The 57,671-nt window shown below is 37.2% G+C and carries 48 protein-coding genes and 3 pseudogenes (1 of these 51 running past the window's edge); 7 read left to right on the forward strand and 44 right to left on the reverse strand.

All coding sequences use genetic code 11. From position 1 onward, the window contains the following. Positions 1 to 744: 744 nt before the first annotated feature. From ACQKNS_RS24710 to ACQKNS_RS24785, 16 genes and pseudogenes are all read right to left on the reverse strand, one after another. Entirely contained in the window at positions 745 to 1,833 is a 1,089-nt protein-coding gene (locus tag ACQKNS_RS24710) for a GerAB/ArcD/ProY family transporter (RefSeq protein WP_427645887.1), read from the reverse strand. A gap of 26 nt (positions 1,834 to 1,859) precedes the next feature. Beyond that, positions 1,860 to 2,939, reverse strand: a complete 1,080-nt coding sequence (locus ACQKNS_RS24715) for a Ger(x)C family spore germination protein (protein ID WP_427645888.1) — start codon at positions 2,937 to 2,939, stop codon at positions 1,860 to 1,862. Between the two features lie 28 nt (positions 2,940 to 2,967). Beyond that, positions 2,968 to 4,503 (reverse strand): spore germination protein, encoded by a 1,536-nt coding sequence (locus ACQKNS_RS24720; protein ID WP_427645889.1) that lies wholly within the window; start codon positions 4,501 to 4,503, stop codon positions 2,968 to 2,970. Between the two features lie 437 nt (positions 4,504 to 4,940). Next, positions 4,941 to 5,165: pseudogene (locus ACQKNS_RS24725) on the reverse strand (aldehyde dehydrogenase family protein); the annotation flags it as partial. 74 nt (positions 5,166 to 5,239) lie between these two features. Next, positions 5,240 to 6,103 (reverse strand): alpha/beta fold hydrolase, encoded by an 864-nt coding sequence (locus ACQKNS_RS24730; RefSeq protein ID WP_427645890.1) that lies wholly within the window; start codon positions 6,101 to 6,103, stop codon positions 5,240 to 5,242. 4 nt (positions 6,104 to 6,107) lie between these two features. Then, on the reverse strand, positions 6,108 to 6,506 hold the full coding sequence (locus ACQKNS_RS24735) for a hypothetical protein (RefSeq protein ID WP_427645891.1): 399 nt from the start codon (positions 6,504 to 6,506) through the stop codon (positions 6,108 to 6,110). Positions 6,507 to 6,712: 206 nt separating this feature from the next. Next, positions 6,713 to 8,572 carry a sigma-54-dependent Fis family transcriptional regulator gene (locus ACQKNS_RS24740; protein ID WP_427645892.1) on the reverse strand — a complete coding sequence of 620 codons (1,860 nt, stop codon included), beginning with the start codon at positions 8,570 to 8,572 and terminating at the stop codon, positions 6,713 to 6,715. 479 nt (positions 8,573 to 9,051) lie between these two features. Continuing rightward, positions 9,052 to 9,486 carry a sigma 54-interacting transcriptional regulator gene (locus ACQKNS_RS24745; RefSeq protein ID WP_427645976.1) on the reverse strand — a complete coding sequence of 145 codons (435 nt, stop codon included), beginning with the start codon at positions 9,484 to 9,486 and terminating at the stop codon, positions 9,052 to 9,054. A gap of 480 nt (positions 9,487 to 9,966) precedes the next feature. Continuing rightward, positions 9,967 to 10,758: an enoyl-CoA hydratase/isomerase family protein gene (locus ACQKNS_RS24750; protein ID WP_427645893.1), complete on the reverse strand. Its 792-nt coding sequence runs from the start codon at positions 10,756 to 10,758 to the stop codon at positions 9,967 to 9,969. 21 nt (positions 10,759 to 10,779) lie between these two features. Next, positions 10,780 to 11,265, reverse strand: a complete 486-nt coding sequence (locus ACQKNS_RS24755) for a (2Fe-2S)-binding protein (protein ID WP_427645894.1) — start codon at positions 11,263 to 11,265, stop codon at positions 10,780 to 10,782. A 4-nt stretch (positions 11,266 to 11,269) separates the two neighbouring features. Further along, the gene (locus ACQKNS_RS24760; RefSeq protein WP_427645895.1) at positions 11,270 to 12,145 is read right to left on the reverse strand and encodes an FAD binding domain-containing protein; all 876 of its coding nucleotides are present in this window, start codon (positions 12,143 to 12,145) and stop codon (positions 11,270 to 11,272) included. A 52-nt stretch (positions 12,146 to 12,197) separates the two neighbouring features. Beyond that, a complete protein-coding gene (locus ACQKNS_RS24765) occupies positions 12,198 to 14,618 on the reverse strand; it encodes a xanthine dehydrogenase family protein molybdopterin-binding subunit (protein ID WP_427645896.1) in 2,421 nt (806 codons plus the stop codon). Continuing rightward, positions 14,599 to 15,240: a nucleotidyltransferase family protein gene (locus ACQKNS_RS24770; RefSeq protein WP_427645897.1), complete on the reverse strand. Its 642-nt coding sequence runs from the start codon at positions 15,238 to 15,240 to the stop codon at positions 14,599 to 14,601. The genes ACQKNS_RS24765 and ACQKNS_RS24770 overlap by 20 nt, the downstream gene beginning before the upstream one ends. After that, a complete protein-coding gene (locus ACQKNS_RS24775) occupies positions 15,227 to 16,285 on the reverse strand; it encodes an XdhC family protein (RefSeq protein ID WP_427645898.1) in 1,059 nt (352 codons plus the stop codon). Before ACQKNS_RS24775 ends, ACQKNS_RS24770 begins: the two co-directional genes overlap by 14 nt. Positions 16,286 to 16,317: 32 nt before the next feature. Continuing rightward, complete coding sequence (locus tag ACQKNS_RS24780) at positions 16,318 to 17,085, reverse strand: response regulator transcription factor (RefSeq protein ID WP_427645899.1); 768 nt, start codon at positions 17,083 to 17,085, stop codon at positions 16,318 to 16,320. Positions 17,086 to 17,240: 155 nt separating this feature from the next. After that, positions 17,241 to 18,800 carry an AMP-binding protein gene (locus ACQKNS_RS24785; RefSeq protein WP_427645900.1) on the reverse strand — a complete coding sequence of 520 codons (1,560 nt, stop codon included), beginning with the start codon at positions 18,798 to 18,800 and terminating at the stop codon, positions 17,241 to 17,243. 823 nt (positions 18,801 to 19,623) lie between these two features. On the opposite strand from ACQKNS_RS24785, the gene ACQKNS_RS24790 reads away from it, so the two are divergent. Further along, complete coding sequence (locus tag ACQKNS_RS24790; protein WP_427645901.1) at positions 19,624 to 19,899, forward strand: hypothetical protein; 276 nt, start codon at positions 19,624 to 19,626, stop codon at positions 19,897 to 19,899. 221 nt (positions 19,900 to 20,120) lie between these two features. On the opposite strand, the gene ACQKNS_RS24795 is transcribed toward ACQKNS_RS24790, so the two are convergent. From ACQKNS_RS24795 to ACQKNS_RS24825, 7 genes are all read right to left on the reverse strand, one after another. Further along, complete coding sequence (locus ACQKNS_RS24795) at positions 20,121 to 20,588, reverse strand: hypothetical protein (RefSeq protein WP_427645902.1); 468 nt, start codon at positions 20,586 to 20,588, stop codon at positions 20,121 to 20,123. Beyond that, positions 20,522 to 20,815: a UbiD family decarboxylase domain-containing protein gene (locus ACQKNS_RS24800; RefSeq protein ID WP_427645903.1), complete on the reverse strand. Its 294-nt coding sequence runs from the start codon at positions 20,813 to 20,815 to the stop codon at positions 20,522 to 20,524. The genes ACQKNS_RS24795 and ACQKNS_RS24800 overlap by 67 nt, the downstream gene beginning before the upstream one ends. 76 nt (positions 20,816 to 20,891) lie before the next feature. Then, a complete protein-coding gene (locus ACQKNS_RS24805) occupies positions 20,892 to 22,148 on the reverse strand; it encodes a benzoate/H(+) symporter BenE family transporter (RefSeq protein ID WP_427645904.1) in 1,257 nt (418 codons plus the stop codon). 118 nt (positions 22,149 to 22,266) lie between these two features. After that, positions 22,267 to 23,058 (reverse strand): enoyl-CoA hydratase/isomerase family protein, encoded by a 792-nt coding sequence (locus tag ACQKNS_RS24810; protein ID WP_427645905.1) that lies wholly within the window; start codon positions 23,056 to 23,058, stop codon positions 22,267 to 22,269. A 30-nt stretch (positions 23,059 to 23,088) separates the two neighbouring features. Then, on the reverse strand, positions 23,089 to 24,657 hold the full coding sequence (locus tag ACQKNS_RS24815) for a class I adenylate-forming enzyme family protein (RefSeq protein ID WP_427645906.1): 1,569 nt from the start codon (positions 24,655 to 24,657) through the stop codon (positions 23,089 to 23,091). Positions 24,658 to 24,698: 41 nt separating this feature from the next. Further along, the gene (locus tag ACQKNS_RS24820) at positions 24,699 to 25,157 is read right to left on the reverse strand and encodes an SRPBCC family protein (RefSeq protein ID WP_230175739.1); all 459 of its coding nucleotides are present in this window, start codon (positions 25,155 to 25,157) and stop codon (positions 24,699 to 24,701) included. Between the two features lie 707 nt (positions 25,158 to 25,864). Next, the gene (locus ACQKNS_RS24825) at positions 25,865 to 27,124 is read right to left on the reverse strand and encodes a benzoate/H(+) symporter BenE family transporter (RefSeq protein ID WP_427645907.1); all 1,260 of its coding nucleotides are present in this window, start codon (positions 27,122 to 27,124) and stop codon (positions 25,865 to 25,867) included. 810 nt (positions 27,125 to 27,934) lie between these two features. Between ACQKNS_RS24825 and ACQKNS_RS24830 the strand changes: the two genes are divergently transcribed. Beyond that, positions 27,935 to 28,153 carry a tyrosine-type recombinase/integrase gene (locus tag ACQKNS_RS24830; RefSeq protein WP_427645908.1) on the forward strand — a complete coding sequence of 73 codons (219 nt, stop codon included), beginning with the start codon at positions 27,935 to 27,937 and terminating at the stop codon, positions 28,151 to 28,153. A gap of 356 nt (positions 28,154 to 28,509) precedes the next feature. Beyond that, a pseudogene (locus ACQKNS_RS24835) lies at positions 28,510 to 29,006 on the forward strand (IS6 family transposase); the annotation flags it as partial. Positions 29,007 to 29,125: 119 nt separating this feature from the next. On the opposite strand, the gene ACQKNS_RS24840 reads toward ACQKNS_RS24835, so the two are convergent. The 4 genes from ACQKNS_RS24840 to ACQKNS_RS24855 all read right to left on the reverse strand — a co-directional run bounded on the left by ACQKNS_RS24840 (position 29,126) and on the right by ACQKNS_RS24855 (position 34,350). Further along, complete coding sequence (locus ACQKNS_RS24840) at positions 29,126 to 30,145, reverse strand: NAD(P)/FAD-dependent oxidoreductase (protein ID WP_427645909.1); 1,020 nt, start codon at positions 30,143 to 30,145, stop codon at positions 29,126 to 29,128. 56 nt (positions 30,146 to 30,201) lie between these two features. After that, entirely contained in the window at positions 30,202 to 31,584 is a 1,383-nt protein-coding gene (locus ACQKNS_RS24845) for an APC family permease (RefSeq protein ID WP_427645910.1), read from the reverse strand. Positions 31,585 to 31,590: 6 nt separating this feature from the next. After that, a complete protein-coding gene (locus tag ACQKNS_RS24850; RefSeq protein WP_427645911.1) occupies positions 31,591 to 32,706 on the reverse strand; it encodes an aromatic ring-hydroxylating oxygenase subunit alpha in 1,116 nt (371 codons plus the stop codon). Between the two features lie 171 nt (positions 32,707 to 32,877). Next, positions 32,878 to 34,350 (reverse strand): aldehyde dehydrogenase family protein, encoded by a 1,473-nt coding sequence (locus tag ACQKNS_RS24855; RefSeq protein WP_427645977.1) that lies wholly within the window; start codon positions 34,348 to 34,350, stop codon positions 32,878 to 32,880. 311 nt (positions 34,351 to 34,661) lie between these two features. Here ACQKNS_RS24855 and ACQKNS_RS24860 point away from each other — a divergent pair, with 311 nt between their 5' ends. After that, on the forward strand, positions 34,662 to 36,185 hold the full coding sequence (locus ACQKNS_RS24860; protein WP_427645912.1) for a sigma 54-interacting transcriptional regulator: 1,524 nt from the start codon (positions 34,662 to 34,664) through the stop codon (positions 36,183 to 36,185). A 170-nt stretch (positions 36,186 to 36,355) separates the two neighbouring features. Continuing rightward, positions 36,356 to 36,466, forward strand: a pseudogene (locus tag ACQKNS_RS24865) (site-specific integrase); the annotation flags it as partial. 440 nt (positions 36,467 to 36,906) lie between these two features. Here ACQKNS_RS24865 and ACQKNS_RS24870 read toward each other — a convergent pair. The 17 genes from ACQKNS_RS24870 to ACQKNS_RS24950 form a co-directional block, all read right to left on the reverse strand. Next, a complete protein-coding gene (locus ACQKNS_RS24870) occupies positions 36,907 to 37,854 on the reverse strand; it encodes a sugar kinase (protein ID WP_427645913.1) in 948 nt (315 codons plus the stop codon). Next, positions 37,854 to 38,495 carry a bifunctional 4-hydroxy-2-oxoglutarate aldolase/2-dehydro-3-deoxy-phosphogluconate aldolase gene (locus ACQKNS_RS24875; RefSeq protein WP_427645914.1) on the reverse strand — a complete coding sequence of 214 codons (642 nt, stop codon included), beginning with the start codon at positions 38,493 to 38,495 and terminating at the stop codon, positions 37,854 to 37,856. The genes ACQKNS_RS24870 and ACQKNS_RS24875 overlap by 1 nt, the downstream gene beginning before the upstream one ends. Positions 38,496 to 38,549: 54 nt before the next feature. Further along, complete coding sequence (locus ACQKNS_RS24880; RefSeq protein ID WP_427645915.1) at positions 38,550 to 39,011, reverse strand: RidA family protein; 462 nt, start codon at positions 39,009 to 39,011, stop codon at positions 38,550 to 38,552. Positions 39,012 to 39,034: 23 nt separating this feature from the next. Further along, a complete protein-coding gene (locus ACQKNS_RS24885) occupies positions 39,035 to 40,657 on the reverse strand; it encodes an N-acyl-D-amino-acid deacylase family protein (RefSeq protein ID WP_427645916.1) in 1,623 nt (540 codons plus the stop codon). A gap of 14 nt (positions 40,658 to 40,671) precedes the next feature. Further along, the gene (locus ACQKNS_RS24890) at positions 40,672 to 41,760 is read right to left on the reverse strand and encodes an alanine racemase (protein WP_427645917.1); all 1,089 of its coding nucleotides are present in this window, start codon (positions 41,758 to 41,760) and stop codon (positions 40,672 to 40,674) included. 29 nt (positions 41,761 to 41,789) lie between these two features. After that, positions 41,790 to 43,133, reverse strand: coding sequence for a gluconate:H+ symporter (locus tag ACQKNS_RS24895; protein WP_427645918.1), 1,344 nt, complete (start codon positions 43,131 to 43,133; stop codon positions 41,790 to 41,792). Positions 43,134 to 43,360: 227 nt separating this feature from the next. Beyond that, entirely contained in the window at positions 43,361 to 44,149 is a 789-nt protein-coding gene (locus tag ACQKNS_RS24900; protein WP_427645919.1) for an IclR family transcriptional regulator, read from the reverse strand. Between the two features lie 410 nt (positions 44,150 to 44,559). After that, on the reverse strand, positions 44,560 to 45,900 hold the full coding sequence (locus ACQKNS_RS24905) for an aspartate aminotransferase family protein (protein ID WP_427645920.1): 1,341 nt from the start codon (positions 45,898 to 45,900) through the stop codon (positions 44,560 to 44,562). Between the two features lie 110 nt (positions 45,901 to 46,010). After that, the gene (locus ACQKNS_RS24910) at positions 46,011 to 47,474 is read right to left on the reverse strand and encodes an NAD-dependent succinate-semialdehyde dehydrogenase (RefSeq protein ID WP_427645921.1); all 1,464 of its coding nucleotides are present in this window, start codon (positions 47,472 to 47,474) and stop codon (positions 46,011 to 46,013) included. 165 nt (positions 47,475 to 47,639) lie between these two features. Beyond that, positions 47,640 to 47,834, reverse strand: a complete 195-nt coding sequence (locus ACQKNS_RS24915; RefSeq protein WP_252281040.1) for a hypothetical protein — start codon at positions 47,832 to 47,834, stop codon at positions 47,640 to 47,642. Positions 47,835 to 47,877: 43 nt separating this feature from the next. Beyond that, the gene (locus ACQKNS_RS24920; RefSeq protein WP_427645922.1) at positions 47,878 to 49,557 is read right to left on the reverse strand and encodes a hydantoinase B/oxoprolinase family protein; all 1,680 of its coding nucleotides are present in this window, start codon (positions 49,555 to 49,557) and stop codon (positions 47,878 to 47,880) included. A 3-nt stretch (positions 49,558 to 49,560) separates the two neighbouring features. Beyond that, positions 49,561 to 51,603: a hydantoinase/oxoprolinase family protein gene (locus ACQKNS_RS24925; RefSeq protein WP_427645923.1), complete on the reverse strand. Its 2,043-nt coding sequence runs from the start codon at positions 51,601 to 51,603 to the stop codon at positions 49,561 to 49,563. Between the two features lie 102 nt (positions 51,604 to 51,705). Beyond that, entirely contained in the window at positions 51,706 to 51,945 is a 240-nt protein-coding gene (locus ACQKNS_RS24930) for a hypothetical protein (protein WP_427645924.1), read from the reverse strand. Between the two features lie 17 nt (positions 51,946 to 51,962). Then, entirely contained in the window at positions 51,963 to 52,970 is a 1,008-nt protein-coding gene (locus tag ACQKNS_RS24935; RefSeq protein ID WP_098369603.1) for a DMT family transporter, read from the reverse strand. Continuing rightward, positions 52,967 to 53,290: a hypothetical protein gene (locus tag ACQKNS_RS24940; RefSeq protein ID WP_098369602.1), complete on the reverse strand. Its 324-nt coding sequence runs from the start codon at positions 53,288 to 53,290 to the stop codon at positions 52,967 to 52,969. The genes ACQKNS_RS24935 and ACQKNS_RS24940 overlap by 4 nt, the downstream gene beginning before the upstream one ends. Before the next feature lie 202 nt (positions 53,291 to 53,492). Then, positions 53,493 to 54,194, reverse strand: coding sequence for a FadR/GntR family transcriptional regulator (locus tag ACQKNS_RS24945; RefSeq protein ID WP_427645925.1), 702 nt, complete (start codon positions 54,192 to 54,194; stop codon positions 53,493 to 53,495). Between the two features lie 544 nt (positions 54,195 to 54,738). Continuing rightward, complete coding sequence (locus tag ACQKNS_RS24950; RefSeq protein ID WP_427645926.1) at positions 54,739 to 55,194, reverse strand: N-acetyltransferase; 456 nt, start codon at positions 55,192 to 55,194, stop codon at positions 54,739 to 54,741. A 451-nt stretch (positions 55,195 to 55,645) separates the two neighbouring features. Between ACQKNS_RS24950 and ACQKNS_RS24955 the strand changes: the two genes are divergently transcribed. After that, positions 55,646 to 56,353, forward strand: a complete 708-nt coding sequence (locus tag ACQKNS_RS24955) for a FadR/GntR family transcriptional regulator (RefSeq protein ID WP_427645927.1) — start codon at positions 55,646 to 55,648, stop codon at positions 56,351 to 56,353. A 23-nt stretch (positions 56,354 to 56,376) separates the two neighbouring features. Continuing rightward, positions 56,377 to 57,671: the 5' portion of an FAD-binding oxidoreductase gene (locus ACQKNS_RS24960; RefSeq protein WP_427645928.1), read on the forward strand. The gene runs 115 nt beyond the window's last position; the window shows 1,295 of its 1,410 coding nt (coding positions 1–1,295); it begins with the start codon at positions 56,377 to 56,379; the stop codon falls past the right edge of the window.

Consider the following 57,671-nt stretch of genomic DNA (forward strand, 5'->3'; position numbering starts at 1 on the left):
ACTTTTAGGATGGTATCCATTTCGGATTTAGCTTATCAAGGGAAAATGCGCCCTTGACAAGCTAAATCCGAAAGGATATTTGGTTTATAAGTTGACAAGGAATAACTCTATTCATTGCTGAATGTAACACCATTTAAAACATTTGGGTGTGGTGGGTTGACAGTTTCGTTCATATCAGTTGCATAAAGAAAAAGCTGCCTTAAAGACAGCTCTGATCTTCAGATAACGCCCGTTAGCAATCCATGAAGCGCCAATATCAGCGCTTCACCACAGATAGAAAATACGATACCTCTTATTAAAGTATCGCACTCATTAGTTTAAGAAGTACACATCATTAATTAAGCAAATGGTTCTCTTCAATTTTCTTTTCTTATTTAAATCTGTAATTAATATTAAAACTAAGATTCTTCGCTTATTCCAAATATAATTGCACCTCTCCTACTTACTCCCATTCCTACAAATCCCCTAATTAACTTCAACCACCAAAATGCGTTATGATACCTAAATTTACAAATACCAATGGAGAAATATATTATGGAAAGCTTGATTTGTGTTTGAAAATCAGTGTGACAAATCCCCGACACAATAAGGCGAACTAAAACCTCACTTAGTTTAGGATCACCCATTGTAATTTCTGTGATTTGGAATGTTCACCTTCCCAAATGCAACTGCTGAACTTTTCTGTTGAATCCTTACAAAACAATCTGCCCAGTTTGTATTATAAGTTTCTAGAAGCTTTCTATCCTACTTAGTTATTTTATGCTTAATATGAATGTACAAAAAGAGAAAAGGGATATATAGATACACAAAGTAAAAAGCAATGTTTGAATACATTTCATTCAATCGCTCTATTTGACTCCTCTCTTTGAGCACATTAGCTATAATAAAGAATAGGACAAGTACAATGAACAAACTTATACGTTGTTTCACATTTATTACTTTCTTAATAGCACGACAACCTGCCCATATTTTCACACTGACATTGGGTAATATGAGAAGTAACCAAATCGAAACAACGATAAATTCGACTCTTTCTATTAGAGGGAATTTTGCAATTTTCATTTGATCTAATGTTGGCCATATTGTATGGGTTAATTGTCCTTCACTAAAGAAAACAAATGTGATGAGTGCTACCATTAGATAAAGTAAGCTTGAGAACAAAAGTCCAAAATGGGCCCATTTTTGTGATTTGTCTGGATATTTTATGAATGGGTAGAACATGAATAAGGTCTCAAAGCCAACATACTGAAACAACATAGCTTTAGAGGATGATACGATTTCCTTCACAGAGTGGTTAAAGACGGGTAATAAATTGTGAAAATTGGCAAATTCCAATGAAAAAAAATTAAGGGGAAACAGGATAATAAAAGGTATGACAGTTCCCCAGAAACACATTCCAGTAATCACGCGGAATCCACCGGATACAACGTAATAAATGAGGACTAGAAGAATGAGGCTTATTAGCCAGGTCTTCATTAAGGGAAACAGCCAAACTTGAACAACTTCAATGTAAACACGGAAAACAATTAACGCTAATATAAGAAAGTAGAAAATCACAAAAATGTTGAGCAGTCCGCCAATCCATTTTCCAAAGCAAAATTTGTGAACATGTATGACATCATTATTAGCAATTCCAAGAATACGATAGATCATCCAAACAAGTATATGAATGCTTATACTTGATAAAATGATGGAAATCCATGCATCATAACCTGCATCCTTCGTTATATCTCGTTGAAAACTCATGATTCCTATGCCAATAATATTCGTGTAAATCAGAAAGAAAACGTAAAAGGAAGATACTAAATGTCGTTCGTCTAATAATGATTTCACGTGGCTCCTCCTCTTATCATACAAACTTACTCTTCAATACCTGTATTTAGGATGTCAATATTTGTGTGTACAGTGGTTTTTACTTCTGGGTATATCTCCATAAACCGTTGATAGTCCCAATTTCTTGAGTTTGCTCTAACTTTTTCTCCCAGCCCAATGGGATCTACATTGTATCCTTGTGCCAGTGAAATTAAACGTTGGACCTCTTCCTTAAAATGTTCGCTTAAAATTCGTTCCAATTTTACAATATCTTTATCTTTTTTCAAATCAAACCAGGATGATGCTTTTTCAATCTCTGCATGGATGGTTAAATCGATGAATATACTCGGAATGCCTTCGCTTTTCTCAACCGTATATGTAGTTTTTGCATCCAGGTTTTTCAAGAGAATAAAACCTTCCTTTTTATTTTGCGTGATTTTGGTTTTATATTGTCCATTTTGAGACCCATCAATTAATGTTTTTAGAATTAAGGACTGTCTTAAATTAATATGATTTATGTACTTTCCGTTTTTTAATAAAGCTAACCCGTCAATTTTAATTTGATTTTCCTCTAGGATAAAGTAAGGTAAAATTTGATCCCTCCCTTCTTGATGAAAATTGTTCAAAAACATGTGCAGATTCATTTTTGGCAAATTACCACTTTCAATGTTTTGATTGATTTTTTCACTTAAATGGAATGAAAGATTCACATGTTTACTTGATTGAAGTATATCTTCGGCTGTGTTTTCAGCAATGCCCAACTGCATTCGACTCGCTGTATTTGGATTTCGGGCAAAATTAGTGATAACATCTTCAATCCCTTGTGTGGCGTATTCCTTGCCGAACAACAAAAAATCTAATTTTCCTGTCTCAATAGGATAAGCTGATTTTGCATTCATTCTCGGGAGTATGTCTTCATATGAATCAGACACGGTTTTATAAATCTTCAATTTGACATTTCCCTTCTCTGCGAAAGTAGGATAAATGGCAATTCCTTTAACTTTGCCTTCTTCCCGATCATATCCTAGAGCTTCAATTATCTGAACTTCATCAATGATCCTCTCATGTATACCACACCCTGATAAAAGGAAAGTTAAGCTAAAAGTTAACAGAAAGCATAATTTCATTTACTTCACCTTTATGATCCTTTCCTGATTATTCATCAAAATCACTTTTCTTTTTTTGGTGATTATGTGGGTGGTATCTCCAAATTGATTTAGGACGTAAATAATTTGGCCTTTTGGATGTTTTACTATAAGGGGAACGGATCAGGCTGTCCGTTAAATCCTCAGGCCTAAATGGATAAAATGGAACGGTATAGGGTGTTCCTAAAGATTCTAACCGTGTAAGGTGAATGATTAAAAAGGCAATCCCGATAACGATACCTAGCCCCCCCCAAATGGATGCGAAGAGAATTAAAGGAAAACGTAAAAAACGTATAGTGTTCGACATTTTATAAATGGGGGTAGTAAAGGATGCTAAGGCAGATAAGGCGACTATAATGAGTAAGACATTACTTGTAAGGGACGCCTCAACTGACGCTTGGCCGATAACAATACCGCCCACTATTCCCAATGTTTGTCCTACCTTTGTAGGTAACCGGACTCCCGCTTCACGTAATAGTTCAATCGTGAATTCCAGAAAAATCACCTCTAATACCGGCGGAAACGGGACATTATAACGAGAAATACTTAGTGAACCGAATAAATCGTTTGGAATCATCTCGTAATGGTAAGTAATAACGGCTATATAAATAGATGTTCCAAAAATGGAGAAAAGGACACTGAATACCCGTATTAAACGAAAAAAAGATCCAAGAATCCATGGGAGAAAGTAATCTTCAGGTGAAATAAAATAATCAATGATCGTAGAAGGACCTGTAATGACATATGGCGACCCACTACTTAAAACAGCTACTTGTCCGTTAATAAGAGATTGAACCGCCCTATCCACACGTTCAGTTGGCAGAAGCAAAGGAAACGGTGTAAGGGAATTATCTTCTATAAATTGATGCAGCAGAGCAGTATCAAAAATGACATCAAAATCAATATCTTGAAGCCGTTGGGTCATGGTATTAACATGCTGCTCACTTGTAATCCCATCAATATAAGCAATAATAACTCGAGTATTTGAAGTAGAACCAATGTTTACTTCCTTCGTAATTAAATCAGTTGTATTTATTTGTTGTCTTAATAAATGTATATTTACATCAATATTCTCAAGAAACCCAATTTGTGGCCCCACCACACTAAACTCATTTTCAACGTTATTTTGTTCACGTAATCCAGCTTTATCATTAGATAAGAGAATTAAAGCAACCCGTTGATCATTTTCCTTCATTTGAAGGATCGCATACCCCTTAAGTAACTTTGATTCAGCTTCGTTCCCATTATCCGTTATTACAATATCTTCTATTGCGATGATTTTCTTTATGTCATCAATTTTCTCTAGCCTGTCTAGTTTAAAAGGAGTCTCACGGAAAATCAGTAAAATTTTCAGTTGGAGTTGTTGTTGATCGATCAGTGTATTGTAGTAAGAAATGATTAAATGTCCCGATTCATCCGTAAGTGGAAATTGTTTGAAATCACTGGATTTTTTAACTTTAGCAAACAGCTGGCCAATATCTTGTGAATTCTCAGTCACGGCCTGTTTGTCTTTATTATTTCTACTCTTTCGTTTTTTGAAGAACATCTAATCACCTCCCTATTACAAAAGAATTCATATCCTTCTATTATTATGTAAAGGCATCCCCATATTTATGTAAATCCGTTTTAAACTAAGTGAAAACTTTATCCTCTCCAGTTTACATAATATAAATATAGCTTAGAGTAAGCAAAGGACCATGATCCTAAAAGAATAATCCCTGTAGGGGTAGAGTAGGACAGCAAAAAAACTTGGGTTTGAAGACTTCCTAAAATAAAGTCAAATTCATATATAATTTAATTGGAATTGCTTCATGAATCTCAAGATAACAACTACAATACAAGTTATGTTTCTATCGAATTTATTTCACTCCAGAACCTAATACGTTGAAAAGGAGCGGGCTGTTGCGTGCTCCTTATTCTATTTCTTCTTATGTCTACAGAACCGAAGTTTTCTCACCCCAACGGCGTAAGTAGAATGTTCGATTAAATGGCGATGGAAATGTATTTCACTTCCAAAAACTCCTCAATACCATAATGGCCGCCTTCACGTCCTAGTCCGCTTTCTTTAAATCCACCAAATGGTGCCTGTGCAACAAACGGAGTGCCATCATTTACAACAACGATCCCGTATTCCAAGTCCAAACTTACACGAAACGCACGTCCAATGTTGCGCCTTTTACAGCAAGGGCAGAAAAAATAACAGGAGAGACTTTTCGTCTCCCCTGTAGGATGTCATGATTCGTTTGAAACAGACCTTGTGATGGTCTCTTTATTTTTATTTTTTATACTGATGTTTTTTCTTTTGTTAAGATATCTTGAAGAACTTCTTCCAAGTATTTAACAAATATCTCATGGTTTTCACTCATTGGGAAATGACCAATCCCTTTCATTTCTACAAACTTGGCTCCTGGTATTTGTTCAGCCGTACGTTTAGAGTCTTCAGGTGTTGAAAGATAGTCATATTCTCCTGTCAGCATATATACTGGACATTTATTCGTATCAATTTGATGGAGCTTCCCACGTAAATCATGATCTACACTATAAAAATATAGGTCTCCTTTAAATACACCTGGAGCCCCTTGGCTATAGTACCACGATGTTAAACGACGATCTTTTTCTGGGCTTTGTGGAGCCATGAGTCCCCAGACTCCTGATCCACAAACTTCTCCACCGTGAGTGTGAGGATGATTCCACCATTCCTGATAAAATCCAGGTGTATGGTCGGATCCCTCAACAGGTATGGTGGCTCGGAAGTACTCAGGATACTCAAGTGCCAACTGAAGCGCAGCATGTCCGCCAAAAGAGCTTCCCATAAAAATAGGATTTTCTAACTCCAAAGCCTCACAGAAATTAAGAACAAATTGAAGGTAAAAATCTGTTGTAAGCTTGTATTCTTCTTTCCACCATTCCACACCATGAGGGGGATCTGATTTACCGTGTCTTGGTAAATCATAAGCTATCACCCTAAAATTCTGTGTAATGTTTGAATCTTCAAGTAAGTTTCGCCATTGTCTGCTGTCAGCCCCAGCTGTATGCTGACAAACTAATGGGATACCTTGTCCATTTTCCTCAAAATAAACCTTGTGCTCAATGCCATCTACTTCAACATAAACATATTGACCTTTAACAGAAGAAAATTTACCCATCATATTACACTCCTTTAACTAACGTGTTTTTTACTTCTCGAGTAACATTTAGGAAACGGATCATGTACCTCAAATTGGCATACAGTTCCTTGAGATTTCCTTCCAGCTGCAAATTCCCTTGAAAGACTGCTGCGAATAATTCATGGAACATTGGAGGTGGTATTGGCTGCGTGAATTTTTCCCAAGCTTCTAAAGTACCTCTAATCGCAAAACTCCATCCGTCTAACGCTTCCTTTTCAAAGAAGTTAGTCAGTTTACCTTGCTTAATTTGGACTATGTATTCCTTTGCACCGATTTGCAAGAGTAAGTCTGTAACGCAATATTTTCCTATTACATTTAACTCTTGATCCGTGTTTACGGCTTCCTGGAAATTTCCCATCCATTCTTTTGATCCTACTTGCATATTTTATTAGCCTCCCTTTACTTGTTTTATTGGGACATGGTCCTCAACTTGATATATTGCAAGAACCGTGCCAATTAATTAGACGTTTAAAATAAAGTGAAAACGGAGTCTGCAATGGGCTTTTACTTCATGAGCTTGATGATTCCCATCTTAAAAATGTACATTTGACCGGTCTGTGTTCGGACAGACGAACAGTTATATATACTTTATTCGACGTTATATTTTTGGATTTTCCGATAAAGAGCACTGCGGGAGATACCCATTTCCCTCGCAGCTTGGGCACGATTACCGTTGGCTTTATTGAGAATGATAGAGAGATATTCACGTTCACTTATTTTATCTATTGATTGATCCAATCCTAAAAACTCATGTGCATGAAATAAATCTAAGTGATCTTCATCATGTAGATAAACCATTCGCTCAATTACGTTCCTCATCTCTCTTAAATTCCCTGGCCATGTATGTTGTTCGAATATATTCATTACTTCTGGAGTGAAAGAGATTGTTTTTCGTTGTGCTTTTTCACAAGCTTCACCTAACATTGTATTCAAGATGCTTTCCACGTCTTCAATTCGTTCTCTTAAAGGAGGGATTTTTATATTAAAAACGTTTAACCGATAATAGAGATCCTCTCGAAATTCTCCTTTTTCAATTAGTTCTTTAATATTTTTATTTGTAGCAGCTAAAAAACGTACATCAACTGGTATCGGTGTAGTACCTCCTACTCTTACCACTTGTTTTTCTTCTAAAGTTCTAAGAAGAGTAGCCTGTAAATCAAGTGGTAAATCTGCTATTTCATCTAAGAATATGGTTCCTTTGTCCGACGCTTCAATTTTCCCTTGACTCCCTTTATGTTTTGCACCTGTAAAGGCTCCGCCTTCATAACCAAACAACTCTGTAGTAATTAGTTCTCGAGGCAAGGCTGCACAATTAATCGCAGTGTAAGGTTGGTCCCTTCTTTCGCTTTGCTTGTGAATAAAGCGAGCCATAAAGTCTTTCCCGACTCCACTTTCCCCCTGTATAAGAATACTTGCATCACTTCTTGAAACCTTTATTGCTGTTTGTATGGTCTTCTGGAAAGCTGTATTTTTAGTGTAAAAGGCAAAGTAATCTTGATTGATTTTACCTTTTGGTAGGGTTTCCTTAGTTTGGGAATGTATAAATAGGACGTTGGCTAATGGTTTACCTCGCTTCACTATTTCTTCTGAATGGATGAAAAACTTCTTCTCATTCACTTCAATTTCGGTTGAAACTGAACCTTTTTCAACGCCACTCAATATCATTTTTTTACTTGATTCCGAATGACCGTGGTTTTCTTCCCACAACTTTAAAAAGTCATGAGCAGGCTTGTTTTTGTATAACTCTATACCTTGTTTATCAAACGATATAATACCTGTGTTGGGGTTGAAATTATGAACATATTCAGTTAATACGTGTGATAGAACTTGCTCTTTGATTTCTGCTTTATGAAACCGGTATCTTTCACTAATAACATGAGCACCAGCAAATGCCAGTGTATATAACTCTCTCAAATCATTATTAGGACCCATACGGCAAACGTCAAAGGCCCCTATGTATTCTCCATCAACAAAAATAGGACAAGCAGAACAATCCCAAACGCGAAGGGCTAAACAGTAATGCTCATTCCCTGAAGTAGCCATGGCAGTGCGTGTTCTAAGCGCAATTGATAGCCCTGTTGAACCAACGTTTTCTTCCATCCATCGTGCACCTACAGACATTCCACACTGGTCGGCTATTTTTTGAGATTTGTGATCAGCCATCATTTCCACTAAGTATCCTTCTGCATCTGCAAGTAAAAGAAGATATCCTCCTCCTTTTAAGCGCTTACAAAAATCCCTCATAACTGGCAACGCTGCATTAATCAGGTCGAGGTTTTTCTGTCGTCTTCCTACAAGATCGCTTTGTGAAATAGGAGAAAAAACATTTTCCCTCTCATGAGAAACACCCATCTGTTTACACCTATTCCACGATTCCAAAACTTCTTTTCGTACGTTGATGTCGGTGTTCCCATCAAGAACAAACTGCCTCCATTGCTCGTCAGCCATAATAGTTCCCCTCCTCAAAACTGAATTTCGTTGATATGCATTCTTACATGAATATCCCTGGTGTTTATCAAACTTATTCATTATTATTTTCTCTACATCATTGATGGTAATTAGCGTCAAGGGGGGCAAGTTCCTCAATTAAGAAAGTGACTCGCAGAGAGTACGCTTTCATCTAGCTGAGAGTGTACAACGACTATCTTTTCCGTCTTAGATCCAGGAGAAGATGAGACTTACCCCCTTTGAGGAGACGTTATTTTTGCGGATTAAGGTCGTATGCGAAACGTCCAACACCTTGCAGCCTTGCGAATACGACCTTCCTGCTGGATCATGCTCTCGATTAGCTTTTTCTCCACAGACTTGAATAAGTTACTTTTGGTGTCCTCATTTCTTAAGAGCATTGATAGACTGACTCCCGTATGTTGGTTTGCAATAGGCAAATCCTTCGGTTCTATTGCATCGTTTTTAGTGGTTAGGACAAGTCATCTGTAATATTTGACAATTCTAGGATGTTGCCTGGCCAGTGATATGCGCAAAGAATCCTTAGCATCCATCGTAAATGATTTATTCTTATTATATTCCTCATTAAAATTATGGAGAAAATGACCGATTAACAAGGAGATGTCATCTTTCCTTTCCCTCAATGCTGGAGTCTGGATAGAGATGACATTCAATCGGTAATATAGGTATTCTCGAAATTCTCCTCTCAGGACCATAGATTCTAAATCCCTATTGGTCGCTGCCACAATTCTTACATTGACCTGAATCACCTTCTTTCCACCGACCCGGGTAAACTGCTGGTCTTGTAGCACACTTAAAAGTTTTGCCTGAAGATATAAGGGAAACTCCTCGATTTCATCCAAAAATAAGGTTCCATGATCAGCAAGTTCAAATAATCCTGGCTTCCCATCAAGTATTCAGCCGCTTTCCAGAAAGGATCTACACTTTGAACGACAGATCATTTTGTTCAATACGATCTAACCAGTTCATGTATATCACCTTTTTTCATTCTTTTCGAACAGATTAAGGATATTTGGAATTGTTTCTTGTTAAATAGATGTGTTAGAAATGAAGCTCTTATATATGAGGACGGATATGAAAATTAACCTAATAAACACCATCGTGAATAATATCAGTAGAGTAAACTACCTCTTAAAACAATAATATTATTACAATTCAAATAGGTATAACTGTATATCATTCGATAGTTCATTGGTCAACTAAGGATAGAGGATTTTTCTTCTTGAGTATTTTAAATTATCCAAAGGTGTAAGTCCTTGTAAGGAAGTCAAAACAAAAAAAGATTGTAGAGAGAGTAATACCACGCTTTCTCTACAAGCTGGGAAAGAACGGATTCAGTGGTTTCTCAACACCTCAGTCGACTTACTATCCTTTATTTACTTTCCTTTAAAAATAGGTTTTCTCTTTTCTACGAACGCTTCTACGCCTTCTTTAAAGTCTTCTGTTGTGCGAAGGAGGCCGTAGGCTTTCCCTTCCATTTTCAATCCGACTCCCAGCGGACTTTCTTCAGAAGCGTTCAACACTTCTTTTGCAACACGCTGAGCAAGCGGAGAAAATTGAACAAGCTCCTCAACTAACGAATCCACTGTTTGCTGAAGGTCCCCTTTGGACACTACTTGTGTTAATAGGCCCCATTGATACGCTTCATTTGCAGGTATTTTTCTGGCACGCATGATCATGTCCTTTGCTCTTGTTAAGCCCACAATCTTTGCAATTCTCTGTGTACCTCCACTCCCAGGAATCATTCCTAGGTTCATTTCTGGAAGGGCAAGCAGGGTATCTTCCCGTGCAATCCTGAAATCACAGGCCATCGCAAGTTCTAGGCCTACACCGAACGTATACCCCTGCAGCTGAGCGATGACAGGTTTTGGAGATCGTTCAGGGGCAGCCACGTTTTCGGCTAAATGGGAAAGCTTTTCTTGATGGGTCGCCATAAATTCTGGGATGCTTCCTCCTGCACTGAAGCATACATCTCCTGCTCCTTTGAGGATAATGACACGCACTTCATCATCTTGATTCAAACCATCAAAAATCTCTGTCAGCTGTTCTCTGCCGAGCATACTGATATAATTCATTTTCTCTGGACGATCGAACACGATTGTTGCCGTTTGCTTTTCTGCATTTTTCTCTACCCGAATATGGTCATACGTTTGTTCTGCTATAGTCATATGTTATTTCCCCTTTTCTATTTAAGATGAGATCGCAGTTTTTTTATTAACAATCGTTTTCTCGATGGCATTAATGATACCGTCATACCCCGTGCAGCGGCATAAGTGACCAGAAAGCATTTCTTTGATTTCCTTGGTAGAGGGATTTGGCTTTTTTTCAAGATAATCTGTTGTAGACATTAAGATACCTGGTGTACAAAATCCACATTGAAGACCGTGGCATTCGACAAAGTTTTTCTGTAGATCTGTCAAATCACCATTATTCGCCAACCCTTCAACGGTTTTAATTTCGTCCCCATCTATTTGTACAGCAAACATGAGACAACTTCTCACAGCTGTGCCATTTACGTGTACGGTACAAGCACCACAAACACCGTGTTCACATCCAACATGTGTTCCAGTCAGGCCGCATACATCTCGGATAAAATCACTTAACAGCATTCGTGATTCCACTTCTTCTTGATAGACTTTGCCATTAATAGTTACTTCGACTTGATGACGTCCCATTTCTCTACCTCCTTGCCCTTTCATAGGCTTGTGTTAACGTACGCTTCGTTAAAACTTTAGCAAGATGTGTCCGATAATCTGCTGAAGCATGAAGATCTGATTCGGGCTCAACTGCTAATTCTACGCTTTCAACTATTTTTCCTAACAAAGAATCGGACAGTGTTTCCCCTATCATGAAGTCTTCTGCATCCTCTATTAACAACGGAATGGCCTCAACTCCGCCAAGGGCTAATCTTATGGATGAAATCTTGTCATGATCATCAACTGTCATATAGCAAGAAGCAGCAACTAACGCGAAGTCCCCATGCCTCCTGGCAATTTCCTGAAACGAATACCCTCGTCTACCTCCAATGATTGGAATATTAATCTCCGTTAAGATTTCTGTAGGCATAATATCTGTCGTCAAATAAGTAACAAAGAAATCTTCTGCACTAACGTTTCGAACCTCATCCTTTGATGCAATTTGCACTGAACCGTTCAGTGTTAGCAAGGCAAGTGGGAGCTCGGCACTTGGATCGGCATGAACAATGCTTCCCCCTATAGTTCCCCTATTCCTTGTTTGCACATGTCCAATTTGGGTAATTGCTTCGGTTAATAGACCGCAGGTATTGGCTACCATTTCAGATTCTTCTACTTTACTTTGTCTTGTTAAAGTTCCTATTTGAAGTAGATTTTGATTTTCATCATTTTTAATATAATCTAGTTCTGTTAAACCATTTATATCAATTAAGCACTTGGGTGATGCAAGGCGCATATTCATAATGGGAACTAAGCTTTGCCCACCAGCAATGATCTTTCCATCTTCACCGGCTTCTTCTAAAAGATTCAATGCTTCATTCAGTGTGGTAGGTTTATAGTATTCAAACTTTGGTGGTTTCATATTTCCCCTCCCCTTCGGCAATCCTATTTTTATGAGATTCAGAAAATTCGTTTTAAGGAGCTGTCACTTTTTCCTTTGCCTCATTGAGTAGCTTCCAAATGCGATTAGGACTTAATGGTAGCTCATCGATCATAATATCTAAATGGGCTAAGGCATCACTTACGGCATTGGCAATCGCCACCGGTGCACTCATGGTATTCCCTTCACCCAAGCCTTTGGCTCCTAATGGAGTAAGAGGGGATGGAGACTCCGTATGTTTAATCGTTACATTAGGGATTTCCGGAGCAGTTGGGCATAAATAATCCATAAATGACCCTGTTAAGAACTGACCATTCTTGTCATAAGTTAATTCCTCGTATAAAGCGCCACCAACACCATGAGCCAGACCACCCATGATTTGTCCATCTGCAATCAATGGATTTAAAATCTTTCCGGCATCATGAACGGTGAAATAATCTATTATTTTCACTTCTGCTGTATCCGGATCAATTTCCACGGTCACCATATCCGCAACAAATCCGTATGTGACAGAGGAATTGATCAGGTCGTTATCATCCGGTGGTTCTGCAGCCTGAGGTGTATAATAATGAGTTTCATGAATTCCTGGTTCCATTCCTTCAGGTAATGCAAGCGGATTCCAATGTGCTAGACCTGCAATGCGCTTGATAGGAAACTTTTTAGCAGGATTATCCCTTACGTAGATGAAACCCTCCCCCAGCTCGAGCTCGGAGACGTCTACACCAAGTTGAGAGGAAGTAATGTTAAAAAGTTTTTTCCTTACCTTTTGGGCTGCATAATAAATAGCGCTTGAACCTAAAGAGGCAAATCGACTTGAATAGCTTCCTGAAGCGATGGACCAAGGACTGGTCGCTGTATCAAGTTCAGCGATTATATTTATTTGTTCCCTTGGTATCCCTAAAACTTCAGATACAATTTGGGCTGCCACGGTTTCGTGCCCTTGACCTGTTGGTGCAGTGCTAATTCTCACGTTTACACTTCCTAATGGATCCATTGAAACAGTAGCCGCTTCAGATGCACCTGATTTCGGTAAGGATTTCGCTCTTTCTTCTGGTGTTAAGGCAACTGTGATATATCCCATATTTGATCCGGATGGTTCGACGATACATGCAAGGCCGACGCCTAAAATTTTTCCATTTTTACGCGCTTCTGCTTGTTTTTTTCTAAAGTTCTCATATTTCCCCGTTAAAAGGGCGAGTTCAAATGAATTCTCATAATCCCCGCTGTCGTAAATTCCACCCGAAGCTGTTGTGAATGGAAATTGTTGTTTTTTAATCAGGTTTTTTCTAATCACTTCAGAATGGTCCAAAGAAAGTTCTTTTGCAATAAGCTGCATAATTCTTTCGAGGGCAAAGTAATGCTCCTGTCCCCCGTAACCACGGATTAACCCGGTAGGTGACTTGTTTGTCATGACTGCAAACGCTTCAATATTTAAATTTGGTATATCGTATGCCCCGGTTGAGTTGGCATGGTTACGGTATAAGCAGGCTGGTTCTGGTGCGCGAATATAAGCACCAACATTATCCATCAATTTCATTCTTAAACCGGTGACCTTGCCATCATTTTTGACGGCGGCTTCAATGTAGGTCACGCGATCTGTTCCGCTCGCACTTGATGAAAGATGTTCCTGTCGATCTTCTATCCATTTAACTGGACAGCCGAGAAGTTTACTTGTGATGGAACAAAGAACGATATATGGGAAAAGCCCTGCCTTTATTCCATAACTTCCCCCTATATCCTTTGGAATGATCAGTCTTAATTTATTGCTGGGGACTTGTAAGGATTGAGCCATGATTGCCTGAATAATAAAGGGTCCATGAAAATTAGCATGAACATTATACTGATTATGAGCAGAATCATAGTTTGCAACCACACCATATGTTTCAACAGGGGTTGCCGTATATTTCGGAAACTTATATTTATGCTTGACGATATGATCTGCTTCTTTAAAGGCTTTGTCTACATCTCCATAATGGAATTGACGATGATTGGCAATATTCGACCCAACATTTTCATGTAAGATCGGTGCATCCTCTTGTATCGTTTTCTCAATATCTACAATGGCTGGTAACTGTTTATAAGAAACTTTTATCTTTTCCATTGCGTCTTCGGCAGTATAACGATCCTTGGCAACTACAATAGCAACGGGCTCCCCAACATACCTCACCTTTTCGATAGCAAGAGGAAAATACTTAACTGGTGCCGTAACCCCAACACTAAATGGTTTTACTTGGTCTTTTATGTCTTGACCGGTTACTACTCCCTTTACTCCCTGCATTTTTACCGCTTCGGTTCGGTCTATGGATATTATATGAGCATGAGGATGTGGACTACGTAAAATTGCCGCATAGCCTGTATTTGTTGTGTTACCAAGATCATCAATATAAGTTCCTTGACCGGTTAGTAGCCGTTTGTCCTCCACCCTCGTAGCAGACTTACCTATTACCTTTGTCATGTACAACCCCCCTCTTTTTAATCAGTCTTTGATAGTCGTCTATTGTGTCAACATCCGGAATAATGGGCTGATTCATTGGTGCATATACAACTTCCCTGCTAAACTTTTGAATGACGGACTTTCCACCACTATCTCCTTCTACCTGTAAAAGATGATGAAACATATCTCGTTTGAATAAAACAGGATGCCCCTTCTCGTTGTTTAAAAAAACCGACTGAACGATGGATGGCCTGTTCTTTACTTGGTAGGTTTCAACAATTCTGTTAATTGAGCCTTCATCCATTTCAGGCTGATCGCCTAAAAGAATAACCATGGCCTCTACTTGTTGGGGTAAAGCTTCCAGTCCGGCTTTAATCGATGTAGACATACCTAAATGTGAATCATGATTCTCTACCACTTGTTTTATACCAGGTACAGATACCGCCTCTACCAACCCATTCACTTTTGGATTTATCACAACAACCACCCCATCAAGTACTGAGTGTAAACACGTTTCGATGACATGAAGAACTAGTGTTCTTTGCTGATAGGGCAAAAGCATTTTTGGAGTACCCATTCTGGTTGATAAGCCCGAAGCTAAAATGATCCCCCAGACTTCATGATTCTTATCATTGATAAGCAATCACTCTCCTATGATCTCTAGAGGTATACAAAAGTTCCTTACCCTTCGTTTGTTTTAAATGCATCGAATTACCACCACGATGGACATTAACCAATTCTGCAGCAATACTGATAGCAATTTCCTCAGGAGTTTTTGCACCAATATCAAGACCTATAGGACTATAAATACGGTTTAACTGTGCTTCATCAATAGTTAAACCGTTCATTATCGGTTGGAGCAATTGGTTTGTTCTGGTTGTTGGTCCTAACACTCCGATATAGGGTACCGATGAATGTAACAACGCTTTTAGAACCAATTGGTCTTGAGTAAAATTGTGGCTCATCACAATAGCGTAACTATGTTCAATTAATGGAACGGAAGTGGGGTGGTCTCGTTCATAGCATATTAATTCATCAGCTAAGGGAAAATTTCTTTTATTTACAAAGCCCGGTCGGTGATCTAATACATTTACAGTCCAGCCTAAATTTTTAACCGTCTTCACCAATGGAACAGCATCTGGTCCTGCACCAAATATGTATAGGGTAGGAACCGGCGTAATATGTTCAAAGAAGACTTCACTGTTATCTTTCATCTTGAGATCCATTGGTTTCCCAATTTGTAAATTGGAGTGAACCCACCTCTCACCTATCTTAGATTCTTCTTCATCACGAGTTATGGTTGCTATGATAATGGGCTGACTTGTTGTAAAAGCCTCTCTCATTAACTTGCTTCTTTCATGGTGACCAACAGGATCAAATAGCTCTATAAAAATCTCAAGGGCTCCATTACACCCTACACCCAAGCCCCAAATTTGGTCTTCTTCGCCCCTGAAATCGTAATGGATTTTTTTGGGTTTTCCTGTCTGTAAAACTTCTTTTCCATGCTCAAGGACATCACCTTCCACACATCCTCCACTTAACAAGCCTATTAACTCTCCATCTTCAGCAAAAAAACATTTTGCCCCTTCTTTCTGGTAGGTTGAACCTTCGGCACGTATGACAGTGGCCAGAATTCCTCTTTTCTTTTCTCTGACACACCTGTCCATCTCATTTATTATGGTAATCAAAACCACACCTCCCAAAGTGAAAAATATTTTTTTCAATTAAAATCTTTTTTTCTTTCCCAGAAAAAATGCTCTCGATACTGAGTTGGAGTTTTTCCTTCTATTTTCTTGAAAGTTGTTGCAAAGTAACTGGAATTTGCAAAACCGGTGTTATTAGCAATAACATCAATGGGTAGTGAAATCATCCTTAACATATTTTTTGCCTTCTGAACACGAATCCAAGATAAGTATTCTACAAATGTCATCCCTATTTCTTCCTTAAAAGATTTACTAAAGTAGGAGGGGCTTAAATAAACCTTATCAGCAATATTTTTAAGAGTTAGACATTCATTGTAATGTAACTGAATGTATTGAACGGCACTTTGAATCGGTTTTCTTAAATCTAATTCGAATTCACCTTCATTTTTAACCGTCTGACTTATTTCCATTTTAATTATTGGTTTTAAAACACGATCGAATATGTTCAAAAGCTGGTTTTTAGTAAGCGGTTTCAATAAATAAGCTGAAAAACCCGCATTAATGGCTGATTGGACGATTTCAAACATTTTTAACCCTGTAATTGCAATGATGGGTAAGTCTGGATAGATAAGTAGTACGTTTTTCCCAAAATCTATGCCATCCATGTTCGGAAGTGAAACATCCATTATAAGCGCACTTGGACGGGATTGTTTAAGCATCATCATAGCCCGTTGTGCGTTATTAGCTTCATAGATACGAAGAAAGTTATAGTCGCTATTTTCAACAATATGACGAATATTGCTTATACAGCTTTGGTCTGTATCAACAATTAGCAGCTCTGCCATAGGACACCTCTTTACTTCTATATAAATCCATTATAAAAATATTCAGAAATAATTAGTTTTAATTTTTTAAGATGAGAGTTATAAAAATTTAACCACTTTCACTAGAGTTAGAAAATTCATTTTTTAACACTCTCCGCTGAGAGATTTATTTTGCATCAGCCTACAGAATCGCTTTGATTTTGTAGTGCCTCAAAATCACCCTCACGTAATTTTCGGCGTAGGATTTTTCCAACGGGACTTTTTGGCATTTCCTTAACAAATGTATACTTTCTTGGTCTTTTATAGTTCGACATGTTAGGATACCTTTTACAAAACTCATCTAACTCTTGTGCTGTAACCGTTTCGTTTTTAGAGACAATATAGGCGGATACGATTTGTCCCAATCGATCATCCTGCTCTCCAATAACGATGGCTTCCAAAACGTTTGGATGTTGTGACAGACAATCTTCAATTTCTAATGGATGAATATTTTCTCCCTCAGAGATAATCATATCGTCAAGCCGGCCAACAACGAATAAATCGCCGTCTTCATCAAGAAAACCAATATCCCCTGTAAAATACCAACCATTGCGTATCGCTTTAATAGTGGCATCAGGGCGATTCCAATACCCCTTAAATGCTTCAATGGAATCTAAATTTGAAATTATTTCACCAATTTCTTCTTTCCCAACTATATCTTCGGGAGTAGAACGACCCTCGGGATCTGCTTTTACAACACGAAGATTTTGGTGAATACCTGGTTTACCTACACTACCTGGCTTTTCAGATACATTAGGACAAATAGAAAACGTATATACTTCTGTACTGCCGTAATGATTTACAAATACCTTTGGTTTAAGTAACTTCACACATTGATTTACTAATGTAGAGGTCATTGCAGCACCTGCATATCCAACTTTTTCAAGCTTGGATAGGTCATATTTATTGAAGTCTGGATGTGTTAGCATATCATGATAAAGCGTAGGGATTAAATAAAGGGAAGTGATTCTTTCTCTGTAAATAATCTCAAGAGCATCTCCAGAATCAAAGTCTGGCAAAATAGCAATTTTTCCATTTAATAGCGCCATGGTAAGCAGTGAACGAACGCCCATTGTATAATAAAGCGGCATTACTCCTAGTGTACTTTCCCACAACTGGTACTGGTTTTGGACGATATGTGCCATCGCTGAGGCATATTCATTCCTATGGGTACGTGGTACTCCCTTTGGACGTCCTGTTGTTCCTGACGTGTATAACATGATCGAAATATCATTTTCATCTAAAGTAGGCTTCTGATAGCTACCTGGGCTTCGGTCTACTAGTTCAGGATAAGAAATATCTACACCAATATGATTCTCATCACCTATCAAAATTGGCCTTTCAGAAAAGTTTGATCCTAATACGGCATGTTGACTGGCTGATTCATAGACGACAGCTTTCGCTTCAGCATCGTTTACACAATACTCGACCTCTTTAGTGGAAAATCGGTAATTAAGTGGAGTATAGATCGCACCAAGTTTTTGTAATGCCCAATAAATGATTACATTTTCAACTCGGTTCTTTAAGATGACTACAACACGATCCTGCTTCTGAATGCCTAGACGCTGTAAAGAGGCAGCAATTTTTTCAATTTCGTGTTTTAATTGGACATAAGTATAGCGTTTTTGGTCTTGAACTAAAGCGACATGGTTTGGGTAACGCTCAACTGCAAAATCGAATAATGTACCTAAATTCATTTTACATCTCTCCTTTTCCCCTTGAGTTGTGCTTATCTTATCTAAATCACTTTTGATTCGTTTTTTAATTCTAAGAAAGGCCAGTCGTGGTTTTTTAGCATGGAGGCGTTGCGGGTATTATCCTTGAGTCAGTTGATTCCAAGGCCCCCCACACCCTTTACGATTATTCGATAAGATATAGATTTACAATCGAGTAGTCACCCTTCACTGCTACACAACTATAGAAATATCAGAGCTTAATACATATTTTCAATTCTCTTTAACAAGCTCTATTTTTTGCACCCCATGAAGCAGATTTTAAACACCTCTGAATCTACTCCCTAGACTGTTCAATTTCTGCTAACAATTTTAACCTCCCTATACCTTCCATCATGAATACCCCCTCGCTTTATATTACTTTACTAAAATAACATATGATAGAAGAGTGATGTTTCAAAAAATGATTTTAAAATTAAGAATGCATGTTTAAATTTATTAATAGACATAATAATCGATAACTTACTTTTGGTATTCAATATTTCACTTTCCTCATATCAATATTTTTCTTAGTACAAACAATGTACCTATATTGAATCTATTAAAACTGCTAAAAACAAGCCAAGTTTCATTATTAAAAAAACCTAGGCTTCCTGTTCCTTATAATTATTCCATCTAGAAAAGGGAGTTTAGTTATTTTGATAGTGGTTTTAAAGGGAAGGCTTTCTAAAAGATTGTTGCTTTTAGAGATACCTTTGTAATAATTCGCCAAAATAGAGTATAAAAGGTATTGTTTGTAACTTGAACAATAGTGATAGCGTCTAAATGAATATGGAGGTGGGAGTTTATGAAGCGTATAGTTTTAGCATTTTCTCTATTGTTAATTTTGGTAATGAGTGGTTGTAACAACTTCTCCGAACCGAAAATTTCCGAAGATGAAGCAAAATCAATTGTGTTAAAAAAACACACCAAACACATTGGTAAAGTTGAAATCATATCAGTTAGTCACAAGGGTAAAGAGTATATTGTTAAATGGAAAAATAAAGGAAACTGCGAGAATGGAACTGACTATGTTAATGACCAAAATGGTGAAATAACAAAAGGGGAAGCAACCATATGTTAGTTTGCTTTTATCGCTTGAAAAAGACCTACAGGTTTGCTTACAATCACATTGAATAGATTAGAGGAGAATATGAATGATAACTTGTAGGAAATGAGCGAAGTATTTTTTTGATTACCCATGTTGAAAAGGCTGACACCAAAAGGTCAAGCACTAAGCCTTTTGAGTCAGCCACAATTTTTTCATCTTTTTTAGAAGTCTATATCTCCTTCAAGATGAACTGATTAAATCAATTTATCAGGATTTATGTAATTATCCAGACATTCATTGTAGCCGGGAATTTGAACTCGCAAGTTTTGTATTTCTTCACTGTCTAAGGAGATTGTACATTCAAATCCCATCTTCGAGCCCACTCCATTGCGTGTTGACGGGTCAAGCTTCGAATTTTGTGCTTCATGAACTACCACTAAGTCTCTGTCTGCTTGAAAGCGGGTTGCGATTGTCCATTCCACTTCTTCCATATCAAAAATATCAATCTCTTCATCCGTTACGACGACATATTTAATATCAAAACTATTAGCATGTGCTGCAAAAATTGCATTTTTGGCTTCACCCTCATTTCTTTTATTAATGGAAACAATGGCATGATACCGACATGTACCACCAGGGCTCATATGAACCGCTTTTACGGATGGAACGGTCTGTCGAATGCTCTGAAAGAGACTTGCCTCATGAGGGATGCCACCAAGCAAAGATGTTCGTAACCCGTAGGGACAATGGTATAAAAAATCGGGTTGTTACGGTGAGTGACAGCCGTAATCTCAATCACCTCTTTGTCACTGCGTGGTCCATAGTATTTTGGGAATCCTCCAAAAGGGCCTTCAGGCTCTCGAACATGCGGAAGAATTTTTCCTTCTGACACTATTTCCGCATAGGCCGGTACATCGATATCTACCGTCTCACAACGAACGACTTTCAACGGTTCCCCCCGAAGGGCACTTGAGATTTCCAGTTCATCTACCCCGAATGGAGTACTTGAATGTTTATTATATATTTCAAACTCTTTGAGAAACGTTAGAATCTGTACTATTTTTACTTTGTTGAACAATGATGGTTTTAAAATCAGGCTTTTCAATAATTAGAGAAACAGCAACACCACCCAATATCGCCCAGAATGGAGAGCTTATATCATAAAAATGGACTCCTGACATCGCAATGATAAGGGCAAAAAATGAACCAAATTGGAATTGGGGTTTAGAAAACGCTTCCTGTAATGAACTTAAAAGAACTCCCATCATAGCCAGTCCTGCAACAGTGCTGATTAATACTTTCGGCATTGCAGCTACAAAAGGCATGACTGTACCTGCAAACAATCCAAAGGTAGAAAATAACACACCACATACAACCACTGCCGCATATCTTCCTTCCATTTGACCAGCTTCTTTTGATGCGCAGATTGCTGTCATCGATCCTGCAATATTCGCATTATGACCTCCAAAAAAAGACGTAATACCCCCGCCAATTCCGCTTAAAATCGTCATCTCATTAACCGGTGGTTTATACCCTTGGGTGTTTAACACACCTGTAGCCTGGGCGTTTTCAGCACCAATTACTAAAAGTGCAAGTGGGATGCCCATTGAAATAATCGCATCAATATTGAATGATGGAGTCACTAGTTGAGGAACGACAAAAACGGAACTCACATCTTTCACTTGGAATTCTCCCATCCAAACCGATAAAATGATAGCAACAGCAAATGATATTAAAATAGGTGGAAATTTTTTTATATAACGGAATGAGAGAAGATACACGAGGATGGATGAACCTGCAATGATTGGTGCTTTTTCGAGGGATGCAATCATCTCAGTCCCAAAACTAATCATTGTTCCAACGACCATTGACATAACAATTGGAACCGGAATCCAGTCCATAACTTTACCAATAACCCCTGTTATCCCTAACATAAAGACAATGAGACCTGCAGCAAAATAAGCACCAGCAGCTTCATTTAAAGAATAGTTTGAAAGTGAACCTACAACAAGTACTGCACCTGGAATTGAATAAGCGCCAGCAATCGGCTGCTTATTTCTTACGGAGATGATTATTCCTAATATCCCACCAAAAAAATATATGGCAAATAACCAAGAAATCATTTGTGTTTGAGTTAATTCGCCATTTGATGCTCCGTTTATTATAATTAGCGACGGACCAGTACAGCCAAAAATTGCTGCCAGCGTTCCTGCACTAACCGTTCTTATATTTAAATGACTTAATAAACCTTTCTTGTTTTCAAAACCCTTTTTTAACTGCATACCTTCAATCCTTCCCATATCGTTCTATTAACTTCCCTGAATCAAACATAATTTAAAGCGACTTTTTTTGATCTAAAATGACAATCACCGGCAGAGGCTGCCGGTGATTGTCATTTTATTACTTCCCTGTAAAAACTGGTTTTCTCTTTTCTACGAACGCTTCTACGCCTTCTTTAAAGTCTTCTGTTGTGCGAAGGAGGCCGTAGGCTTTCCCTTCCATTTTCAATCCGACTCCCAGCGGACTTTCTTCAGAAGCGTTCAACACTTCTTTTGCAACCCGCTGAGCAAGCGGAGAAAATTGAACAAGCTCCTCAACTAACGAATCCACTGTTTGCTGAAGGTCCCCTTTGGACACTACTTGTGTTAATAGACCCCATTGATACGCTTCATTTGCAGGAATTTTTCTGGCACGCATGATCATGTCCTTTGCTCTTGTTAAACCCACAATCTTTGCAATTCTCTGTGTACCTCCACTCCCAGGAATCATTCCTAGGTTCATTTCTGGAAGGGCAAGCAGGGTATCTTCCCGTGCAATCCTGAAATCACAGGCCATCGCAAGTTCTAGGCCTACACCGAACGTATACCCCTGCAGCTGAGCGATGACAGGTTTTGGAGAGCGTTCAGGAGCCGCCACGTTTTCGGCTAAATGGGAAAGCTTTTCTTGATGGGTCGCCATAAATTCCGGGATGCTTCCTCCTGCACTGAAGCATACATCTCCTGCTCCTTTGAGGATAATGACACGCACTTCATCATCTTGATTCAAACCATCAAAAATCTCTGTCAGCTGTTCTCTGCCAAGCATACTGATATAATTCATTTTCTCTGGGCGATCGAACACGATTGTTGCCGTTTGCTTTTCTGCATTTTTCTCTACCCGAATATGGTCATACGTTTGTTCTGTTATAGTCATTTGTTATTCCCCTTTTCTATTTTTAAATTTTTATTGGCTGATAGCTTCACTTTCATTGTGCGGTGCATCAATATCACCCTCGCGCAATTTACGGCGAAGAATTTTCCCTACAGGACTTTTTGGAATCTCTTTTACAAACGTATACTTACGAGGCCTTTTGAAATTTGATAAACTGGGTAGATTCTTGCAAAATTCATCCAGTTCTTGCTCTGTAACAGAATCGTCTTTAGCAACAATATAAGCGGTAACAATCTGTCCCCAGCGCTCATCAAGCTCCCCAATTACGGTAGCTTCCCTAACTTTTGGATGTTGAGTCAGACAATCCTCGACTTCTAATGGATGAATGTTTTCTCCACCAGAGATAATCATATCGTCTACCCGGCCAACAACGAATAAGTCACCGTCTTTATCAATAAAGCCAATATCTCCTGTAAAATACCAGCCATCTCGAATAGTTTTATCCGTCGCCTCCGGGCGATTCCAATACCCTTTAAAGGCTTCAACGGACTTCAGATTCGCAATAATTTCACCGACTTCTCCTCTCCCAACAATATCATCAGGAGTAGAATGACCGTCTGGATCTGCTTTTACCAGGCGAATATTTTGATGAATCCCCGGTTTACCTGCACTGCCTGGCTTTTTATGTACATCAGGGCAGATGGTAAACGTATATACCTCCGTACTTCCGTAATGATTTACAAACAGTTTTGGTTTAAGTAACTCCACACATTGATTTACTAATGTAGTGGTCATTGCGGCACCAGCATACCCGATTTTTTCAAGCTTGGTAAGGTTATACCTGCCGAAATCCGGGTGTGATAACATGTCATGAAAAAGCGTCGGTACTAAATAAAGGGATGAAATTTTTTCTCTTTCTACAATTTCAAGTGCCTCACCAGCATCAAAGTCTAAGTTTGATAAAAGAGCAAACTTTCCATTTAAAAAAGTCATAGAGAGCAACGAACGAACACCCATTGTATGATAAAGCGGCATTACTCCTAATGTACTTTCCCACAATTGGTACTGGTTTTGGACGATATGTGCCATAGCAGAGGCATATTCATTCCTATGCGTTCGTGGTACTCCCTTTGGACGTCCTGTTGTACCGGATGTGTATAGCATTATCGATATATCATTCTCATCTAGAATTGGCCTTTGATAGCTTCCAGGGCTTCTGTCTACTAGTTCCGGATAAGAAATATCCACGCCATTTTCATTTTCAACACCAATCAAGATGGGTCTTTCGAGAAAGTTCGCACCTGACACAGCACTTTGACTGGTTGATTCAAAGATGATGGCCTTCGCTTCAGAATCGTTTACACAATACTCGACCTCTTTGGCGGATAAGCGGTGGTTTATTGGAGTATAGATCGCACCAATCTGTTGTATTGCCCAGTAAACCATAACATTTTCCTGTCTGTTCTTTAGGATGACAACAACACGGTCCTGTTTTTGAATGCCTAAACGCTGCAGAGAGGCAGCAACTTTATCTACTTCATTTTGTAATTGGGCATAAGTATAAGATTTCAGGCCTTGAACGAGAGCGATTTGATTTGGATAGCGTTCAACCGCAAAATCCAATAATGTACCTAAATTCATAAAAAATCTCTCCTTTCTCCCCTTGATGGTTCATTACTTATTTAATTGGTAACTTCAGCCTTTTTTAATTCTTTCCCAAATTTTTTGAAGAAGTCTTTAATAACCAGTTTAGATACGCCTCCTAGCATTCGTTGACCGACCATCGCAACTTTTCCTCCCACTTCTGCTTCAAAGCTGTAAGAGAGAACAGTGTTGTTTTCATCAACTGATTCAAGAGTAATATCCGCGACGGCCTCTATGCTTCCAGGCCCTCCCTCACCTTTAACGATCATTTGATAAGATATCGGTTTATTAATATTCGCTAATTCAATTGTTGTAGAGTAATCACCTTTTACTGATGCAACACCCATTGATATATCAGCTTCATATTTATTTTCTTCAACTAACTCCAATTTTTTGCACCCCATGATGCATCTCTTGAGCACCTCTGAATCTAATAACACATCCCAAGACTGTTCAATTCCTGCTGGCAAATTCAAACTCCCTTTACCTTCCATCATAAACTCCTCCTATCCTAATCTTTAACAACGTTTTCAAGAAAGCGATTTCAAATAATGTTAAATAATAAATGAAAAAAAAGTATTGCATTAATAATATGGATTGTTTTAATTGTGATTTACCTTCCATTACTAGCATAATAATCTATAAACTTACTTTCCATTTTCAAAATCTAGTATAAATCGCTTAAAATATTTATTATATTTTGAATATTCAATAATTATCTTCTAAAATTTCGCACAGGCCTTTAACTTTTTCAGCTTAATATAAACCTTGGAGAATACCACTTTCGTCAATGTTTTTACTAGGCCAACATGTTCCCATAACATTGTATAAATGGAAAGACGCTTAGTATAACAATTTCACCCTAATGTCATTTTCTATTTCTCCATGCTTCCATTACATCCTCCTCTTTTAAAAAAACTAAAGGGTACAGAATCAATGTCTCAAAAAAAATATTAGGATAATTCAAATAGTAATTATTTTGTCATCTTAAAGATGTAATGGATCATAAGTCACCTGAGAACTTGATGAAATACAATAAAGGCAGACAATTTAAATACGATTATCATTTGTGAGAAACCAAAGGAAATTAAAGAAAAGACTCCAGTTAAATTACCAGTAATTTAATAGTACCCCTTTTTAATTGGTCCCTTTTAAGGGAAAGAGTCCAAAGGGGAGCTTCATAAATCCCAAGCCCTTTATATTGCTATGCAATCTTTTCTCCATCTTTTTTTGAATCCATTTTTGCTTTGCTGTAGTCCTCTCGATCAAGTAATAATGAAACGACAAATCCTACTAATAGAGCCCAGAAAGCTGCACCGACAGTAAATACTGTTACATTAGAAATGGCTATAAGAAATGCTACCATGGCTCCATTTTTAAATTTCCCGTTGAAAGCCCCGGCAAATGTACTTATAAACACGTTAAAAATAGCAAGACCACCGAGCACTGAAAGCAATTGACCAGGAACCACCGTCGAAACTGCAATAACCATCCCGGCTACTAAACCAAAACATATCCAAAGTAATCCATCAAAAGTTGCGGCTACATATCTCAACTTTTTATCCTCACCTGCTGCATCGCTAGAAACCATAGCAGTACTTGGTCCAGCTATAACAGTTGGGTGTCCTCCAAAAAGAGAGTTAACGATTGTACCAATACCTGGAACAGTAAACATTGCATTGATAGGAGGTTTATATCCTGTAGCAAATAGCACCCCGACTGCCTGCATATTTTGAACACCAATTATTAGTATAATTAAGGGCAAAGTTAGTTCTAATGTTGCTTGAATACTAAAATGAGGGACTACAAATATAGGATGAGCAAATGAAGGTTGTATCGACCCCCAGTTCGTTTGCCCAAGGGCTGTAGCGATTATCCCTCCTATTATTATTGCTCCTAGAATAGGAGGGAATTTTCTTGAGAATTTTTTCATCGCCATCAAGAGGAAGAAGATTGCAAAAGAACTCCCTGCAACTGCTGGTGCCTCTACCACAGCCTGTATTGCTTTGATACCAAAAGATAGAAGGACACCAGCAATCATTCCTAGCATAACCGGAAGAGGAATTAATTCTATTACCTTCTTGATTACCCCTGACAATCCAAGAATTGTAACTACTATTCCAGCAACAATAGATGCACCAATTGCCTCATTAAAGGGTATATGCTTTAAGGCATTACCTATTAATATTGCACCAGGTATGCTATAGGCCACCACAATAGGTATACGATAGCGAAGTGACAAGATAATAGTAAATATGCCTCCCGCCGTATAAATAATAAACAACCAAGAAATTGCCTGCTCAACAGAAAGATTCCCTTCTTTAGCTGAATTCATTACAATTAAACCTGGCCCCATAATGCTAAACAATGCAGCAACCAAACCAGTTCCAAGAGCAGCGGGGGTTAAATTACCAAAAAAATCCTTAATGTTTTTCCTAACGTCTGTACCTCTTTCGATACTCATTTTGGAAACCTCCTTTTTTATCATTTCATTGGATAGAAAAAGATTCTGTCTCTGGCCCTAGACCAGGTTCCTTGGACGGAATCTAAAACGGAAGACTATTACTTTTGGTCATTAGCTAACAAGATAGTGGCCAGAGATATACGTTTTCCTTTTATCGTCCACGTTGTCATCCCTCCTATTATATGAATCAAATTCCTCCAAAAAAGAAAGCGTTTACAATGAAGATAAGGAAAAAATTAAGTAGAGTTAACCCTCTCTAATAACAGAATAATCAATTAATATATATCAGTCTTTTAAAATCTTACTTTTCTTATTTTAAAAAAATCTGTCAAACAAAACTTTCCTCTTCTTTAGTAGTCTATTACTGACAGTACATGAAAAACATACTCCTCGCTTCGATCAGAGCAAACTCTAGTAATAAAGGTTTCTATTACAAAGCTTCTTATCATAGTATTAATAGACAACTTCTTGAATTATTAAGTTATAAATTATTATGTAAATACCAGTTACATATATCTAAAGGCATTATAAAACGGTACTCCGCCGACGTAACCACATTTTAATATTTTATAAAGTCCTTTTGTACAGAACTCAGAATAAGTCTACTTTTAATTTTGATTATCGCTACTGTACAGCGAGAAGCACATATTAGCTTTTTTTCTTCGTCTACAATTTTGATATCCCATACCATTTTAGTACGACCATTATGCAACGAATCAAGGTAAAATTGAAAGACATGAGCCCGGTAGATTACCGGGTTCATGCCCTAATTTGGTTCAATACCTTACAAAAGCCATTAAAGAGAATGGATTGCCCTTTTTAAAGTTTCGTTCATCTTCCATTGTTCCTTATACCTTCAGGCATGCTTTTGCCATCAATTCTCACTTAAATGGAGTGGATGTCTATCAGATTATGAAGAGTCTGGGCCACGAGCAGCTATCCACTACAGAAATTTATTTGGAGAAGGATTTGAAAAAGAACTCCATGCGATTCATTTGTAGAAATCAGATGTGTTTGGCGAATATATAATAGAAGAAACTCGTCATATTGAGAGGAATTTTTTGCTGAATTTAGGTTTCAATTAAATGGCGTGCTAAAAAAAAACGTTTCGTAATAAGTTTAAAGAATAGAGAAATGAGAAATAGTCCAGATTTAATAAAAAGATTTCTACATCTAGAGCTAATTCATAAGAGGGAGAACAAATCATCTGTATGCCTTGTTCTCCTTCTTTTTTAGAATCCTTAGATAGGCTTAAATATAAATCAAATAACTATCAGATACCTTCTTCCTCCTCTCAATAATTAAAATTAGAGAATTTTCAAGGATTATTTAAGAGCAAGTCCTGACATTAAGATTAATTGAAAATTTTATATAAATTATGAATAGAAAGGGTACGGCGTCATCTTAAGCCAACAAATGCCTCCTGGAGAGTCGATGAAACGCATATCAAGATAAAAGGTCAATGGATGTATCTGTATCGTAAAGTGGATTTCAAAGGAAACACCATTGATTTTTATCTCAGTAAAACAAGATACAAAAAGGCTTTGCGGTCTTTTCATGTTTCTAAGCCTCGTTTCATGACCGTCGATAAGAATCAGGCTTATCCTATAGCCATTGAAGATTTGCAAAAAGAGAAAAGCATACCTGATGGTATGCAACTTAGACAACAGAAGTATTTGATTAGCATAGTGGACCAAGATCATCGCTATATAAAGAAGCGAGTCCGTTCTTTGCTAGGATTAAAAACGTTTTGAACAGCCAAACAAATCACCTGAGGAGTGGAGGTGATACATTGCTGAAAAAATGACAACTTTAACAGGGGGAAAGTTTGTTCCAAAGCGAGATTGAATTCATACATAAATTATTTGGAGTAGCCTCATAATTCATAGATGAAAAGGATATTGAGATTCTATGTTTCTAACAGGTCATATTTGCACCAGAACTCTCTATCTTATATTTGGGTATTTCCGCTCTCCTCCCAACTATCAAGTGGATGTCTTTTTAAGAAAGCACTTTTGTTTGTTCTTTTTTCCCCATAATACTTGTACTATGTGGAGCTTGTACTTTTGTATTCGGGTCAATGTATACTTTTGCATTGCTGACGGCTGTAGGTGCTTCTCCAAATCCGCTAGCAATTAGCTTCACTTTCCCAGCATATGTGCAAATATCACCAGCAGCATAAATGCCTTCTACATTTGTTTCCATTCTTGAATTCACCACGATTGAATTCTTTTCAATTTCTAAGCCCCAGCCTTTTATAGGTCCAAGTGATGAGACGAATCCGTACGTTACTAACAAATCATCCACATCTAACACTTTCTTTTCCCCACCATTCGCTTTTTTCAAAACAACTTGCTCAACTTGTTCCTCTCCAATTAGCTCTGTCAGGACAAATGGTGTGAGAATATCCACACTTGAATTCTTCAAAAGCTCTTCACTATGTTCATGCGCGCGGAATTTATCTCTCCGATGCACAAGCGTGACTTTTGTTGCAATTGGTTCAAGCATAAGGGCCCAGTCAACAGCTGAATCACCACCGCCAAAAATAATTACCTGTTTATCTTTATATTGACTCAAGTCATTCACAAAGTAATGGAGATTTTTACTCTCGTACTTTTCAGCCCCTTCTATTTGCAGCTTACGTGGCTGGAAAGCTCCATTACCAGCGGTAATAATGATCGTTTTTGAATAATGTATTTCAGTATTTGTCGTGATTTTAAATATACCATCTTCTTGCTTCTCAACTTCTTTAACGGCTTGCTCTAGACAGATTACGGGTTCAAATATTTCCATTTGTGTTGTTAAATTTTTAATTAACTCCTGAGCACGTACCTTAGGGAATCCTGCAATATCATAAATAAACTTTTCAGGATATAATGCGGAAAGCTGACCACCTAATTGTGGAAGGCTTTCAATTACCTTTACAGATGCTTGACGCATTCCCGCATAAAAAGCCGTGAATAACCCGACTGGGCCACCCCCAATAATTGTAATATCAAACACTTTATTTGTTCCTTGCATAATAATAGCCTCCAACTTCCATATAATAAATTTTAATATTCTGATAATTTTATCGATTAAATTTTTCTTACATGATCATCAAACGTCTCAAGCGGCATCGCTTCTAATTCATCGAATGAAAACATGGGGGCTGGATTTTTGAACATTTTTGTAATATACAGCAGAAAAATAAAGCCAGCCATATTCCAGATAGCCCCCAATATCAACGCCTGAACATCCATGTTGTACCACATGATAGCTAAAAAGCTTACCCCTATTAAGGGTGAAATCAAATACATAAAGGTCTCTTTTATCGATCTCTTTTTATTTCTTATATAGTAGTAAACAAATACAGATAGATTAACAAATGTGAATGCTGTAAATGCACCAAAGCTAATTAGTGATGCAGCAGTAACTAAGTCAAAAAACACTGCCGTTAAAGCAACTATCCCAGATATCACTATATTATATATAGGGATACCAGACTGAGGCGTGACATATCCAAAGATTTTTCGGGGAAGTACATTATCTCTCCCCATTGCGTACAATAGACGCGAAATACTTAATTGCGCTGCAATTCCTCCTGAGATATTACTCACAATAATCGTTCCTAAAAAAATCGAAGCGAACAACATTCCACCAATTTGTGGTGCGATCTCTCCAGCAGCAGCCTCAGGATCTGAAAATATAGACATGTCTGGATAGTTCACTTGCAAGAAATAAGTAATAATCGTGTAAGTTATTCCAATATAGACAGCCAAAGATATCATAGCCTTTGGTATCGTCTTAGTAGGATTGATTGTTTCCTCAGCTAAAGTACTCATCGCATCAAAGCCAATAAAAGAATACGCTAAAATAGTCACCCCAGCTAGTACGGCTGAAGAAGTTAGATTAGCAGAATAAAGCGGTTCAAGTGAAAAAAACGGCCCTGCTCCCTCATTTATCATCATCTCTCTAATAAGTAATGCAACAAAAACAGCGGAAATTAAGATTTGCAATAAAACGAACACTGAGCTAAACGATACAGCAACCTTGACATTAAACATATTCGCTACACTGATTAATAATATAGGTAATACAACCCACAACCATCCTGGTACGCCTGGAAAATAAGCTGACATATATATTTTTATCGCTAAAGCATAAACCATAGGAAGAAAGAGGTAATCGCATAAGGCAGACCATCCGACAAGAAATCCAACATTAGGATGAAAGGCCTTTTGAACATAAGTGTAAGCTGAACCGGCACTTGGAAATGCTTTTACCATGTGAACGTAAGATAGTACTGTAAAAAGTGTTGCGAACATAGCAAAGATATAAACTAAGGGAACATGTCCCTTTGTAGCAAGGGACGCTATTCCAAAAGTATCGAAAACGGTCGAAGGTGTCAATAAAGCTAATCCAAGTACAAAAACATGAATAAACTTTAATCGTCTTTTAAGTTCGTTTTTATTATCCATCGATTTCTAAATCCTCTCCAATGCTTTCAAAACTAGGCCATGAAAGTGATGAACGCCATGTTCACTTATTGATGTTCGCTCATTATCAACTACATAACGTCCATCAACATATCCCTTTGAACGAAGACCGCGCTGAACACTTTCGACTAAAGTGATGTCTTCTGGTGTCAATACTTCATCTTGATACTTAATATTTTCTAATCCCTCTTCTGAAGGCTCTTTCGTTAAATAGTAAAATTCCAAGTATTCAATGGAAGACTCAGGACCATTTGGTTCAATATACATGACAATTAACCCTGCTTCTCCAGGCATAATATCAATAGCTAAAGTTGGCCACAACCAATAAGATAAATAAGTTTCTATTTCCTCATCATTTGCTTCAGCATTAGCATTGCAAACCAATTTTCCTTTGCTATTGCTCGTTTGCGAAATGTAATAATCATGTGTATTGACTTTATAGCTCTTCATATCTATCAGCTCAATAAACTGAGGGTGTGCCACTTGACAATGATGACATTCAAGATAGTTGTCAATAACATTCTTCCAATTCGCCTTAATATCATACTTAATCCTATGTGACAAAGTTAAGCCATCTAATTGAGGTATATTAGAACGAATTTCCTCTTCAAGTCCAGGCATCATTTCCTGTAATGATTTTGCTTCTGGATCAAGATTAACAAAAATGAAATTTAAAAATACTTCTATTCGAACGGGAGTCAAACATGATTCATCATGATTGAAATTTTTGATTTGATCAACAGCACGCCCACGGTTAAATTGACCATCTAAACGAAAAGTCCATGCATGATAAGGACAAGTGATCACAGTTTTTTTCCCTTCACCTTCTAACAATTCATGCCCTCTATGCGGACACACATTATAAAAGCCTCTAATAACGTTATCTTTCCCTTTAACAACCATGATATTTTGATCAAATATCTGAAAAGTAAAATATTTACCTGGAACATCTACTTTCTCTATATGTCCTGCATAGATCCAATTTTTATAAAAAACCTTTTCCTTATCCATTCTATGAGCTTCTTCACTTGTATAATAGTCGGATGGTAATGTATAAGATTCCTGTGCGTCTACCTTATAACGATGGGGCATTTCTACTTTCATACTTTTCACCTTCTTATATATTTTTTCAATCGCATGTTGAATTAAAAGTTTTTAAAGTTCCAATAGTTAAATTCGAAATAACATCCCTTAAATAGTTTCTTACTATATAAGCGAATAGGAAGGAAAAGTGCCCTTTTTTATAAAAGATGCACTTCCTAGTTTCGGGTTCTACTAGTTTGGAAACCAGCCGACCGGATGAACATCAAGATTGATATTAATTTGTTTAATTTCTTGAAAGTCTTCGAGTCCGTACTTTCCAAGACTACGGCCAATTCCGCTTTGTTTATAACCGCCCCATGGTGCTTCCACATAAGTTGGATGGTAAGAATTTACCCAAGTGATACCTGCACGTACTCTTTTGATCACGCGCAAGGCTTTTGCCCCATCGCCTGAAAATACAGCGCCTGCTAGTCCAAAATCAGTGTCATTTGCAAGCTGGATTGCTTCTGCTTCATCTTTAAACTTTTGAATTGTAACAACAGGACCGAAAATTTCCTCCTGAACGATACGCATATTAGATGTCACATTCGTAAAGACCGTCGGCTCAATAAAAAACCCTTTATCTAGACCGTTTGTCATTAAGCGATTTCCGCCAAGTGCGAGGGTAGCGCCTTCCTGTTGGCCAATTTCAATATAATTTAAAATGGCATTCATTTGCTGTTCGCTTGCGATTGCCCCCACTTGTGAATCTTCAGCCATTCCTGGTCCGACTTTAATTTGTTTTGCGCGCTCAACGTATCGTTCCACAAATTGATCATAAATACTTTCTTCTACAAGAACTCGGCTTCCTGAGGAACAGACTTGGCCAGCGCCAAAGAAAATACCAAATAATGCGTAATCCACCGCTGTTTCAAAATCAGCATCAGCAAAAATTATGTTTGGTGATTTGCCACCGAGTTCAAGTGAAATTTTCTTTAAGTTTCCTGAAGCCGCTTTCATAATTTCCCGACCTACTTCTGTGCTTCCCGTAAACGAAACGACGTCTACATCTTTGCTTTCAGCAATTGTTTGACCGACGATGGAACCTTTACCCATCACAAGGTTCATCACCCCCTTAGGTATACCTACTTCTTCAATGATTTCAACTAGTTTCATTGCTGAAATAGGTGTCGCTTCAGCCGGTTTATATACAATCGTGTTCCCTGCGGCAAGCGCCGGTGCTATTTTCCACACACTCATTAAAAGCGGAAAATTCCAAGGAACGATTAGCCCAGCAACTCCGACAGGCTCACGTACGACCAATGCTTGAACATTTTCAGGTACTTGATACGTTTCACCTTCTGGAGCCAAAATCAAACCTGCATAATAACGGAAACACGTGGCAGCATCAGCTACATCAAATTCCGCTTCCGCTTTTAGTTTTCCGTTATCCATTACTTCAAGCTCTACGAGTTCATCGTATCTTTCTTCAATTTTGTCAGCGATTTTGTTTAAATACTGAGCACGATCATGTGTCGTTAAGCCGGACCAGACGCCGCTCACAAACGCCGCTTGTGCAGCTTCGATTGCTTCCTCTGTTTCTTCCTTAGAAGCCCTCGGTGCATTTGCAATGACTTCTTGCGTAGCCGGGTTGATAACGATGTTCATTTGATCACTTTTTGCCGGTTTCCATTCTCCATTAATAAACATTTTAAGTTCTAGTATTGAAGTTTTTATTGGCATGAGTTCTCCTCCTAAATTTTTTTTACTCATACTTGGTTGATGCAATTAATATGCCAAATGTGAACTATTCAAAAAACCTTTATATACAGTGAATAACGATTACATTTTAGTAGACAAGAGGTGTCATAAATGACAATTTGTTCAAAAATGACTAATATCCATTTCTGATTGATTTCTATTAACTAAGAAGAACCCAGTAAAAATTGATTTGTTAGTTTCAGTTGTTGACGCCTATACCGACTGAGTAGTAAAATTAGTCAAAACATTCTGACTACATCAGGAGTGAAAAGATTTTGATTAAAAAAAGAAGCACAGAGCATAAGATTTTTGAAGCAGTTTACTATTTAGTAAAAACAAAAGGAATATCAAAAATGACAATGGAAGCAGTGGCTGAAAAGGCAGAGATAAGCAAAGGAGTTTTACTCCATCATTTCCCAGCAAAAGAGTTATTGATTGAGGGTATGATGAAACAACTGTTTGATGAATATGATCATGATTTTAATCTGGAATATGAAAACGATAATGAATCTGGCGGACGAACCCGCTCTTATATTAAAACCACCTTCCTTAAGCATGATCAGGAAGAAAACGAGTTGGTTATGGCTCTACTTGCTGCTCTTGTAAACAATCCTGATCTTCTAAACCCTGTTAAAGAATATTATGAGATTTGGCAACAACAATTGGTAACAGATCAAATTAACCCAGTTATGTCTACGATTGTGCGATTAACAACCGATGGATTGTGGTTTTCAGAAATTTTCGGTTTGGCGCCCATCGATAAATCATTACGTGAGCAAGTCTATGATACTCTTATGATTCTTAGTAAAAAAGGAAAAGAAAAACCAAAGGAAATAACAAATTACAAATTGAAACAAGACTTAACCTCTACACTTGTTTCACAAAACGAACATATGAATGAGATCCTCAAAATGCTAAAAAAAATTTCTTCCTTTGATACAACAGTCATTCTATATGGAGAATCAGGCACGGGGAAGGGACTTTTAGCTAGATATATTCATCAAAATAGCTTACGAACAAAAGGGCCGTTCATAGTAATTAATTGTGCAGCGCTACCAGAAAGTTTACTAGAATCAGAGCTGTTTGGTTATATAGATGGGGCTTTCACTGGTGCAAATAAAACAGGGAAAAAAGGCTTAATAGAAGCAGCAAATAATGGAACTTTATTTTTAGATGAAATCGGAGAGTTATCTCTAAGTATACAAGCGAAATTATTACAAGTTCTTCAGGATCGAGAATTTACGCCTATTGGGGAAACAAAGTCAAGGAAGGTTAATATACGTATTATTGCTGCCACTAATCGAAATTTATGGGAAATGGTCAAAACAAATCAGTTTAGGGAGGATCTTTACTATAGATTAAATGTTATAGATATAAAAGTTCCGCCATTAAGAGAACGGAAAGATGATATTGTACCTTTAACCAATTACTTCCTTCGAAAGTTTAATGATAAATATAATGTTGAACGGCATTTTTCCAATGATGTTTATCCCTATTTGTATGAATACGCCTGGCCAGGGAATGTAAGAGAGCTCGAAAATCTGATTGAAAAATTGGTTGTTATTTCTGATGATATAATCAATATCGATCATATACCGGATAGTTTGTATGGACACCATTATCATGATGCTCCAAAATCCATCTTTACTTCCTTTGACAAGTCATTAGAAGAATTCGAAGGAAAATTAGTAATGGATGCATATCATAGATTTAAAAATTATAGGAAAGTAGCTGAATTTCTTAAAATTAGTCAATCAAAAGCTGCAAGATTAATTAGAAAATATTCTGCATCCAGTTAATGAATGACACCCCTTACCATTCGTTCCACTTTTTAGTAACTTTTAACCAAAGTAAGTGATTATTCTACTAGAATACATTACTGATGAAAAGGTTAGAACTACCTTAAAGACTTGAGATATTCGTATCCAAGTCTTTCCTCATGTATGCAGACGTCTCCCTTACACAATTACTAAATAAAGCTGCAGACTTCTCTGGCGTGGAGCATGTCGGCAATCAAACCTTGCGAAAAACGTTTGGCTATTGGTTTTACAAAGCCGCGAAGGATATTGTCATGCTCAGGGGTCCGCCAACATTTCGCGGAAAACATACGAAAAGACATTTTTTAGAATGAAAAAGCAAGCTTTCTTGAAGGTTTTCTATAACCAAAAGAAAAATCAAAAACAAATAACCGAAATAGCATTAATAATCGTTAATAGTATAGATTCACAGCTAATAACCATTGTTTTCTACAATATTTTCCTTTGTGTATGTTTTCCTCGTTTTGCTGGTAGGACCCATGACGCTACCCCCTATAAGTGAATAAAAATCCCGATTTTGATGAATCTATTTCAAAATCGGGATTTTTTTATTTATGGAATCAACCAAGATTCCTATATTTCTAGTTCTATCTTGTCACAAAAAGTCCACAGTCGTCGTATCTATGGAATTTCAGTATGTCAAGTTTCATTGATTTCTTGCACCAGAACCCTTTCTAGGAGCCCCTCAGAAAACGAAACAATATTATCGAACTTTTATTTCTATGCCTTCCATTTGCTCTAATGAGGGAAGGCTTTCCCAATCGCCTTTTCCTTGAATAATATATGCCCCCATCTTATTACCTCGTTCAAGTGCCTTTTCAAGGTTATTAGCATCCAGTCCGTCTACGCCAATAGAAAGAAATCCAGCTGCATAAGCATCCCCTGCACCAACTGTATCAACTACTTTTTCTACTTTTTCCCCCGATACTTTAACTGTTGTACCATCCTTTAACATACCAAGTGAGCCTTCAGAACCGAGTTTCATTGCTACAACTTGCGGTCCAAGCTGAAGAGCTTTTCTCGCTAAATTTTCAGGGCTTCCCTTTCCAAGTAGAAACTCTGCCTCGTCTATTCCCGGCATAAATATATCACACAAAGAAATTAATTCTACAAGCGCTTTTTTAGCCTTTTCTTCATTCCATAATTTAAAACGCATATTCGGGTCAAAAGAGACTGTTAACCCTAAGGATTTCGCCATTCTCATACACGCAATAGTAAAATCTAACGTTTTCTCTCCAAGAGCCGGAGTTATACCAGTCATGTGCAAATGACCGGCATTTTCGAACCAATGTTCTTGAACATGTTCCGGCCCCCACTTACTTGAAGGAGAACCTTTCCTATAATAGTAGACACATGGTTCCCCTACTTTATAAATTTCCTTAAAATAAATGGAAGTGGGGTTGATCTCATCTCGTTCTACTTTTGAGATATCAACATTTTCCCCGGCTAGTGTAGCCTTGATCACATCGCCAAATGGATCTTTGCCTAAACGCCCAATCCAACGTGCTTGCTTTCCAAGACGGGTAAGGCCAATTGCTACATTCGATTCCGCTCCTCCGATGGTTTTTGAATACAAAGATGAATACATTAATGGCTTTTCCTCTAATGGTTGAAAAAGGAGCATCGTTTCTCCAATTGTTACTACATCCATTATAATCTACTACTTTCTTGATTTACTGCTGTTACGTATTTTCTAGCAAGGTTGGTCAAATCATCAAAACGATTCTCTTCAATCAACTTTTTATCTACTAAGCTGCTGCCAAGACCAACACCAAGAACACCAGCCTCAAAGAAAGTTTTTATATTTTGAAGATTGACTCCACCCGTTGCAATAATCGGAATAGCGTCTAGTGGACCTTTAACATCCTTGATATAATCGATGCCAAGCAGTCCAGCAGGGAATAATTTAACAGCTTCTGCTCCGGCTTCCCAAGCCCGTACCATTTCAGAGGGAGTCATCACGCCCGGCCAAATAACAACTCCTTGATCGATACTGTAAGAAACAACTTCTTCATCTAGATTCGGAGTGATTAAGAAATCCGCCCCTGCAGAAATCGCTTCTTTGGCCATTTGTAAATTTAAAACGGTTCCTGCGCCGACTATCATTTTATTACTAAATAGACTCTTCCAGCGGTTGATAGCTTGTAATGCCCCTTCACTGTTCATTGTAACTTCAATTAGCCTAATACCACCCCGGTTCAATGCTTTTGCTGTTTCATCAAGCTTTTTTTCAGGAACATTGCGAAGAATCGCAATAATTTTTTCTTTATTTAATGCTTCTAGTATAGTCATTCAAACACTCCTAACATTTCAATAAATGTAATTTGGCACACTCACTAACTACCATTATTCAATCTCAACAATCATTTCAATTTCAACTGGAGTATTAAAAGGCAATTCATTAGATGAAATGGCAGAACGTGCGTGTTTTCCTTTTTCACCAAATACTTCTTCTAATAATTCTGATGCCCCATTAATTACATATGGTTGTTCAACAAAACCATCAGCAGAGTTAACAAAAGCTAACAACTTTACAACTTGCTTAATCCGATTAAGATCCCCAATATGTTCTTTTAGTACAGCCAAGAGATTAATCATAACTTGACGTGAAGCTTCATACCCCTGTTCAACAGTAAGATCACTTCCTACTTTGCCCTCATACATTAACTTTCCATTAATTCGGCAATCTGCACCAGAAGTGTATACAAGATTTCCAACGGTCTTTGCTGGAACGTATACAGCCGCAGGTGATGGAGCTTTTCCTAATTCAATTCCTAGTTCTTTAAGTTTTTTTTCAATGTTAGCCATAATCGCATCTCCTCTTTATTAATTTAATGTTTACAACATGAACATGAATCTAACAGTCGCGTTCGAGTGGATCGAACCATTTGACCGTTTGATGAAAAAAGATTCCTTTTATGATCAATTGTTTTGATTCCATTTACAATAACGTAAGAAATTCCCTCAGGATATTGTATTGGATCCTGATAGTTTGATATATCTTTTATTTTTTTGTAGTCAAAAACAGTGAGATCCGCATGATAGCCCGGAGAAAGTAACCCTCTTTTTCCTAATGAGAATCGTTGCACCGGAAATGAGGTTACCTTTCGGACGGCTTCTTCCAATGATAATACCCTGTCTTCGCGTACATATTTAGCAAACAGCCTTGGAAATGTTCCAAACGTACGTGGGTGGGGTTTACCAGTTTCACAACCTAGACTATCAGATATAATGAGTGATTTATCCCACTTAATGACTTGCTCCACATCTGAACTTGACATATGGTAATAAACAATCCCGATATTCCCACTTTCTTCAAGAAGTAAATCAAGGGTTGTATCAATTGGATCTTTGCCTAATTCCATACTAATATCTAAGATGCTGCGTCCCTCAAATTGTTTATTAATAGAAATAGATGAAACAATCACATTCTGCCAGCCTGTCGATACGACTAAGTTATCCCAATCTTCTTGTTCCTCACTTACTTCTTTTTTAATTCGTTCACGAGTAGAAGCATTTCGAATGCGGTCTAAACAGTCAGAAATACCACCTTCAAGCGACCATGGAGGAAGTAAGGTTGTAAGTGTAGTTGAACCGGCATCATATGGATAAACATCACAAGTTATATCCATACCTCTTGCACGTGCATCTTCAATAAGATCAATAGCCTTCATGACATCACCCCAGTTTCGTTTACCAGCAGCTTTAAGGTGACTAACATGTAAAGAAACTCCACTCTTCTCCGCAATCCAAATGACTTCCTTGACTGAAGGAATTAAGTTATTCCCTTCTCCACGAATATGTGTGGACAAAAGTCCATTGTATTTAGGTAAAACACTACATAACTCTACTATCTCCTCTTTAGCAGCATATCTACCAGGAGAATAGAGTAAACCGATCGATAAACCGATTGCACCTGCTTTCATCCCCTCATCAAGCAAATATTTCATCGCTTCCATTTCTTTTTTTGTGGCTGGTCTGTTATCAAACCCCATGACAGCAATACGTAAGGCACCATGTGCTACATATGTAGACACATTTTCTGAAAGATTTGCTTTTGACAATACGTCAATATATTCTTCTACTGTTTCCCATGGCCATGACCACGGAGTATCTCCAATTACCGGCTCAATATACTCTTTCAACAGCTTTTCGCGTTTTTTTATAAATGGAGCTGGAGCTAACCCACAATTTCCTACAACCTCTGTAGTCACTCCTTGTTGCAACTTAATATCGTAATTGGAATCTTTAAGCACTAGCAAGTCCGAATGAGAATGCCCATCAATGAATCCAGGGGTAACAATCTGGCCTTTCGCATCAATTACGTCCTTACTTTCTACATCTACAGTTCCAACGTGTGTGATGATCCCATCTTTTACACCCACACTTCCAAAAAACCATGGATTTCCGGTTCCATCTACGATACGGCCATTTTTAATCACAAGATCAAGCATTTATCTCTCCCCCTTTATTGTAATTTGCCGCGTGCCAAAACAGCGTATCTTTCACAATCACCATATTGATCTATAATTGACACTTCATTATGGAGATTGACAGTACTACAAATATGATTAGGGATAATCTGAAGCACATCACCTACGCGTATATTCGCATCTCCTTCGATGTGTAGCATTCCGTGTTCTTCTGTCACCCTTTCAAGAGTGACATTAGGATGTCCAACAATTTTGCCAAATCCTTTTAAGAGTAGAGGTGGCTGGTTAGGCTGCACATCTGTTGCAAATGTTTTACTCCCCCCATCAATAATCGCTAAATCGTGAGACGGCCTGCTTACAACCGTTACATGAACAGTTGCTGCACATTCTTCCTCGGCACAGCTTCCGTACTTTTCCTGCATTGCATCATAAAAGATGTATGTCCCCGGTCTAATTTCTGTAACACCGGCGACTTCTGCAGCAAACTCAGATGTAGGAGTAGACCCTACACTTACATCACGAATATCGATACCCTCTCTATTCATTTGTTCTGCTAAAGTCACCATTACCTTACCTTCCTCTATTCCCGCTTCTTTAAGCTGAAGCGTCGTTTTTCCATTTAATACTGGTCCCCTAAACGTATAAATCCCTGTTAAATGAAGATTGGGAAGAACCATGATTTTTTTCGCAAGTTCAAGTGCCTCATTATATAAAACACCCGTTCTACGTAATCCCGTATCAACCTCTAATCGAACCTCTAATTTAATTTTTGACTGCGATGCGAACTTCGATAACAGGTTTGCTCCTTGTAGACAATCTGTTGCTACAATAAGTCGAATACGCTTACTTAATTCAATGGCTTTTTTTATCTTTTTTTCAGTTACTAAAGGATAGGCGATAAATATATCAGTAATTCCATAATCAGCCATCACCTCAGCCTCTGATACTTTTGCCACCGTTATTCCTACCGCTCCGGCTTTGAGTTGCTCTTTTGCTATGTAAGGAATTTTATGTGTTTTGATATGAGGCCGTAAGCTAACTTTATTACTACTCGATACATCAGCCATTTTCTTAATATTATTCATAAGTTTAGACCGATCAATAATTATTGTAGGTGTATCCACTGTAAGTCCCCCTATAATACCCGGAATTTTCAGACAAAGAAGCTAATAATAAAACATAAAACAAATCCAACACATCCAATTATAGTTTCTGTTACGGTCCATGACATCAATGTTTGCTTTTCTGTCAACCCAAAGTATTTACCGACCATCCAGAATGCTCCATCGTTGAAGTGAGATAATACTGTTGCTCCTGAAGCAATCGTTACCACGATTAATGCTAACATGGGTTGAGATAAGTCCATTTGTTGAATAGCTGGCAACATTAAACTTGACGTAGTGACCATGGTAACCGTTGCAGAACCTAAAGCAACTCTAATAGCAGCAGAAATTAGAAAAGCCGTAATGATAAGGGAACCTCCGCCAAAATCCGACATCACATCTCCTATAATCTTACTTGTACCCGTATCAATAAGTATCTGTTTAAAAATACCTCCAGCACCGATAATTAATAATATTCCTCCGATTGGTTCAAATGCTTTTGTAGTAATCGATTGGAGATCAGTATTTGAAAATCCCCTTTTCTTTCCAAGTACAAATAGTGTCAATAATACTGCAATCGTCAATACAATAATTGGGCTTCCAAGAAACTGCAATACGACGTATCCACCACTACCCTCAGCAAAGAATAGATCGGCAAATGTACCGGATAACATTAATACAAGAGGAAGCAAAACAAGACTGATTATCAACAAAAATCCTGGTAATTCCTTTTTGTTATCAAATTTAGGAATTTCAACATTTTCAGGAAGTAAAAGAGGAATCTTTTTAGAAATAAACCTACCATAAAAAACCCCAGCAACAATAGCAGCAGGCAACCCAGTTAGAAATCCGAATAGTATTACCCAACCTGTATCAGCTCCTAAAATGGCAATCGTCGACACCGGTCCCGGATGTGGAGGGAAAAAGCTTTGAGTCACTGCTAAGCCGGATAAAAGTGGGAGTCCAAAATACAATATAGGTTTATTGGTTCGTCTAACAACTGAATACAATAAAGGAATAAGTACTACAAATCCTACCGTAAAAAAGACTGGAATTCCCACGAGAAAACCTGATAAAACAAACGCCCAATTCAGTCTTTTTTCTCCAAACTTATCAATTAACGTTGAAGCGATTCGTTCCGCTCCCCCAGATACATTCAGTATTTCACCGAACATCGCACCAAGACCGATAATTATTGATATTTGAGCGAGGGTTTCACCCATTCCTTTTTGTACAGATTCGACCACTTTAATTGGGTCAACACCTGCAAATAATCCAAGAAGTACACTAACAATCAATAACACGAGGAAAGGCTGCATCTTCTTTACCATTACTAAATAGAGTAGAACAACAATTGCTAGGACAAATAGTAGAATAAGAGTTGATGATGACATAGTTAAGCCTCCTTTATTTTCATATATATCCCGTCAACTTCAGATGAAGCTAGGGATAATAGGTAATGAGATACCGGATAACGCTTACATTTAACGATTGCATATTCTATGAATTTGATACCAGAACATATTGACTTTTTCTTCCTCGATATGTAAAAAATAATATAGTTTGTTCGTATATACGAACGTTGTTCGGAATTGTGTTTAAAAAAATTTCGACTTCTCTATTAAGTATTAATGAAAAGTCGATCGTTTCTATATCCAAGTCGCTTTGAAATCCCTAAAGCTGCCTCGACTAAGAATTCGGAATATTTATCCTTTTCATCATCCTTCATCCTTGTCGCCAACCCGGCAACACTTATTGCAGCAACTGGACGGTTGGATTCATCATAAACAGGTGCAGCTATACAAAAAACATCTTCTTCGTTTTCTCTATCATCAATGGAATAGCCTCTTTGGCGAATTTGGTTCAAGTTTTCAATAAGACTATCAAAACTTGTAATACTATTTGATGTTCTTTGGATAAATTCCGTATTGCCCATTAATTCTCTTACTTTGTCATCAGAATATCCCGCCAATATAGCCTTACCTAAGCCGGTTCTATACATGGGATTACGATTCCCTAACGTTGCAGTGGTTCTAATAGAGGAAGGAGCTTCCACTTTGTCTAAATAAACAACTTCACCATCAGACTCAATGGCTAAAAATGCTGTTTCACCCGTTTTGGTCATCAATGTTTCCAGGTAAGGTCTAGCCTCTTTATGCAAATCTGTATTATGCAGATAGGCCGCACCCACCTCGAATAATTTCAAACCTAATTTATAGGTCTTTAAGTGATCATCGACTTGAAGGAAACCTTTTTCAACCATAGTAGTTAAAATTTCAAAAGTACTGCTCTTAGGGACTTTTAATTCACGACTAATTTCTGATACGGTTAATGGCTGATCCTCTCTGGACAACAAAACCAATATATCCATAACTCGTGATGCTGATTTATTTAATTTTACATTGCTCATAACTCACACCTCCCTTGTTCACATATACAAACACTGTTCGGAATATTGTTTATTTGTATTTAGGGTACACTTTTTAAAATACATTTGTCAATAAAATTTTTACAGATTCCGTTAGGATATCAAAGTGAATCAGGAAAATATTGAATAGGCTCTAACCTAATTTTGCTATATGTGGAATTAAAGACGTAACCATCGTAAGTCTTTGTTTTTCTCTCATACAAATCATGTTAAATTTACTTTGATTCACAGGGAGCTCCTGACCCTCAGTTATTTTTATTTAAGTGTACAAATGGAGAGCCAATCATTAACTATAAATGATTAGCTCCTTTGTATGAAGATTTCTACATCATTAGAAAAAAACTAAATCTTGAATTAATGCCACCTATCTCATTTCTTTGAATCTATACCTTTTAGATGAGCTCTTTTTCGTTATGCTTCAGTTTTACTGCAGATATAGAATCAGATACAACTTCTATCATTTTATGAACCTCATGCTTATTAATAATTAAAGGAGGGGAAAATACAAGTGTATCTTGGCCTTCAAAAATAACCGATCTAAACAATAATCCTCTTTTTGCAGCTTCTTTTACAACCAAAGGTGCTAGAGGGTTATTCAACCTTTCATTTGTACGCTGACCTTTGCCTAATTCAATTGCTCCTAATAAACCTAGCCCTCGTACTTCTCCAACAATTTCTTGTTCTTGTTGAATCCACTTGAACCCCTTCAACATCTCTTCACCCATCAATCTAGCATTTTCAATCAAATTTTCTTCTTCAATAACTTGGATATTTCTTAAAGCGACCGCACATGCAGTTGGATGACCACTGTAAGTATACCCGTGAAGAAACGTATCCGAAGAAAGCTCAATTAGATCTTTATGAATTTTTTTACTTATTACCACACCACCTAATTGTGCATATCCACTTGTAACCCCTTTTGCAATACTCATAATATCAGGCGTAACACCAAAATGTTCCATCCCGAAGTATTTCCCTGTTCTTCCAAATCCAGTTATAACCTCGTCTGCAATAAATAGAATTCCATACTTATCACATACGTTTCTACATTCTTTAAAATAATCCACAGGAGGAACATGCACCCCTCCAGACCCTTGAACAGGTTCCGAAATAAATGCAGCAATAGTTTCAGGTCCTTCTTTTTCAATTAAATCGACAAGTGCTTCTATTGATTGATCTTCTACATGGAAAAAGTCTGGAGAAAAAGTGTTTGAAAAATCCCGAAATGGTTTTAGACCTGTAGCATTAGTGGCTCCCATTGCTAAACCATGGTAGGATTTTTTCCTGGATATAATCTTCTTTCGGTCTTTTTCGCCTTTCAATATCCAATAATGTCGTACTAGTTTAATAGCTGTATCATTTGATTCCGATCCTCCAGAAGTGAAAAAAGTCGTATTCAAATCACCTGGTGTGATTTGAGAAATTTTCTCTGCTAATTTAATAACAGGCTCATTACTAAATGTATTAAAGCATGAGCTATATGCTAACTTTGACATTTGTTCCGCTGCAGCTTCTACTATTTCATTTCTGCCATGTCCTATATTCACATTCCAAAGTGACGACATTCCATCCATAACTTTATTCCCAAATATATCATAAAGATAAATACCTTTTCCTTCAGAAAAAATAAAAGCAGGACCATCTTCTTGTTGTTGTTTTATCGAGGATGTAGGATGTAGAAAGTGTTTTTTATCTAACTCGGCCAACTCTTGAAATCTATTTTTATTACTCATAAGATTAACACCCTTTCTATCAAAAATTTGCTTATTAATATTAATGGTATTACTGGTATTACCACTTAAGAAAGTTCTCTACTGTTTTTGTTTATTTGTCAACACATTACCTAATCTCGAATAATTGTAGTAATCAATTTAATTTCCAGAAAATCGTCAAGACAATCTGGACCGCCCTCTCTCCCGATGCCACTTTCTTTTATTCCACCGAAAGATCCTTCTACTTGCGAGAGTACTGTATCATTAACCCCTACCATACCGTATTCTAATGCCTCAGAAACTCTAACAGAACGAGAAAGATTCTCTGTAAATATATATGCCGCCAGACCATAGTCTGTATTATTCGCTTTTTTAATTACTTCTTCCTCAATTTCAAAGCTAAATATAGGAGCCACGGGACCAAATGTTTCATGATTAGCAATTAACATTTGTTCATTTACACAATCTAAGACTGTAGGTTCATAAAAATAACCATTTTTGTGATGATCTTTATCAGAAACCTTCCCTCCAACTACTAAGGTGGCCCCTTTTTGCAGAGCATCCTCTACATGTTTTTTTACTTTGTCTAACCCAATTTTATTCACCACTGGTCCAACATCCATATTTTCATCTATTCCATAACCCATTTTTAGAGATTGGACTTTTTCCTTAAATAAATTAATAAATGTATCTTTAATAGACTCCTGTACATAAATTCTATTAGGACATACACAAGTTTGCCCTGTATTGTTAAATTTGCTCCTAACTACTTGATTCACTGTACTCTCTAAATCACAGTCTTCAAAAACAATAATTGGTGCATGTCCGCCAAGTTCCATAGAAACTCGTTTAACTTGGTTAGCTGCTTTTTTATATAAAAGTTTTCCCACTTCTGTTGAACCAGTAAAAGTAATCTTCCTAATTCGTTTATCTTTTAAAAGGACATCTCCTATTTCCTTTGGATTTCCAATCACAAGATTAATAACTCCCTTAGGAACTCCAGCCTTCACTGCTAGTTTAAAAAGTTCAATAGCAGATATAGGGGTTTGTTCGGCTGGTTTTAATACGACTGTGCAACCTGCAGCAAGTGCGGGTGCCAATTTTCTAGCCACCATTGAAAGAGGAAAATTCCAAGGTGTGATTGCTGCAACCGGTCCAACTGATTGACGTATAATGGAAAGACGTTTTTGCTTTTCAGATGATTGTATCGTTTGACCGTAAATTCTCCGTGCTTCTTCAGCATTCCAACGAAAATGTTCAGCAGCAATCTGCACTTCATTACGTGCCTGAACAATAGGTTTTCCCATTTCATTTGTAATGAACGACGCAAAATGATCTTCATTTTCCAACAAAAGGTAGCAGAGTCTCAATAAAATATCCGCTCTAGCTTTAGGAGTCTCTTTTGACCAACTCAAATAAGCATTACAAGCAGCATCTATTGCTTCCTTTGTCTCAACCATGTTTCCGGAAGCGACTTGCCCCACAACATTTCCATTTGCTGGATTTATCACTTCGATAAATTGATTGGAAATTGAATCCTTCCACTTCCCATTTATAAAAAGCTGATATTTTTTTGGGGACTTTAATATTTCCATTTTTAGACCTCCCGTTACAGCTTAGCACTATTACAACATCACTTATTTTCATATCATACATAGCCATTCATTTGGGTATGAAAGGCCATGTATGACGTTATTCTTGCTCATATTTAATGAATTATCAGGAATTTGTTACCATATCTACTACTGTAATTTTTTTATTTAGATTAATAATTTTTGGGCTTGTTTCTTTTTTTGAACCCTTACCTTTTCCCAATCGACACACCAATCTGAGCAAAATAAGGCTGGTACTTCATGGATATTTAATGTCTCAATTCCATTTTCATAAACTAATTTTCCACAAACTGAACATTTTTCATATTTTTCTACATAATAACCATTACTCGAGAATTTCATCAAATCATCTCCTCATTATTAAAAGCGTTAATATTCAGGATTTTTAATAGATTGATAAGGCTGCTTCTTCGGACACAAAACCATCCTTAATATCCTCTTCCAGTTTACTTCTATCTCTATCACATGGATCTCCATATCCGCCACCACCAGGTGTAACAATCTTTACTCTATCTCCCTTTTTCACTGTAAGATTGGAGAATTTACTTGAAGAAACCTTTCCATAAGCTTCTTTTACATTTTTCCATTCACTCTCTCCATTTTTCATCACGAGCGTTGCACCTAGTCCACCTTCTTGACCGTTAAATAATCCAAACGGCGCTATTTGATGTCGATCTGACATTTGGCTTACAGTTATTTCTTTTGCCACACATTTTAAAACCTTTTCAGCACCCAATCCACCACGATACTTTCCAGGGCCGCCGGAATCTTGATTTAAATTAAAAGATTCTATAAGCCATGGAAACCTCGTTTCAAAAACTTCAGTTGGTGTCGTACGACAATTTCCGTTTATCGAGTCAACCATATTATTCCCATCAGCATATGGGCGCGCACCCCATCCTACAGCTTCTAAATCATAGCAAACATAGTATTCATCATAGTCATCGTGATGCCCTCCAAATACAAAGTTTAGATGAGTACCACCTTCACAAGCCATGACCTTCTCTGGAATTGCCTTTGAGAAAGCACCTATAATAGCTAACGCTATTCTTGGATGTGTTTCTGTATTCCCCCCTACTTCCGGTGCTGGGAAATCAACATTTACTACTGTTCCTGGAGGGGCTACTACTTTAATTGGTCTAAAACATCCAGAATTCTTTGGAATTTCAGGGTCTGTAATATGCAATAAGGCATTATAAGCTGCTGAAACAGATACACCATAAGTAGCATTAATCGGTCCACGTGCCTGTGGTGAAGTTCCCGTATAGTCTACAATCACTTCTTCATCATCCACATACACATTTGCTTTAATCGTAAAAGTCTTATCTTCAATTCCATCATTTTCAATATAATCTTCAAAATCATAATAACCATTTGGAATTTCCTTTAATTCTGCACGCATACGACGTTCTGAGTAATCCAATAGATCATCTACTGTCTGTGTGAAGATTTCTTTACCATATTTAATGATTAGCTCTGATAATCTTGATTCACCCAAATTAACTGAACTGATTAACGCTCTTAAATCACCATAATTATGTCTCGGTGTCCTCACATTAGCTAGCATAATTTTCCATACTGCCTCATTGTCTTTTCCTTCGTTAATAATTTTCACAGGAGGTAATCTTATCCCTTCTTGAAATACTTCCGTTGCTTCTGCAGCAAAACCTCCTGGAACGATCCCACCAATCTCTGCTATATGTCCAATGGCCACCGCATAACCAACCACTTCCCCGTCTATAAAGATAGGTTTAAATAATGTATGTTCTGGAATATGTAACCCCCCTCTGTATGGATCATTATGAAGAATGACATCTCCAGGCTTCATTTCAGAAACAGGTATTTCTTTAATACAGTTATCAATTAAAACTGGCATACCACCAATCATTGCAGGGCAGTAATCAGCAACTGCTATTAATTCCCCTTTTGTATTTGCTAGACCACATGTAAAATCTAAAGCTTCATTAAAAATAGTAGAATAAGAGGTTTTCATGAGAGTAATTCCCATCTCACGGCAAATTGATATCATTGCAGAATTAATAATATTCATTGTCACATAATCCATTTATTAACACCCTTCCTTTGTTTTAATATGAAGATTTCCAAAGTCGTCAACTATTACGATATGATTAGGCCTAATTACTGTTGAAGATGCACTTTCCTCAATAATTGCCGGTCCATCAATTCTATGACCTGCTAATAGAGTATCTCGATCAAAAATAGCTGTTGCCAAAAATTCATCATCAAATCGAACTAAACGTTCATCTTTTGGAACTGCGATTCCTCCATTTGCTAAGTCAATATTTTTTAATTTTGCTTTCTCAGGTTTACTGATGACTGTAACCTTGTAGTTAACAACCTCCATCACTTCACCGTCAATTTTGAAGCCAAAGCGATCATTGTGCATTTCATGGAAAGTGTTCCAAATATGTTGAACATTATCTTCATTAATTTGTTCATAAGTAAAAGGTATATCTAATTCATAGTTTTGGCCTAAATACCTCATTTCAATGGATGTAATAACTTCAAGATTTTCTCTGTATCCTTGTGAAATTAAGTCATTCATACCGGTTTCTTTTAATTCTTGGAATACTCGATTTGCTCGATCAATTTCAAAAAACTTAGAGGTCATTTGGACAGTTCGCTGTAAATCCACTCGGGCATCACATTGGACAAAGCCAAACGCCGAAAATTGTCCTGGGTACACTGGAACAACACAATTTGGAATACCTGCTATATCAATAATGTCGCTTGCATGTACAGGGCCCGCTCCACCGAAACTGAGCATTGTAAAGTCACGTGGATCATATCCTTGTTCAATTAATACCATTCTTAATGCTCCAACCATATTGTTATTGGCGATCTTCACAATTGCCAGTGCAGTTTCTTCTACAGGCATTCCTATTTGTTCACTTAGTTTTTCTATAGCTTTATAAGCAGCATCATAATCAAGTTTCATTTTTCCACCAAGAAAATTTTGTGGATTTAAACGGCCTAATACTAAATTGGCATCCGTTACAGTCGGTCTCTCACCACCATTTCCATAACAAACTGGTCCTGGATGTGCCCCTGCACTTTCTGGTCCAACATTTAGCATTCCGCCTTTATCTATCGAAGCAATACTTCCGCCACCTGCACCAATTGTACGAATATCTATCATTGGTACTTGAATAGGGATTCCCCATTCAATTTCAAAATTCGTCGTAAATTGTTCTTCTCCGTTTACGATTACAGCAACATCTGTACTAGTTCCACCCATGTCAAGTGTGACAAGATTATCAATTCCACATAGATTTGCAATTGATTTTCCAGCTACAACTCCTCCAGTTGGACCAGAAACTGCAGTGTTAATCGGAGCTTGATCAGTAGCATCTATGGTCATAATTCCACCATTTGATTTCATGATTCCTACATTTTTAGTGATGTTCATTTCTTCAAAGTTTTCTTCTAACGTTTTCACATAGTTTGAAACAATCGGTTTAATATAGGCATCTGCAATAACTGTACTGCCTCTTTCGTATTCCTTCCATTTTGGAAGAACTTCATATGAAATCGAAACTGGTATTTCAGGTAGGTATTTTTTAAAGAGAGATTTTATTTGTTGTTCATGTGAGGGATTTACATAGGAGTATAGAGTGTTAATTGCAATAGAATCAATATCGCCTCTATTTCTAATTTCACTTGCGATTTGTTTTACTTCTTCTTCATTTATTTCCTGTAATACTTCGCCTTTATGAGTTAATCGCTCCGTTATCTCAAAACAATTCCTCCGTTTTACCAGTGGTTCAGGCTTAATCCAACTGATATCATAATGTTTTTTTCGATTACCCCGTTGAATAAATGGGACATCTTTAAATCCTTTTGTTGTAATAAATGCCACATTTCCCCCTTTTCTTTCTAAAATTGCATTTGTGGCAATGGTTGTGCCATGACGTATTTGACCTACACTTGTTAGATCATCAAAATTATTTAATCCAGTCAATAAACCATTAATAGGTTGTTTAGGAGTAGATAGATTTTTCCAAACTTCTACTTCTTGTGTTTCTGTGTTAAAAGATACAAAATCAGTAAATGTACCACCCATGTCGATGCCGCAAATGTACTTACTCATACATGTTCCTCCTCATTATTCTAACTATTTTAAATATTACAAATTTTATTGATGTAGTTACTTGTCCGTTTAAAAAAACGAAATTCGTTACTGATTCAAAAATTAATGTTTCCGATACTTCTTATCAAAGATTAACGCTATATATACTAAAGCAATAAGTACTGTTGAAGTAGCGACCCAACGCCAGCCATCTTGTGAAGTACCTAAGGGTTCCCACCAACCATTTAAAATAATAATGATAAATGGAATAACAAATACCATTGAACTTGCAATGACACCACGAATTAAGTAATTGGCTTCTTCTTTAGATACCTTTAAATATTCGTTTTTGATCTCATCCAATTGGCATTACTCCTTTACTATTCTCTTAATTTACTTATTGAATTGGACGGCCTTAATAACATAACACTAATTCCAGCAAACATGATTAGGGAACCTATTAATAATGAAGTGCTCCAAGTCCCGCCATAAACAGTCATCGAAAGAAGTGTTGTCCATACAAACCCTGTACTCGCTAATAATCCTCCACCAACAGTTCCTGCTGTATTTATTCCTATATATAGAGCGACAATCATATAGACTCCCCAAGCACCTCCAGTTACTGCAGCATATGCCCACCACATAGGTTCTTGAAACATTATACTAGCGATATCTGTAAACTTAGGCATTATTGTGAAGTTAAGAATAATCAAAGCGACTAATGCCCAGCCAGCTCTCCAAAACAATGTACTTTCTTCAGGGATCATATCTGAACCAGCAGCAATTGCAAAGTTCTCAACTCCATACATGATGGCAGAAAGCAGTCCCATAGCAGCACCTATCAAAACAATTGTTCCCGAAACACCCTCTGGAGCTGCAATACTCATTCCACCAGATGCAACCCAAATTCCAGCTACTATAAAGATAACTCCTACTATTGTCCACTTTTGCAGTATCTTCTCTCGATAGACCAGCGAAGTAATGACAGCTCCCCAAAATCCAAACAATGCTGCTAAAGGACCAGCAATTGCTCCTCCTACTATTGCAGAAGCTGAAAAGAATAGAAAATCGCCAATCATACCCGTCATAGCTGTAAAAACCCCGTACCATGAAATTTTTGATTTAAAAATTCGAAAATTATCTTTTGCGCTGCCAACCATAAAAGAATAGATAAAGATAGCAAGCAGACCAAACATATATTCAAAAAATTGAAAGGCCATTGAACCTGTAGGGAATGCCATATTAAAAGGGGCTAAAGTCCCTGCTGAACCTGCAAAACCAAAAGCTACTCCTAGCATCGGAGCACCGAGTGCTGCATACACCATCCCTATACGAACTTTACGAGATTCTTGCAACATTTTAATTTTTTCTAAAGACTCGGCGCTCATGCAGTCCCCCTCCCTGTAATTAGATTTCCTATTTTTAAACCTAATTCATCGATAATTTTTCGAGGTGAGAGTTGGTAATCAATAAATTCCTTATGACGTGCTTGTAATTTATACTTCCTTAAAATAGAGTCATTGTGAGTTACCACCTCCACTTCATCTGTCCAACTTTTATTCGATAACTCAAGTAATATAGAACGAATTTTACTTAGCGATTGTTTATTGTAATGATTCTTTAATCCTTGGTATATTTCATACTCCCAAATTCCATCTTCCGAAAAATATAAAATTGAATAAATAGAATACTTTAAAGGTGGTTTCACTTTTTTCACTCCTAACTATAATTTCATAATATTGTCTAGCCAGTTTGCACATAACAATGCAGTAATTACCGCAATTACAATACTTACTGTAGCAGGAATCCCAGGGTGAAAAATCGGTAGCTTCTTATCCATTTTTTACAACCCCTTTTTTTTTTTCGTACAACAAAAAATCTTAGTACATCACCCCTTTCAAAGTAGTTATTTATATTATTTTATCAATCTTAAGTAAACTGATTTCTTCACCGAATAAATTCATATGATCCTGCATGACTAATATCGCATGATCAACATCTCTTGATTCAATTGATTTTATCAACTTCCAATGATGTTCTTGAGCTTTATCCATCACATTGATAAAACTGCTTGTATAGTTAGTTAATAAGAAAGTCGTATGTTCAGTCATATCAAAGAATGAATTAACCAAAATGGAAAAAATTGGATTTTGAGTTGAACTAGCTAAAGTCCTATGAAATTTTAAATCCCACTCTAAAAAACTACTGATACTGATGTCTTCATCCATTTGGTTACAAATGCTTTTTAATTCTTCGATATTGTCACTACTTGCCTTTTTAACAGCTAATTTAATGACCAAAGTTTCAAGTTCATAACGAACCTCATGGATATCTTCAATAGAGGAGTCATATTTGTCAATTACTCTTTTCAAAGTTTCAGTAACTAACGTATCTTTTATCTTTGTAATATAAGCTCCTTTTCCTGGTTTTATGGTAATTAACCCTTTTTCTCTGAGAATGGTAAGTGCTTGCCTAATCACATTCCTACTTACATTGTATGCCTGTGTTAACTCTCTCTCAGAAGGAAGTTTTTCTCCTTCTTCATAAATTCCTGTGTTAATTTTGTTCTCTATTTCTTCAGCTACTTCAAAATATAATAAATTTCCACTCATCTCTTATCACCTTTATTTCAATTTATTGGTTGTACCGGTATTACCAGTATAACCAGAATAAGCAAATGCTTAAAATATAATATGCTATTTAGTTCTTGATGTAATCTTATAAAAAGATAATCAAGTGCACCATCATAATGTCATATTTTATGATATTGCTTCTTTCCGTCGGCCATGTGTGAAATTGAATAAAGTTTAAAGTTTTTTTCAAATTAGTCTGAATATTCTTAATTAATTTTAAAATTAAACTAACTATTTTCTTTTGTCAATCTTTTTTTCTTGAACATTTTCGCAATTATATTATTTAAGAATCCTGGTGATAAAAACCCCTTCAATATTTTCAAACTTTTTTTACAGAAGTAATAAATAAATCTTCTAAAATGGTAAGTGGCGATACTGACACAAGCACAAGTGATACTGTTGCCATAATAGTTAATGGTTTAGATGGAGAGGTAGATATTTATGATTTTAGAATTGCCTTAAATAAATTGAGTATACGCCCTTTAATCAGGTCAGTCATAATTGAATGGACTCGATGATGGTTTTATCCAATATAATAAATCATTGCAACTTCATCACAGGAGTTAAATTTTGGGCAATTCATACAATCAATCCATACTTTTTCAGGCAAAGCATCCTTTGAAATAATTTCGAAATTACATTTATTAAAAAACTCCGTTTCGTATGTTAATGATATTAATCTGCTAATTTCCAGTTGTGAAGCTTCATTTATAATATGATTAACTAATTTACGACCTATACCTTGACCAGAATGGCTTGGTGCTACGACTAATGAACGTACCTCTGCTAGGTCCTGACCTAAAACATGTAATCCGGCAACCCCAAGTATTTTATTATCCTTTTTCATGACATACATACATTGTAAATGTTGATATAGTGATAATTTTGTACGAGGCAAAACTACTCCTTGTTCAGCCTGATTTTGTATTAAATTATAAATATAACTAACATCACTGGTTACTGCATGATAAATGTCCATATTTTATCTCCTTTCTAGATCTTAGAATGTTTATTATAAAAATATATGAATTTGTATTTTTATGCAAACGAATATTTTTTTATTTATGTCAACCAAGAATACGTTCAATCCGTTTTCGCGCCGAACTTTTCCTGCATCACATTGCTTGGAATTTAAAACAAAAGTTCTTCCCTTTTAATATTAAGATAAGTTTGCGAAACCAGGTTGTAGTCATTTAAAGAAAACTCTTGATTAACTCAAATGTTTTTTATACAATATTTGTAATACAAATATTAGTTTTTTTGTAATTCAAGTAAGGATTTTCTTTTTTTAAATGAATAGAAAGCGCTTTCTTATTGGTATTTCTAAAAAAAGTGAATAAAACCTCAATATATTTCATAAATATGTCATACAAATTTTTTAGTTTTTATCCTTCTCTATTAAGATAATACATGAAAGGTGATCGATTATTTTGTCCCAAAAAGAAAATGTTTCTCAAACAATCTCTCGTGAATTATTAAACATGATTGAAACAGGGCAGTTCCGCCCAGGTTCTAAGCTGCCAACGGAAAAGGAGTTAACGGCTCTTTTTTCTGTAAGCAGAGCACCCATACGCGAGGCATTAAGCATGCTGCGTGCTGCTGGTGTCATTAACTCCCGTCAAGGAGGCGGAAGCTATGTGGAAGAAACGACAAGTTCAACATTCATACATCCCATACAAGTTGAAAGAGATGATGTTGAAAATATTAAGTATCTATTTGAGATGCGAAAGATTCTGGAGCCTGAAGCGGCCTATTTAGCTGCCCTAAGACGTACACCAAAATGCCTTGAACAAATGAAGAATATTTTAAAAAGAATGGAAGAGGAATCTATCGAAAAAGGTACTACCGCCATCCATTCTGATATAAAATTTCACAGTTCCATTATTAAGGCTACGCAAAATCCGATTATGATTCAAACGCTAGAAAGCTTATCTCCTCTCTATGAAAAAGCGTTAAACATTACTCTTCGTCCAAACGAACAATTAAAACCAAAACGTAAAGCGGTCTACGATGAACATCAAAGCATTCTTTTGGCAATTGAAGCAGAAGAGCCCGAATTGGCTAAACTTCAATGCCAGATTCATTTAAGAAATGCCGAGAAAAAATTAAGTTTATTTTTACAGGATTATACAGTGTAGCAAAACAGAAAGGATGATATTGAATGAAAGTAGTAACCGCCAATCACATTCAGGAAATCCATGCAATTATAAAAACGGGAAAAGTCTATACAGATGAAAGTGACCGCTTTAGCTATTCGTTCGATGCTTCATTCGGGACGTATTTGCCGGACCTCGTCATTCAGACAAAAAGTACAGAAGAGCTAGTATCCCTCGTTAAGTTTGCGAATCGGGAGAAAATCCCTCTTTATCCACGGGGCCAGTCTACTAGTTTAAGTGGTGGGCCGCTTCCGGTTAAAGCGGGCATCGTCCTCGATTTATCTGTAATGAATGATGTTCTAGAAATTCACGAAGAGGACCTTGTAGCAGTGGTTTCTCCTGGTGTTTTGACATCGAATATACATAAAGCAGCTGAACAAAAAGGATTTATGTATCCACCTGACCCAAGCAGTTCTCACGTCTCGACAATTGGCGGCAATTTAGCCGAAAACTCTGGAGGACCGAGGGGGCTGAAATACGGCGTAACGAAAGATTATGTAATTGGCCTTGAAGTGATTACACCTGAAGGAGAACTCATAAAAACAGGCGGGAGTACCATTAAGAATGTGACCGGATACGACTTAACAAAGCTGATTGTCGGTTCAGAAGGGACACTCGGCATCATTACAAAAGCCGTGCTCAGACTCATTCCTAAACCGAAGGCTACTGCAACAATAATGGTTATTTTTGATAGTTTAGTAGATGCAGGAAGTGCGATTTCCAAAATTCTTTCTGCCGGTATCTTCCCTTCAAAAATGGAATTGATGGATCAGGCATCCATTGTAGCAGTTGAACAGTTTGAGCCACTTGGCTTACCTGTTGATGCGGCTGCACTTATTTTAATTGAAATGGATGGCCATCCACTAGCTTTGCAGGAAGAGGTTGCCCAGGCTTCAGAATTATGTCGTGCTGTAGGAGCAAGAGAAGTTAGAATTCCAAAGGACAAAGTCGAAGAAGCGGAACTATGGAGAGCACGAAAGCTTGTATCTCCGGCCATTGTTCGGATTAAGCCAACGAAAATTTCAGAAGACGCCACCGTCCCTCGCAGCAAAATTCCTCAAATGTGTGAAAGACTGCAGAAAATAAGAGACAAGTATGGGATTCATCTCGTTGTTTTTGGGCATGCAGGTGATGGTAACCTTCATCCTAACATTATTTGTGATAAAACGGATAAAGAAGAAATGAGCCGCGTTGAACTTGCTGTTGCGGATATTTTTAGGGCAGCCATTGAGCTTGGCGGAACCTTGTCCGGTGAGCATGGCATTGGAATGATGAAAGCTCCCTTTATGGAAATGGAGCT

The organism is Peribacillus sp. NPDC094092 (genome assembly GCF_050279365.1).
Lineage (GTDB): Bacteria > Bacillota > Bacilli > Bacillales > DSM-1321 > Peribacillus.

Coding starts and splice junctions, on each gene's coding strand:
- ACQKNS_RS24740 (WP_427645892.1), bottom strand. CDS start 8,572: ATGGCTGACGAGCAATGGAGGCAGTTTGTTCTTGATGGGAACACCGAC.
- ACQKNS_RS24715 (WP_427645888.1), bottom strand. CDS start 2,939: ATGAAATTATGCTTTCTGTTAACTTTTAGCTTAACTTTCCTTTTATCA.
- ACQKNS_RS24885 (WP_427645916.1), bottom strand. CDS start 40,657: ATGCTTGATCTTGTGATTAAAAATGGCCGTATCGTAGATGGAACCGGA.
- ACQKNS_RS24790 (WP_427645901.1), top strand. CDS start 19,624: ATGAAGCGTATAGTTTTAGCATTTTCTCTATTGTTAATTTTGGTAATG.
- ACQKNS_RS24870 (WP_427645913.1), bottom strand. CDS start 37,854: ATGGATGTAGTAACAATTGGAGAAACGATGCTCCTTTTTCAACCATTA.
- ACQKNS_RS24760 (WP_427645895.1), bottom strand. CDS start 12,145: ATGAAACCACCAAAGTTTGAATACTATAAACCTACCACACTGAATGAA.
- ACQKNS_RS24880 (WP_427645915.1), bottom strand. CDS start 39,011: ATGGCTAACATTGAAAAAAAACTTAAAGAACTAGGAATTGAATTAGGA.
- ACQKNS_RS24925 (WP_427645923.1), bottom strand. CDS start 51,603: ATGAGTAAGTACATTTGCGGCATCGACATGGGTGGTACATTTACTGAT.
- ACQKNS_RS24875 (WP_427645914.1), bottom strand. CDS start 38,495: ATGACTATACTAGAAGCATTAAATAAAGAAAAAATTATTGCGATTCTT.
- ACQKNS_RS24950 (WP_427645926.1), bottom strand. CDS start 55,194: ATGGACATTTATCATGCAGTAACCAGTGATGTTAGTTATATTTATAAT.
- ACQKNS_RS24915 (WP_252281040.1), bottom strand. CDS start 47,834: ATGAAATTCTCGAGTAATGGTTATTATGTAGAAAAATATGAAAAATGT.
- ACQKNS_RS24735 (WP_427645891.1), bottom strand. CDS start 6,506: ATGCAAGTAGGATCAAAAGAATGGATGGGAAATTTCCAGGAAGCCGTA.
- ACQKNS_RS24840 (WP_427645909.1), bottom strand. CDS start 30,145: ATGCAAGGAACAAATAAAGTGTTTGATATTACAATTATTGGGGGTGGC.
- ACQKNS_RS24720 (WP_427645889.1), bottom strand. CDS start 4,503: ATGTTCTTCAAAAAACGAAAGAGTAGAAATAATAAAGACAAACAGGCC.
- ACQKNS_RS24730 (WP_427645890.1), bottom strand. CDS start 6,103: ATGGGTAAATTTTCTTCTGTTAAAGGTCAATATGTTTATGTTGAAGTA.
- ACQKNS_RS24780 (WP_427645899.1), bottom strand. CDS start 17,085: ATGGCAGAGCTGCTAATTGTTGATACAGACCAAAGCTGTATAAGCAAT.
- ACQKNS_RS24785 (WP_427645900.1), bottom strand. CDS start 18,800: ATGAATTTAGGTACATTATTCGATTTTGCAGTTGAGCGTTACCCAAAC.
- ACQKNS_RS24935 (WP_098369603.1), bottom strand. CDS start 52,970: ATGAGCGCCGAGTCTTTAGAAAAAATTAAAATGTTGCAAGAATCTCGT.
- ACQKNS_RS24765 (WP_427645896.1), bottom strand. CDS start 14,618: ATGACAAAGGTAATAGGTAAGTCTGCTACGAGGGTGGAGGACAAACGG.
- ACQKNS_RS24810 (WP_427645905.1), bottom strand. CDS start 23,058: ATGACTATAACAGAACAAACGTATGACCATATTCGGGTAGAGAAAAAT.
- ACQKNS_RS24920 (WP_427645922.1), bottom strand. CDS start 49,557: ATGGATTATGTGACAATGAATATTATTAATTCTGCAATGATATCAATT.
- ACQKNS_RS24820 (WP_230175739.1), bottom strand. CDS start 25,157: ATGATGGAAGGTAAAGGGAGTTTGAATTTGCCAGCAGGAATTGAACAG.
- ACQKNS_RS24895 (WP_427645918.1), bottom strand. CDS start 43,133: ATGTCATCATCAACTCTTATTCTACTATTTGTCCTAGCAATTGTTGTT.
- ACQKNS_RS24910 (WP_427645921.1), bottom strand. CDS start 47,474: ATGGAAATATTAAAGTCCCCAAAAAAATATCAGCTTTTTATAAATGGG.
- ACQKNS_RS24905 (WP_427645920.1), bottom strand. CDS start 45,900: ATGAGTAATAAAAATAGATTTCAAGAGTTGGCCGAGTTAGATAAAAAA.
- ACQKNS_RS24825 (WP_427645907.1), bottom strand. CDS start 27,124: ATGAGTATCGAAAGAGGTACAGACGTTAGGAAAAACATTAAGGATTTT.
- ACQKNS_RS24945 (WP_427645925.1), bottom strand. CDS start 54,194: ATGAGTGGAAATTTATTATATTTTGAAGTAGCTGAAGAAATAGAGAAC.
- ACQKNS_RS24815 (WP_427645906.1), bottom strand. CDS start 24,657: ATGAATTTAGGTACATTATTGGATTTTGCGGTTGAACGCTATCCAAAT.
- ACQKNS_RS24850 (WP_427645911.1), bottom strand. CDS start 32,706: ATGAAAGTAGAAATGCCCCATCGTTATAAGGTAGACGCACAGGAATCT.
- ACQKNS_RS24805 (WP_427645904.1), bottom strand. CDS start 22,148: ATGCAGTTAAAAAAGGGTTTTGAAAACAAGAAAGGTTTATTAAGTCAT.
- ACQKNS_RS24750 (WP_427645893.1), bottom strand. CDS start 10,758: ATGACTATAGCAGAACAAACGTATGACCATATTCGGGTAGAGAAAAAT.
- ACQKNS_RS24900 (WP_427645919.1), bottom strand. CDS start 44,149: ATGAGCAATGTAAAATTAAATAAATCAGCATCACGAGTTATGGATATA.
- ACQKNS_RS24755 (WP_427645894.1), bottom strand. CDS start 11,265: ATGGGACGTCATCAAGTCGAAGTAACTATTAATGGCAAAGTCTATCAA.
- ACQKNS_RS24845 (WP_427645910.1), bottom strand. CDS start 31,584: ATGGATAATAAAAACGAACTTAAAAGACGATTAAAGTTTATTCATGTT.